Below are 54207 nucleotides of genomic sequence, written 5' to 3' on the forward strand. Positions count from 1 at the left end.
CACCGCCGGACCACCATTAGAAACACGAAGCAAGGGGCTCACCCCCCACAAAAAGGGGGTGAGCCCCTTCTTCACGTCCACACCCACCCCCTGACACACTGGCCCCATGGCTCCCCGTCTCTTCACACCCCTGACCGTGCGCGGCCTGGAGGTTCCTGGCAGGGCATGGGTGGCGCCGATGTGCCAGTACTCGTGTCGTCCCGGGGAGCCCGGTTTCGTCACGGACTGGCACCTGGCCCACCTCACCTCGTTCGCCATCGGCGGGGCGCCGCTCATCTTGACGGAGGCGGCTGCGGTAACCGAGGTGGGCAGGATCTCCCCCTGGGACGCCGGCATCTGGCAGGACCAGCAGGTGGGCGCCTGGGAGAGGGTGGTCTCCCTGGTGCACCGGACCGGCTCGCTCATCGGGGTGCAGCTGGGCCACGCCGGTCGCAAGGCGTCCACCTACGCCCCGTTCCACGAGAGATCCGGGTCCGTCCCCGTCGCGGAGGGTGGCTGGCAGTCGGTGGGCCCGGGTACCGCACCGTTCGGGAGCTACGCCGATCCGCGGGAGCTGGACCTGGCCGAGCTCTCGAGCACGGTGGCCGCCTTCGGGGCTGCCGCCCGCCGCGCCGTCACCGCAGGGTTTGACGCGGTGGAGATCCACGCCGCGCACGGGTACCTGTTGGCCCAGTTCCTGAGCCCCTTGGTGAACCGGCGCAGCGATGAGTACGGGGGAGACCTGGCCGGCCGGGCCCGGTTGCTGCTCGAGGTCGTGGACGCCGTGCGGGCGTCCGTGCCTGACCGGATGCCCGTGCTGCTGCGCCTGTCGGCCACCGACTGGGGGTCGGGGCAGGTGGCGGACGACCTGGAACGCACGGTGCAGGTGAGCCGGTGGGCCGTCGAGCGGGGTGTGGACCTGATCGACGTGTCGAGCGGCGGCAACGTCCCGCGCCCCGAGATCCCGATCGGGCCCGGCTACCAGACCGGTTTCGCGGAGCAGGTGCGACGGGCCGTCGAGGTGCCGGTGAGCGCGGTGGGCATGATCACCCGTCCGGACCAGGCCGAGCAGGTGCTGGCCGAAGGGCAGGCCGACGTGGTCATGATGGCCCGGGCGCTGCTCGCCGATCCGCACTGGTGGCACCGGGCCGCGGAGACCCTCGGCCATCCGCTGCCCTGGGTGGGGCCGTACGCACGAGCTGCCCCGCTGCTCGACTAGTCCCCGCACCCTCGTCGACGGGCAGCGCGCAGGTGTAGACGACCACGCGCTTGGCCTTCGGGTTCCCCTGACCCACCCGCCGGTAGCGGTCCAGCACCTCCAGCAGCTCCGCCCGCAAGGCGGTCAGCTGCTCGGTGGTGACCTGCACCGTGTGGTCCTCCAGTCCGCACTGCTCCTGCCATGCCGGCGCCCAGGTATGCCGGTCGGAGAGCCAGGCCTGGGCCCGGTCGCCGAAGTGCGACAGGTAGTCTCGTGCCAGCCAGTCGGCGGCCTCGGCGTCGTCCTCGTCCATCGGCTCGTCGTCGAAGGCCCCGGGACGGGCCTCGTCCACCGCCTGCCAGACGCGCCGTCGGCCGGCGCCGGTACCGGCGTCCACGACCAGGCCCACCTCCTCGAGCTTGCGCAGGTGGTAGGAGGTCGCACCCGTGTGGGTGGCCAACGCCTCGGCCAGCTCGGTGGCGGTCGCCTGCCCGTGCACCCTGAGGGCGGCCAGCAGGCGGCTGCGCAGCGGGTGGGCGAGGACGCGGAGCGCGGACGCGGTCGCGACACGGGGCATACGGGTCACCTCTCTGTCGGTGTGCTGGCAGCGTACGCGGCCCGGCAGCCATGCACAATAGTTGTGCATACTTTCTGTGCCGGACGCTCTACAGTGCCTGCACATGGCCCCTGACCTGCGGTTTCACCAGTTTGGAGGAGACGTCGACGCCTCGGTAGACTGAAGAGGTTGTCCGAATACCCCCCACATGAAGGTAGGCGAATGCGCACCTACACCCCGAAGGCCGGAGACATCACCCGCGCCTGGCACGTCATCGATGCCACCGACGTGGTGCTGGGGCGCCTCGCGTCCCAGACCGCCATCCTGCTGCGTGGCAAGCACAAGACGATCTTCGCCCCGCACGTCGACACCGGTGACTTCGTCATCATCGTCAACGCCGACAAGGTCGCCCTGACCGGCGCCAAGCTGGAGCAGAAGAAGGACTACCGCCACTCCGGCTACCCCGGTGGGCTGCGGGCCGACAGCTATGCCCAGCTGCTCGACAAGAACCCGGCTCGTGCGGTCGAGAAGGCCGTGCGCGGCATGATCCCGAAGAACGCCCTGGGTCGACAGGTCATGTCGAAGCTCAAGGTCTACGCCGGCGCCGAGCACCCGCACGCTGCTCAGCAGCCGGTCCCGTACACCATCTCCCAGGTCGCCCAGTAAGGAAGCCGAGGCACACATGACTGTCAACGACACCGACACCCCGGACAGCGACGGCTTCGACGAGAACGCCGTCTCCGAGTACACCAGCGAGTCGTCCGCGGCTCCGGCCGAGGGCGCCTCGCGCCCCCGCGCCACCGCTCCCGGTGCCGCCACCGGTCGCCGCAAGCAGGCCGTCGCCCGCGTGCGGATCGTCCCGGGCACCGGCACCTGGAAGATCAACGGCCGCACCCTGGAGGAGTACTTCCCCAACAAGGTGCACCAGCAGATCGCCAACGAGGCGCTGACCCTGCTCGAGCTGGACGGCGCGTACGACGTGCTGGTCCGCGTGCACGGCGGTGGCCCCTCCGGCCAGGCCGGCGCGGTCCGCCTCGGCGTCGCCCGTTCGCTGAACGGCATCGACTCCGAGCTCAACCGCCCCGCGCTGAAGCGTGCCGGGCTGCTGACCCGGGACGCCCGCGTCCCCGAGCGCAAGAAGGCCGGCCTCAAGAAGGCCCGCAAGGCGCCGCAGTACAGCAAGCGCTGACCCTGCCTGCCGCCCCTGTGGGCGGCGACGACAGGAACACCGACGGCCCGGTGGGAGAGATCCCACCGGGCCGTCGGTCCGTCTGCGCGGCCTCAGAGGCCGGGGGTGTACAGCAGCCGGTTCGGTGAGCCGGTGCCGATCCCGGAGAGTCGGCCGGTGGTGGCGTTGCCGAGGATCGCGGAGGTCACCTGCGACGGGCTCGCGGACGGGTTGTCCTCCAGGTAGAGGGCCGCCGCCCCGGCGACGTGCGGGCTCGCCATCGAGGTGCCGGAGATCGTGTTCGCGGCGTTGTCAGCCGTGTGCCAGGCAGAGGTGATCGAGCTTCCGGGGGCGAAGACGTCCACGCAGCTGCCGAAGTTGGAGAAGCTCGAACGGCTGTCGCTGCTGGTCGTGGACCCGACGGTGATCGCGCTGCCGGCCCGGGCGGGGGAGACGTTGCACGCGTTCTGGCTCTCGTTGCCCGCGGCCACCACCAGGGTCACGCCGGACCCGGTCATCCGCGAGACCGCGGCGTCGATGCTGGTGCTGGTGCCGCCGCCGAGGCTCATGTTGGCGACCGAGGGCCCGGAGGCGGTGGCCGTGACCCAGTCCATCCCGGCGATGACGCCGGCGTTGGTGCCGCCGCCGTCGCACCCGAGCACGCGCACCGGCACCAGCGTCGTGCCCTTGGCCACCCCGAGGACGCTGCCGCCGACCGTGCCGGCGACGTGCGTGCCGTGGCCGTTGCAGTCCGAGGACCCGCGACCGTCGTTGATCGCGTTGAAGCCGCTCGCGGTACGTCCGGTGAACTCCACGTGGCTGGTGCGGATGCCGGTGTCGATGATGTAGCTGTCCACCCCCTGCCCGGTGGAGGTGTAGGTGTAGCTGCCGTCCAACGGACGGCTGCGCTGGTCGATCCGGTCCAGGCCCCAGGTGGCGCCGTTCTGGGTCTGCGAGAGGGAGACGGTCGCGTCCTGCTCGATCCAGGCCACGTCCGGGTCCTGACGTAGCTCGGCCACCTGCGCGTCGGTCAGCGAGGCGGCATACCCGCCCAGCGTGCCGTACGTGCGCTCCACCGCGATGCCGGCGGAGCGGGCCTGGTCGACCTTGCTCTCGGTGGCCGCGGTCACGGCGGCCTGGGCCCGGCTGCCGGTGGACTCGCCGGTGGTCGTGCGGGACACCTCCAGCATGACGATGTAGGACCCCTCGACCGCCTCGCCGGAGGTGGCCTCGAGCAGTGGCGCCATGCTGTCGTCCGCGGAGGGGGAGAGCTGGGCCGCGGACGCGGCCGGGGCACAGACCCCGGCGGCCACGGCGAGTCCGGCGAGCGAGGCGAGGGTCCTGCGTCGGATGTGCTGCATGGTCTTCTCCTTCAGGGAAATGATGCGGCTGTAAGCGCTGCCGCGGCTCCACCCTGCACACAGATCGGCCGTCCCGGCAGCCCCGAGGAGCAGGTCCAGACCGAACGGTGACCGAAGGTTGACCGTGTCTTGACCAACTCCAGACCGAGACTTTGCGGTGGGCGACCCGGCCGAGGACGGCCGGGACCGGTCCCGGCACCTGGGTGCGGCATACTGCCGTGTCAGCACTCACCCGCAACCTGCACCAGTGAAGGACGACGATGGGACGACTCTTCGGCACCGACGGCGTACGCGGTCTGGCCAACAAGGACATCACCGCTGAGCTCGCGCTCGACCTCTCCGTCGCGGTGGCGCACGAGCTCGGCGGGCAGAGCGTCTTCGGCGGCGCCCGTGCCAGTGCCGTGGTCGGCCGGGACCCCCGGGCCTCTGGTGAGTTCCTCTCGGCGGCGGTGATGGCCGGGCTGGCCTCGGCCGGGGTGGATGTCCTGGACGCGGGGGTGCTGCCCACCCCGGCGATCGCCTACCTGACCAAGCGGATGAACGCGGAGATGGGCGCCATGCTTTCTGCGTCCCACAACGCGATGCCGGACAACGGCCTGAAGTTCTTCGCCAGCGGCGGTCACAAGCTCGCTGACGAGATCGAGGACCGGATCTCCGGGCGGGTCGGCTCCGACTGGGACCGCCCCACCGGTGCCGGGGTGGGTCGGATCCTGCCGTTCGGGCGCGGCGCGGAGTTCTACATGGAGCACCTGCTGCAGGCAGCCCCCGGACGGCTCGACGGGCTGCGCATCGTCATCGACGCGGCGCACGGCGCGGCGTCCGAGGTCGGGCCGGAGGTCTTCCGACGAGCCGGGGCCACCGTCGACGTCATCGGCGGTGACCCCAACGGGCTCAACATCAACGACGACGCCGGGTCCACCCACCTGGACAAGCTGCAGGAGGCCGTCCGGCTGCGCGGTGCCGACATGGGTGTCGCCTTCGACGGCGACGCGGACCGCTGCCTGGCGGTGGACGCGCGGGGCGGGCAGGTCGACGGCGACCAGATCATGGCCATCCTGGCCGTGGCCATGCACGAGCGCGGCGAGCTGCAGGACGACACCCTGGTGGCCACCGTGATGAGCAACCTCGGTCTGCTGCAGGCGATGGAGCGCGAGGGCGTGCACGTGGTGCAGACCGCGGTGGGAGACCGGTACGTGCTGGAGGCCATGCGGTCCCGGGGCTACTCCCTCGGGGGTGAGCAGTCCGGCCACGTCATCATGCTGGAGCACGGCACCACCGGCGACGGCGTGCTCACCGCGCTGGCGCTCGCGCAGCGGGTCGTCTCCTCGGGCCGGGCGCTGCACGAGCTGGCGGGGGTGATGACCCGGCTGCCGCAGGTCCTGGTCAACGTCCGAGGGGTGGACAAGGACCGTGTCGACAGCGACGAGGGTGTCCTGGCCGCGGTCGGGCAGGTCGAGCAGGAGCTGGGCGATCAGGGGAGGGTGCTGCTGCGCAAGTCCGGCACCGAGGCGGTGGCGCGGGTGATGGTCGAGGCGGACTCCCAGGAGCGCGCCCAGGGGTATGCCGACAGCCTCGCCCAGGTGGTCCGGGAGCGGCTCGCCCTCTGAGCGCACGAGGCGCGGGTCAGGGCCCGGTCACGACCCCCACCGGGGGTCCGCGGCCAGATGGTCGACCAGCTCCTCGATCGCCGGGATACCGGTGACCGGACCGCGGAGCAGCACGCCGCCCCGGTCCACCAGCACCGCGGACGGGCCGGCCCCGGCGTCGAGGGCTGTCCAGAGCTGGGAGCCAGGGTCCCAGAGCACGCCGTCGACCCCCTGCAGGCGGGGCTCGCCCCAGGGGGCGAGCGTGTGCACCAGCGGCACCCCCAGCTGCGGCAGCCGCTCCCGCCAGCGGGGCAGCTCTTCGAGCACGGCGAAGGTGGGGCCGCACCAGCAGTTGACCAGCACCAGCAGCTGGGGACCGGCCCGGGTCAGGGCGATGAGGCTGCTGGGACGCAGGTCCTCGTCGACGACCACCCCGGTTGCCGGGCTGCGCCCCGCACCAGGACCTGACCGGCCCGTCCCCGCCGTCCCCGCCGGCTCCGTCGGCGGGTCGGACGCGTCCTCTGGTGCCCCCCGGCCCAGGACGAGCACGGCGGTGGCCGCCACCGCCAGGGTCATGCCCAACCAGAGACGGTCCTGCGTCGAGGAACCCGCCACCAGCGCCCCGGCGCTGCTGCCGTCCAGGGCGATCAGCAGCGCGACGAGCGACAACGCCACCAGCAGCGCGTTGCGCAGCACCGTGCGGCCGGTGATCCGGTGGTCACCGACCCGGCCGAAGCAGCTGCAGGTGGGACGTGGGTGGAAGCCCATCGCCCGGACGACGACCACCAGGAACGCGACGCACAGGGCGAGCGCGCCGGACGCGCCGAGGGCATACGTCCAGGGCCACGGGGTGAGCAGCAGCACGGCGACGACCAGCTCGAGCGCCGGCAGGGACAGGGCCACCCACCGCCGGCGCAGCAGCGCCGGCAGGCGCAGCGCCGCGACCATGCTCGTCGTCGCTCCCGGGTCGGGCAGCTTGGCCAGCCCGGAGAGCACCAGCACGGCGGCGAGCGTCAGCGGCGCCAGCGACAGGGCGGTGGGCATCGGTGCGGAACCCCCGGGGGCCGGTCAGACCAGCTGGCTGAGCCGACCGGTGTCCACGTCGTAGCGGAAGCCGCCCACCTGGGCCCGACCCTGGATCAGGGGGTGCGTGGTGACCCGGCGGACGTCGCCCACCAGGGCCGCCTCCTGGTCGGTTACCACTCCGAAGCTCTGCCACCAGGCGTCCTGGCCGGAGAGCTCGCTGACCTGCTCGCGCAGCTCGTCCTCGGTGAACCGGGTCATCGCGCACCGGGTGTGCGGGACCACCAGGATCCGCCGCACACCGAGCAGGTGCACCCCCAGCACCAGGGCCTCCAGGGCCGCGTCGGTGATCCGGCCGCCCGGGTTGCGGAAGATCTTGGCGTCGCCGTGGGTCAGGCCGAGCAGCTGCAACGGCTCGATCCGGGAGTCCATGCAGGTGACGATGGCGACCCCGGCGCGGGCGATGCCGTCGTAGCCGCTGAGCGCGTCGGCGTGGGCGAGGGCATACTCCTCGTTGGCCTGCAGGAGGTCCTCGAAGGCGGATGATCCGGACATGGCGCTCAGCCTAGTGGGCCGGGCTCAGCCGATCTCCAGGTCCTCCCGCGTCGGTGCCGCCGCCCCGGCCCGGGCGACCGTCCAGCCGGCGCAGGCGACGGCCCGCTCCAGGGCGGGGGCGATGTCCTCCAGGTCCGCCCTGGCCAGGCGGGTGCGGGCGTCCGGGGAGCCCAGGAGGTCGGCGTCCAGCAGGCCGCTGAGCAGGCCGGACATGAAGGAGTCGCCCGCCCCGACGGTGTCCACCACGTCCACGGTCAACGACGGCAGCTCGATGGTGGTGTCGTCCCGGGACAGGTGGACGACCGCCCCCTCGCCACCCCGGGTGATGACCACCAGGTGCGGGCTCAGCTGCCCCCATAGGTGCGCGACCTCGACGACGTCGGCGTCCCCGTAGAGCCACTCGACGTCCTCCAGGCTGGCCTTGACCACGTCGCTGCGGCCGATGCACTCCTCGATCCGCTGCCGGGCGTCGGTGGGCGAGCCCATGATCGAGGGCCGGGCGTTGGGGTCGTAGGACACGGTGGCGTGCTGCCGGGCGTCGGCCATGAGCCGGGCCACCGCGGACCCACCGGGCTCGAGGGTCGCCGCGATCGAGCCGGTGTGGACGTGGCCGATCCCGTCCAGCTGCTGCGGTCCGAGCCGCCAGGACAGGTCGAAGTCGTAGGTGGCGACCGCGTCCGCGTCCAGGTGGGCGGTGGCGGTCGAGGTGCGCGGTGCCTCCATCGACCCGTCCGTGAGCTCGACCCCGTGGCGCTCCAGGTGCTCGCGGACCCGGTGCCCGTGCTCGTCGTCGCCCAGGTATGCCGCCAGCCGGGTCGGGTGCCCGAGCGCGGACAACCCGATCGCGACGTTGGCGGGGGAGCCGCCCACGTGCTCGCTGCGCTCGCCGTCCCCGTGCGGCACGACGATGTCGATGAGTGCCTCACCCACGGTGAGCACACCGGCCATCAGCGGGACTCCGGGGAGAGCGCGTCGGCGATCGCGGCCACCTTGTCCAGGCGGTGGTGGGAGGTGATCTCGCGGATGGTGCCGGAGCGCGAGCGCATCACCAGCGAGTGGGTGACCGCAGTGCCGGAGCCGTAACGGACGCCGCCCAGCAGCTCACCGGTGGTGATCCCGGTCGCCACGAAGAAGCAGTTGTCGCCGGTCACCAGGTCGTCCGTGGACAGCACGCGGTCCAGGTCGTGACCGGCGTCGATCGCCTTCTGGCGCTCGTCGTCGTCCTTGGGCCACAGCCGGCCCTGGATCACGCCGCCCATGGCCTTCATGGCGCAGGCGGTGATGATGCCCTCGGGGGTGCCGCCGATGCCGATGAGCATGTCCACCGACGAGTCCTCCCGGGCGGCGGCGATCGCGGCCGCGACGTCACCGTCGGTGATGAAGCGCAGCCGCGCCCCGGCCTCCCGTACCTCTTCGGTGTAGCGGTCGTGCCGGGGGCGGTCGAGCATGATGACGGTGAGGTCCTCGACATAACGCTTCTTGGCCCGCGCGATCCGGCGCAGGTTCTCGTGCACCGGCAGGCGGATGTCGACGCGGTCGGCCACGTCGGCCCCGACCACGAGCTTGTCCATGTAGAAGACGGCGGACGGGTCGTACATCGTCCCGCGCTCGGACACCGCCATCACGGCGATCGAGTTGTCCATCCCCTTGGCGGTCGGGGTGGTCCCGTCGATCGGGTCCACCGCGACGTCCACCGCGGGACCGGACCCGTCGCCGACGTGCTCGCCGTTGAAGAGCATCGGCGCCTCGTCCTTCTCGCCCTCACCGATGACGACCACGCCGTCCATCGCGACCTGGGAGATGACCTTGCGCATCGCCTCCACCGCGGCGTTGTCGGCGAGCAGCTTGTCCCCGCGGCCCACCCAGCGTCCGGCGGCGAGCGCGGCGGCCTCCGTGACGCGCACCAGCTCCAGCGCGAGGTTGCGGTCGGGGAGCACCTGGTCGGTGGTCTTGGGTGAACGGTCGGCCATGAGCGACTCCTTCGTCGGCGGTGCGCGTCGTCAGACTATCGGGTGCGCCGGGTCCGGGGGCCACCCTGGTCGGATGCGACCATAGGGGGGTGAGCAGCGCATCGCAGGCCCCCTCCTCGGGCGCCCCGACGTCCCCCGCCCCGGACCGACGTCGCCAGCGCCTCGCCTCCTACACGATCCGCAACATGGTCTACTCCACGCTCATCGTGCTGGCCCTGGTGCTGGTGTGGTGGTCGCTGACCTACAACCCGACCGAGCCGCAACCCCGCAGGGTCGAGGTGACGACCACCGCGTCCTACGCCGCGGAGCAGGCCGCGTGGCCGGTCTGGGTGCCGGAGGTCGGCGAGGGATGGACCCCGACCGTGGCCTGGTTCGAGCCGCTCGAGCAGCTGCCGACCTGGCACGTGTCCTACGTGACACCGGAGGGGGAGTACCTTGCGATCCACCAGGCCTCGGACGCCTCCCCGGACTGGGAGGACTCGGTGCTCTCCGGCGCCGAGCCCGTCGGCGAGCAGGTGCTGCCGGGGCCGGTGGGGGAGCAGGCCTGGCAGGCCTGGGAGGCCGACTCCGGCAACGCGGAGAACGCCTGGGTGCTGGGGCCGGAGGTCACCGGTGGGGCGACCGTGGTGGTGCACGGCACGGCCGGGCAGGCCGAGGCGGAGGAGCTGCTGAGGGCGGTCCGGGCCCAGGAATGATGACCGGGTCCTCAGGACCCGGTGCTCGGGAGGGTGCTCAGCGCTCGGGCTCGGCAGCGGGTGTGGCCTCGGTGGCCGTGACCTGCTCACCCTCGCCGGTCGCGGGGTCCTGCTCCGGGGTGGCCGCGGAGTCGCCCTCGGCCGGCTCTCCGGCGTCCTCGCCACGCCGGGTGGCGCGGTCCAGGGTCTCCTGAGCGGCGTCGAGCTTGCCCTGGCAGTGGGCCGCCAGCTCCTCGCCGCGTTCCCAGAGGGCCATCGACTCCTCCAGGGGCACCTGACCCGACTCGATACGCGCCACCAGCGCGACCAGCTCGTCGCGGGCCTGCTCGTAGCTCAGTTCGTCCACCGGGGCGGGCGGGGTCGTGTCGTCGGCTGCGGGTGAAGTCACGGTCCCACCGTACGCGGCCGGGACTGCAGCAGCGACGGAGCGCTCGACGTGCTGGACGTGCTGGACGTTTGACCCTCACCCAGGTCGAGGGCGGAGCCTGGGCTCATGGACCCCCACCTCCTGCCCATCGGCGAGATGTCCAGGCGCAGCGGCCTGGGCGTGAGCGCGCTGCGCTTCTACGACCGGCACGGGTTGCTGCCGCCCGCCCGGGTCGACCCGGTCACCGGCTACCGGCGCTACCAGGAGGACCAGGTGCCTCGTGCCCGGATGCTCGCCGGGATGCGTCGGGTGCAGATGCCGCTGGCCGAGATGGCGGCGGTGCTCGAGGCCGGCGCGGACACCGAAACCGTGCGGGACCTGCTGGGCGCCCACGTCCGGCGCCTGGAGCGGGGGCTCGAGCAGGCCCGCACCCAGCTGGCGCGGGTGACGGCTCTGGCCGGGGACGTGGTGGGCGCGGTGCCGGTGGACGCCGCCGGCCTCGGGTCGTCTCTGCGCGCCGTCCGGTATGCCGTCTCCACCGACTCCCGCTTCCCGGAGCTGGGCGGGGTGCTGCTGGAGTGCCTGGGGGACGAGCTGCGGGTGGTGGCCACGGACCGGTACCGGCTGGCGCTGGCCTCGACCCGGCTCCGGGCGACGGCGCCGTGGCCGGTTTCGGTGGTGCTCGGGGCGGACGGGGTGGACGACCTGCTGGCGCAGCTCCCGGAGGAGGGGCAGGTGGAGCTCGTGGTGGCTCCGGGGCAGCTGCGGGTGCGTCCCGAGGCAGGGCCCCCGCTCCAGGTCCCGCTCGTCCCCGAGGCCGACTACCCCGACTACCGAGTCGTGCTGGAGACGGTGCCCGGGGGACAGGTGATGGGTGACCTCGGCGAGCTGGCGCAGGCGCTCGACGACGGGCTCGACGGGGACGACAGGGACGATGTAGAGGACGGCCACGCCGAGAGCCGGCAGGGGCGGCCCGCTCCGTTCGCCCTGGGGGAGCGGCGGGTCGACCGGACCTACCTGCGGGAGGCGGTGGAGCAGGTGGGCCCCGGGGGGCAGTTGAGGCTGCCGTCCGACCTGGGCCCCTGGCTGCTGCAGGACGAGAGCGGCTCCCGGCTCGCCCTGGTGATGCCGCTGGCGCCGGAGCGCCCGTGAGCGTGCTGATGCACCTGTGCCGGACCTGCCGGCACCGGGCCACCTCGCACCAGGGTGGTGACCGCGGCTACAGCGGGTGCCGGTGCTGCCGCGGGCCGGGAGACCTCGACCCGGAACCGGTGCTGGTGGCCACCTTCACGATGCCCGGTGGGGCCCGCGAGCCGCTTCACCCACCGGGGAGCCTCTGGAACGCCGGGACCACGCACCAGCTGCGGCTCTGCGACTGTCCGGCCTGCCGACGAGCTAGCGGGTGACCGGCCGCACCGCGAAGTCGCCGTGGGCCACGCTCACCCGCAGCAGCTCGTCCGCCGCGACCTCCTCGCGGTCGCGGACGATCCGGCCGTCGCCGTGGCGTACGACGGCATACCCCCGCTCGAGGATGTGCTGGGGGGACACCGCGCGCAGGTGCCGGGCCAGCTGCTCGCTGCGGTCGCGCTCGCGGTCCAGGCGGGAGCTGAGCAGCGCCTGCCCGCGCGTGCGCGTCGCGGCCAGCTCCCGACGGTGCTGGGCCACGATGGCGGCCCGGTCTGCCATCACCGGACGGCCCATCACGTCGCGCACCCGGTCGCGCTCGCGGCCGATCCGGGCGGTGAGCGCGCGCCGGGCACGGGCGCGGACGGTGAGCAGCCCCCGCTGCTCGTCGGCGACGTCGGGGACCACCGAGGCGGCGGCGTGGGTGGGGGTAGAGGCCCGCAGGTCGGCGACGAAGTCGACCAACGGGGAGTCGCTCTCGTGGCCGATCGCCGAGACCACCGGCGTCCCGGCCTGCGACACCGCCCGGACGAGCGCCTCGTTGGAGAAGGGCAGCAGGTCCTCGAAGGAGCCCCCGCCACGGGCCAGGATGATGACGTCGACCTCGTCCAGGGCGTCGAGCTCGCGCAGCGCGGCGCAGACCGCAGGCACCGTGTCGGTGCCCTGGACGGCGACCTGACGGACCTCCACCCGGGCCGCCGGCCAGCGACGGTGGACACCGGCCAGGACGTCCCGTTCGGCGGCGGTCGCGCGGCCCGTCACCAGCCCGATCCGACGGGGCAGGAAGGGCAGCGGCCGTTTGCGGGCCTGGTCGAAGAGACCCTCGCTGCGGAGCAGCTGCTTGAGGTGCTCGAGCCGGGCGAGCAGCTCTCCGACGCCGACGTGCCGCATCTGCCGTGCCTCGAGCTGCAGGGTGCCCCGCTTCGCCCAGAAGCTCGGCTTGGCGTGCACGACCACCCGGGCGCCGGGCTCCGGCGGGGCCGGCATCGCGTCGAGCGCGCCCGTCGGGATGGCCACCGACAGCGACATGTCGACGTCGGTGTCGCGCAGGGTGAGGAACGCCGTGGACATCCCCGGGCGACGGTTGAGCTGGACGATCTGTCCCTCGACCCACAGCGGCGACATCTTGTCCACGTAGTCGCTGATCTTCATCGTGAGCGTGCGGACCGGCCACGGTGAGGCCGCGGTGGTGTCCCGGGCGGTGGGGGGCAGCTGCGGCGTCGGCACCCGACCAGGGTATGCCGCCACCGCACCGCTCCCGGCACACTGGGCCGATGCAGAACGCGCGGGGAGCAGTCCCGGACCGGCAGCCGGAGAGCCCGGAGGGCGCCGAGGTCCGCCCCACCGTGGTGCTCGTCCACGGCACCCGGATGAGCAGGGCGCAGTGGGACCGCTACCCGGCCCTGCTGCCGGGGGTGGACGTGCTCAGCGTGGACCTGCCCGGTCACGGGGACCGTGCCGGTGAGGAGTTCACCGAGGAGGCGGCCCTGCGGACCATCGACGACGCGGTCGCCCGCGCCGGCACGGCCACCGCCCCGGTGCTCGTCGGGCACAGCCTGGGCGGCTACCTGGCGATGATGTGGGCGGCAGAGCACCCGCGCGACCTCGCGGCGCTGGTGCTGGTGGGGGCCAGCGCCGTGCCCGCGGGGCCGCTGACGGGCCTCTACCGGGGTTTCGCCCGGCTGCTGCCGGTGGTCGGACCGGACAGGATGGCGCGCGTCGTCAACAGGCTGCTGCGGGCGCTGGGCGCAGAGCGCGGCCCCGGGGCGCCACCGCTGCCGGACGGGGCGGGCTACGCCGCGCTCCCGGCCGCCTGGGCCCTGGTGATGCGCCGGGCGCGGCCCGAGCTGCTCACCGGGGTGGAGGCCCCGGTGGTGCTGGTGAACGGCCAGCTGGACCAGATGCGGGTGCACGTGCGGCGCTTCGCCCGGGCCTGCCAGGACCCCCGGGTGGTCCTCGTGCCGCGGGCGAGCCACCTGCTGCCGCTGACCCACCCGGAGCAGGTGGCGAGGGTCGTGCGCGAGGTGCTGGACGGGCACAGGTCCGGTCCAGCCGTGGCACCTACACTGGAGGGGTGACTTCCGCGACACCCTCGACCCGACCGACCGACATCCAGGACGTGCCGTCCGGGGACGAGACGTCCCGGGGCAGGCGGGTGCTGCTGGCCGCCCCCCGGGGCTACTGCGCCGGCGTGGACCGCGCCGTCGTGACCGTGGAGAAGGCCCTCGAGCTGTACGGCCCTCCGGTCTACGTGCGCAAGGAGATCGTGCACAACAAGCACGTGGTGCGCACCCTCGAGCGACGGGGCGCCATCTTCGTGGACCAGACCGGTGAGGTGCCCGAGGGTGCCAGGGTCATCTTCTCCGCGCACGGGGTGAGCCCTGCCGTGCACGCCGAGGCCAAGGCCCTGTCCCTGCAGACCATCGACGCGACCTGCCCGCTGGTGACCAAGGTGCACCGCGAGGCGGTCCGCTTCGCCGACCAGGACTACGACATCCTCCTCGTCGGGCACGAGGGCCACGAAGAGGTCGAGGGCACCGCCGGCGAGGCGCCGGAGCACATCACCCTGGTGGAGAGCCCCGCCGACGTGGACCACGTCGAGGTCCGTGACCCGGAGAAGGTCGTCTGGCTCTCGCAGACCACGCTCAGCGTGGACGAGACGATGGAGACCGTGCGCCGTCTGCGGGAGAAGTTCCCGCTGCTGCAGGACCCGCCGAGCGACGACATCTGCTACGCCACCCAGAACCGGCAGGTGGCGGTGAAGCAGATGGCCTCCGACTGCGACCTGATGATCGTCGTCGGCTCGCAGAACTCCTCGAACTCCAAGCGCCTCGTCGAGGTCGCCCTGGAGTACGGCTCCCGGGACGGGCACCTCGTCGACTACGCCGACGAGCTCGAGGAGGGCTGGCTGGAGGGTGTCACCACGGTGGGTGTCACCAGCGGGGCCAGCGTCCCGGAGATCCTCGTCCGGGACGTGCTCGACTGGCTGGCCGAGCGCGGCTACCAGGACGTCAGCGCGGTGACCGCCGCCGAGGAGACCCTGCTCTTCTCGCTGCCCACCGAGATCCGCCGGGACCTCAAGGCCGCCGGCCAGGAGGCCACCAAGGTCCAGCACGACCCCGGCTCGATCCCGAGCGGACGCGAGGACTCGCTGCGCTGAACGGTGACCTTCGCCGCGGCATACCCTCCACGGGTCGCGGTGAAGGTCACGGTTCCATCACGGTCCGGGCGCCCGTCCGGTGCCTGGTCGAGGTGTCCGGGCGGCGGTCCATCGCGCGTGCGCGTAGCAGCCGTGGTGGGATGGGGCAAGTCGCGACCCTGGGAGGTTCGACCTCCTTCAGAGGGTGCCTATGGTGGGTATGCCGAGGCCGGGTCCGGGGGAGGACCGCGGTCGGCGCAGCCGAGGGAGCGAGCAGTCCGGCCGCTCCCGCTGAGACGAGGAGCCCATCCATGTCCGCATCGCGCACGAGCCTGATCGGAGTCGCGGCCGCCGCCGCGCTCGCCCTGTCCGCCTGTGGTGACGACGGTGGGTCCGAGGCCGGGGGAGAGCCCCAGCTGGTCGAGGACGGCACGCTGGTCGTGGCGATGAGCGGTGAGTTCCAGCCGTTCAGCTACTTCGAGGGCAACGAGCTCACCGGCTTCGACTACGACATCGGTGTCGCGGTCGCCGAGGAGATGGGTCTGGAGATGCAGTCGGAGACGGCCGCCTTCGCCTCCCTCATCGGCGGCGTCCAGGCCAACCGCTACGACGTGCTCATCGCCTCGATGACGCCGACCGAGGAGCGTGCGGAGGCGGTCGACTTCACCGCCGGCTACTACAGCTCCGGCGCCCAGGCGTTCGTCCCCGAGGGCACCGAGTGCACCGACATCACCGAGCTGGACAGCCCCACCATCGGGGTCGCCACCGGCACCACGTACCAGACCTACCTCGAGGAGGAGGGCGGCGACTGGGTCGGTGACGTGCGCACCTTCGACTCCGACGTGGTGGCCCTGCGTGACCTGGGCACCGGCCGGCTGGACGCGGTGATGACCGACCGGCTGGTGGGCCTGCACCAGATCGAGGAGGCCGGCCTCGAGGTCGTCGAGTGCGGCGACCCGCTCTACACCGAGGAGCCCGCCTTCGCCGTGAAGAAGGACAACACCGCGTTGGTGGAGGACCTCGACGAGGCGCTGCAGGCGATCATCGAGGACGGCACCTACGCGGAGATCAGCGAGCGGTACTTCGGCCAGGACATCTCGGGCGACGTCGCCGGCTCGTCCGGCGACTGAGGCCGAAGTCGTGGACTTCCTCTCCCTCTTCGGGGAGTATGCGCCGCTGTTCCTGGAGGCCACCTGGGTCACCCTCAGCCTGACGGCGGTGTCCCTGGTGCTGGCGATGGTGGCGGGGGCGTTCGTCGCCTGGCTGGCGATGAGCCCGATACGACCGCTGCGGTGGTTGGCGACCGCCTACATCGGGCTGGTGCGCGGGACCCCGCTCATCACCCAGATCTTCATCATCTACTTCGGCCTGGCCTACGTGGTGACCCTGCCGGCCTTCTGGGCCGGGGCGCTGGCCCTCGCGTTCCACAACTCGGCCTACATCGCGGAGATCATTCGCTCCGGCTTCCAGGCGGTGCCGAAGGGAGCCACCGAGGCGGCGCGGTCACTCGGGATGTCGCGGCTGAAGACCCTCAAACGGGTGCAGGCGCCGCTGGCGCTGCGGATCACGCTGCCGGTGCTGGGCAACCAGTACATCATCGCGGTGAAGGACTCCTCGTTGGTCGCCTTCATCGGCATGACGGAGCTGTTCCGCACCTCGCAGAACATGGCGGCGTCCACCTACCAGCCGCTCACCTCCTACGTGGTGGTGGCGATCTACTACCTGGCCATCGTGCTGGTGCTGACCCTGCTGGTGAACCGGCTGGAGGCGCGGCTGAGCAAGCACCGCCGCCCCGAGGTGCAGGCGAAGGCCAAGCTGAAGAGCGAAGGAGCGTTCTGATGACGAGCGAGGACAGCACGGCGACGACCGGTGAGCCCGTCGTCCGCCTGCGCGGCATCGTCAAGGCCTTCGGGTCCACCACGGTGCTGGACGGGATCGACCTGGACGTGGCACGGGGAGAGGTGGTCTGCCTGATCGGGCCTTCCGGTGCCGGCAAGTCCACCCTGCTGCGCTGCATCAACGGCCTGGAGCGCATCACCGGCGGAAGCATCGACGTCGGTGGGCAGCGGCTCAGCTACGACGAGAAGCACCTGAACGGGATCCGGTCGCGCATCGGGATGGTCTTCCAGTCGTTCAACCTGTTCCCGCACATGACCGTGCGGGAGAACATCTGCGTCGCGCAGCGGGAGGTCCTCGGCCGCAGCGCGGCGGAGGCCCGGGACCGGGCGCATACCCTGCTGGAGCGGGTGGGCCTGGACCACAAGGCGGGCGCCTACCCGGACAACCTGTCCGGCGGGCAGCAGCAGCGGGTGGCGATCGCCCGGGCCCTCGCGATGGACCCGGCGCTGATGCTCTTCGACGAGCCCACCTCGGCGCTGGACCCGGAGCTGGTGGGTGAGGTGCTCAAGGTGATGAAGGACCTGGCGTCCGAGGGGATGACCATGGTCGTGGTGACGCACGAGATGCGCTTCGCCCGGGACGCCGCCGACCGGGTGGTGCTGCTGGCCGACGGCGGGATCGCCGAGCAGGGCCCGCCCGAGAAGGTGCTGCTGCAGCCCAGCAGCGCCCGCGGTCGGGCGTTCCTGCAGGAGATCGGTCAGGCGTAGCGGCCGCGGGGACGCCCCCTCACCGCGTCTCCTTCCTGGTCCGGCGCCGCCTCGGGCAGCTCGTCCCGGGTGGGGGTGGCCTCGTCCAGCTCGACGGACAGCCACCCCTGCCCGGTGGGGCGGGGTGCCACCTCCACCGGGCTGAGGGCGGGGTGCTCGGACTCGGCCAGGCCGAGCTCGTGCATCCGACGGGACGTGACCATCACCCGTGACTCCAGCGTCCCGACGAGCTGGTTGTAGGTCTCCACGGACCGGCGCAGGGACGTGCCCATGCCGTGCATGTGCTTGCCCACGGTGCCCAGACGTCGGTGCAGCTCGGTGCCGAGGGTGAGCAGTTCACGGGCGTTCTCGGCAAGCGCGTCCTGCTGCCAGGCGAGCGCGGTCGCCCGCAGCACCGCCAGCAGGGTGGCGGGGGAGGCGAGCACCACCTTGCGCGACTGCGCGTGGTCATAGAGCTCCGGTGCCGCCCTCAGTGCGGCGGCCAGCACCGCGTCACTGGGGACGAAGCAGATGACCAGCTCGGGGGAGCTGCGGAAGGCGCTCCAGTACTCCTTGGCGGCCAGCGTCTCCACGTGGCCGCGGAGCGCGGCTGCGTGCTCGCGGAGCAGCCGCTCGCTCTCCTGGTCCGGGACGTCCGTGCCCTGGGCCCGCAGGAAGGAGCTCATCGGCGCCTTGCTGTCCACCACGATCGCCCGGCCACCGGGCAGCCGGACCACCGCGTCCGGTCGGACCCGGGCGTCGTGCCGGCTGATGGCCCCGACCTGCTCGTCGAAGTCGCAGTGCGCCAGCATGCCGGCGTGCTCCATCACCCGGCGCAGCTGCAGCTCCCCCCAGGTGCCCCGGGTGCCGGAGGAGGAGAGCGCACCGGCCAGGCTGGCCGTCTGCTGCTGCAACGTGCGGGTCTGCACCACCACCTGGGCCAGGTGCTCTCCGACCTGCCCGAACTGCTCCACCCGGTCCCGCTCCAGCGCGCGGACCTGGGACTCCACCCGGTCCAGTGACGCCCGCAGCGGGCCCAGCTCGGCGGCGGTCCGGGAGTCGGCCTCCCGGGCGTCCAGCCCAGACTGCTCGTCCTGCTCCAGGCGGGCGACCTCGGCGAGCGCCCGGTCCCGCTCGGCCCGGACGAGGGCCGCCTCGGTGGCGGCCCGCGCCAGCCGAGCGTCGCCCAGGACGCGGGTCAGCAGGACACCGAGGGCCAGCCCGAGCAGCAGGGTCACCAGCAGCGGGGCGAGGTCGGTGAGCGCCAGGTCCGTGGTCATGCGCACACCCTTGCAGGCAGCACCGACAACCGGCCAAGGAGACAGGCATTGACAGCCGTCCCCCGCTGACGTACGTTCTCCGACGAAACATGAATCACCTTTCATGTTGCCAGCACGAAGGAGTGTTCCCGGTGACTGCACGACCCGTCAGACTGATCGCCCTGATGTCCGCCACGGCGGCGTTGGCCCTGGCCGGCTGCGCCCCCTCGACCACGGGTGGAGGTGAGGACGCGGACGCCTCCGCCGGAGGTTCCGCTGGAGCCGACACGGCACGCGTGGGCATCATCTACTCCGAGACCGGGCCGCTGGCCGCCTACGGGGAGCAGTACCGGGCCGGTCTCGAGGCCGGGATCGAGCACGCCACCGGCGGCACGGGGGAGGTCGACGGCACCACCATCGAGGTCGAGTACCGCGACGATGCCGGCAGCTCGGACACCGCCGTGGCCGTGGCCAAGGACCTCATCGGCCAGGACTACCGGATCCTGGGCGGCACCGTCGCCTCCGGCATCGCGGTGGCCATGGCCGAGCAGGCCGCCCAGAACGAGGTGCTCTACATCGCCGGCCCCGCCGCCACCGACGCCATCACCGGTGTCAACGACTACACCTTCCGCTCGGGGCGGCAGAGCTTCCAGGATGTCGCCACCGCCGGGGCGATGCTCGAGGACCGGTCGGGCAAGGTCGTCGTGTTCACCCAGGACAACGCCTTCGGCCAGGGCAACCTGGCCGCGGTCGAGGCGGTGCTCGGGTCCGAGGGTGCCGAGGTCGCGAGTGTGCTCGTCCCGGAGGACGCGACCGAGTTCACCGGGTTCGCGCGTCAGGTCGTCGACGAGGACCCGGACCTCGTCTTCGTCGCCTGGGCAGGAGCTACCGCCGGCAACATGTGGCAGTCGCTCTCCCAGCAGGACGTCTTCGACTCCGCCCCCGTCGTGACCGGGCTCGCGGACTCCGCGACCTACGCCGCGTACGGGTCCGCCGGTGAGCAGATCTCGTTCCTCTCGCACTACTTCCCCAGCGCCCCGGACAACGAGGTCAACCAGGCGCTGGTGGACTCCGTCACCGAGGCCGGGGGCACCCCCGACCTCTTCACCGTGGACGGCTTCGTCGCGGGGCAGATGATCGTGCAGGCCGTGGCCGAGGGCGGAGACGACATCGACGCCATGATCGAGGCCCTGGAGGGGTGGGAGTTCGACGGTCCCAAGGGGCGGACGACGATCCGCGCCAGCGACCACGCACTGGTGCAGGACATGTTCACGGCCCGCCTCGTGCAGGAGGGCGAGACCTGGACCCCCGAGGTCATCGACACCTACCCTGCCGAGCAGGTCGCGCCGCCGGAGGCGTCCGGCGAGTGAGCGCGCCCACCCAGGAGGACGAAGGCGCGTCGAGCCCTCCCGCGCCGCACGCCCTCGAGGTCCGGGACCTCTCGCTGCGCATCGGCGGCGCGCAGATCCTCGACGGCATCAGCTTCACGGTGCCGGCCGGTCAGATCGTGGGGGTGATCGGCCCCAACGGAGCGGGCAAGACGACCCTGTTCAACCTCGTGTCCGGGGTGCACCAGCCGTCCGGAGGACAGGTGCTGCTCTCCGGAAGGGACGTCACCCGCTCGAGCATCAGCCGACGTGCCCTGGCCGGGCTGGGCAGGACCTTCCAGACGTCGTCCCTGTTCCCTGGCCTGAGCGTGCACGAGAACGCCCGCCTGGCCGCGCAGGTCCGTCAGGGAGGTTCCGTCTCGCTGGTGAGGTTCCCCCGGCGGACCGACCCGGCCAGCCGTCGTGCCGACCAGCTGCTGGAGGAGGTCGGTCTGGCGCACCGGTCGGGTCACCGGGCCGGTGATCTGCCGCACGGGGACAAGCGCAAGCTAGAGATCGCCATGCTGCTCGCCACGGACCCACAGGTGGTCCTCCTGGACGAGCCCATGGCCGGGGTGGCGTCCGGGGACGTCCCCGGGCTCACCGAGGTCATCCGGGGTCTGCACCGCGACCACGGGTGCACCGTGCTCATGGTGGAGCACCACATGGAGGTGCTGCTCGGCCTGGTGGAACGGGTCGCCGTCCTGCACTTCGGACATCTGCTCGCCATCGACACCCCGGAGGCCGTGATGGCCGACCCCACCGTGCAGAGCGCCTACCTCGGGGAAGCGGTGTGAACGCGCCCAGGACCCAGGCGTCCTCCCGGGCCGTCGGCGAGGACCAGGCCGTGCCGGTGCTCCGGGTCCGCGGTCTCAGCGCCCACGTCGCCGGTCAGCAGGTGGTCGAACACGTCGACCTGGACGTCGCACCGGTGGGCGTCACCGCGCTGCTGGGGCGCAACGGGGTGGGCAAGACCTCCACCATCAAGGCGGTCCTCGGGCTGATCTCCCGTACCGGGACGGTGGAGCTGCAGGGGGACGAGGCCACGGCGTTGCCGACACACCAGATCGTCCAGCGCGGCGTCGGGTACGTCCCCGAGGACCGTGAGGTCTTCGCCGGGCTGTCCGTGACCGAGAACCTGCGACTGGCCGAGCGGCGCGGCAGCGAGCACCGCTACGACCTCGTCTACGACCTGTTCCCCGAGCTCAAGGAGCGTGGCGGTCAGGCGGCCGGCACCCTCTCCGGCGGCCAGCAGCAGATGGTGTCCCTGGCCCGGGCTCTGCTCAACGAGAACCGGGTCCTGCTCATCGACGAGCCGACCAAGGGCCTGGCCCCCCGGCTCGTGCAGGAGGTCAGCCGAGCCCTGGACAGAGCTGCGCAGGTGGCCCCTGTCCTGCTCGTCGAGCAGAACCTGCAGGTGGTGAAGGACCTGGCCGAGCACGTCGTCGTCCTCACCGACGGGCGCAGCGTGCACCACGGGTCCGCCGCGGAGTTCCTGGCCGACGGTGAGCTGACCCAACGGCTGCTCGGGGTGCACGGCGACCTCCGCGCGCAGGACGACAGGGGACCGGTATGAGTACCGTCGTCCTGCTGCTCATCACCGGGGTCGGTCTCGGTGCCATCTACTTCCTGGTGGCCTCCGGGTTGTCCCTCATCTACGGGCTGATGCACGTCCTGAACTTCGCGCACGGCGTGTTCCTCTCGCTCGGTGCCTTCCTGGGTCTGGAGGTCGCCACCCGGCTCGGGGCCACCACCTGGACCGGGTTCGCGGCCTCCCTGCTGGCCGGGGCACTGGCCGGCGCGCTCTTCGCTGCATTGACCGAACGGCTGCTGGTGCAGCGGCTCTACGAGCGGCACATCGAACAGGTGCTCGTGACCGTCGGCCTGGGTCTGGCCGCAGTGGCCCTCTTCGACGGCATCTGGGGCACCGACCCACGCTTCATCCAGGGTCCAGCCTGGATGGGCAGCACCACCGACGTCCTCGGGGCCAACGTGCCCAACGACCGCTTCGTCGCGATCGCGGTGGCCGGGGCGGTGCTGGTGGCGATGGTGCTGTTCCTGCAGCGCACCCGCTACGGCATGATCATCCGCGCCGGGGTGGAGAACCGGGCCATGGTCACCGCCCTCGGGATCGACGTGCGCACCGCGTTCACCCTGGTCTTCACGATCGGCGGCATCGCCGCCGGCCTGGGCGGGGTGCTGGCGAGCCACTACTTCGGCTACGTCTCACCCTTGCTGGGCCAGACCCTGCTGGTCTTCGCCTTCATCGTGACCGTCATCGGTGGGCTGGGCTCCCTGACCGGGGCGGCGATCGCCTCGGTACTGGTGGCTCTGCTGCAGCAGTTCGCCAACTACTACCTCGCCGGCACCGGCGACCTCGCCGTCGTGGTGCTGCTCGCGGTGGTCCTGCTCACCCGACCCTCCGGCCTGATGGGGAGACGCTCATGAGCACGCTGGTCCGCCGCGCCGCGCCCTTCGTCCTGGTGGTGCTCCTCGCCTGTCTGCCCCTGCTCGACCTCCGGCTGCCCGGGCTGCTGCCCGGCCCCACCTACACCCCGGGGACGTTGCACCTGCTGGCGCTGGCGATGGTGATGGCCGCACTGGCCCTGTCCTACCACCTGCTCCTCGGGGTGGCCGGGCTGCTCTCGTTCGGGCACGCGCTCTACTTCGGCCTGGGGGCATACCTGCTGGGTGTCGTGATGGGGGAGCTCGGGCTGGGCCTGCTGCCCTCGGTGCTGCTGGTGCTGCTGGTGGGAGTGGTGGTGTCCACCCTGCTCGGCGCGATCAGCCTGCGGGTGAGCGGCATCCCCTTCGCCATGGTGACCCTCGCCTTCGCCCAGGCGGGGTCGGTGCTCGTCCGGCGCGACCCGGGACGGGTGACCGGTGGCGAGGAGGGGCTGCGTCTGCCCACCGACCAGGTCCCTGACGTGCTCGTCGGGGTGGCCAACACCCGGCACCTCTACTGGCTCGCCCTCGCGGCGGTGGTCCTGGTCTTCCTGCTGGTCACCTGGGTGCAGCGCAGCCGAGCCGGTCGGGTGGCCGAAGCGGTGCGGGAAAACGAGCTACGGGTCCGGGTGCTCGGTATGCGGCCGTTCCTCGTCAAGCTGGTGATCTTCGTCGCCGCGTCCGTCATCGCCTCCGGGATGGGCATGGTGCACCTGCTCCTCAACTCCGGTGCCGTGCCGCACATCGTCAGCGCAGAGTTCACCATCTCCCTGCTGCTCATGGTGGTCATCGGCGGGGTCGGGTCACGCTGGGGCGCGGTCGCCGGAGCGGTGCTCTACGTGCTGCTGAACCAGCGTCTCACCGCCCTGGTGCAGGCGCCGTGGGTGCACGACCTCCCTGCGCCGCTGCGGATCCCCCTGTCGGAACCGATGTTCGTGCTGGGCACCCTCTTCGTCCTGGTGGTGCTCTTCCTGCCGGGAGGGATCGCCGGCACCGTGTCACGAATGGCCGGTCGCGGGCGCGGCGCGCCCGACACTGACACCCTGGACGGCGTGGACGACCAGGAGAGCGACCGGATGCCACCCGTCGACGCGGGTGCACGATGAGCGGGCCGCCGGCGGACGACGACCTGCACACCCTGGGGAGGTGGCCGGCCGACCGTGCCCGGATCACGCCTGGGCAGCGTGCCGTCGTGGACCGGGGCGTCGTGCTCACCTACGGCGAGCTGGAGACGAGGGTCGAGCGACTGACCCGCGCGCTGCTCGAGGCGGGCGTCGGACGGGGGCGTCGGGTGGCCACCCTGGTCGGCAACAGCGCCGACCAGGTGGTGCTCCTCTTCGCCTGTGCCCGGGTCGGGGCCGCCCTCGCGCCGCTGTCCTGGCGGCTGACGGCCTTCGAGCTGGCACGCCAGGTGGAGCTCCTCGACCCGGTCCTGCTGGTCGTCGAGGAGGAGACCGCGCCACTGGCCAGGGCGGTGGGGGAGCGCCTGGCGCACCGGGTGGGGACGGCATCCCTCGGTGACCTGGACCGGCCCGGCGCCGTGCGCGAGGTGACCGGCCTGGGCGCGGTCCCGCAGCAGCAGGTCCGGGACGAGGACCCCTTGCTCGTCGTGTTCACCTCCGGCAGCACGACGGCCCCGAAGGCGGCGGTGCTGTCCCACCGCACCTGCTGGTGGACCAACCTGTCGTTGTCGCGCACGCTGGAGCTGACCGAACGGGACGTGGTGCTGGCCGTGCTGCCCCAGTTCCACGCCGGCGGGTGGAACATCCAGCCGCTGCTGGCGTGGTGGACCGGCGCGACCGTGGTGCTGGAGCGGACCTTCGACCCGGGCCGTGCGCTCAGCCTCATCGCCGAGCACCGGGTCACCACGATGATGGGGGTGCCGACGCAGTACCTGCTGCTCGCCGAGCACCCTGACTTCCGCGACGCCGACCTGACCAGCCTGCGCAGCGCGGTGGTGGGCGGCGCGCCCATGCCGCCGCCGCTGCTGCGCACCTTCCACGCCCGGGGCGTCGCCCTCACCCAGGGCTACGGCCTGACCGAGGCGGGCCCCAACGTGCTGTGCCTGCCGCCGCACCAGGCCACCGAACGCGCCGGGTGGGCGGGGGTCCCGTACCCGCACGTGGAGGTCGCGTTGGCCGACCCGGTCACGGGAGAGCTCCGCACCGGGGCAGGGACCGGTGAGCTGCTGGTCCGCGGTCCCGGGGTGTTCACCGGCTACCTGCACGACCCGGAGTCCACCGCTGCCGTGCTGCACGACGGGTGGCTGTGGACCGGTGACGTGGCGGTCCGTGACGACCAGGGCTACCTGCGCATCGTGGACCGGCTCCGGAACATCTACATCAGCGGTGGGGAGAACGTCGCCCCGGCAGAGGTCGAGGCCACCCTGCGGCGGCACCCGGCGGTGGCGCAGGCCGCCGTGGTCGGGGTGCCGCACGAGCGCTGGGGAGAGGTGGGGACGGCGCTCGTGGTGCTGCGCCCGGGGGCCGCAACCGACGAGCGCGACCTGCTGGAGCACTGCCGGGCGTCGCTGGCACCGTTCAAGGTGCCGGATCAGGTGATCACGGTCGCGGAGATCCCCCAGGTGGGGATCGGCAAGGCTGACCTCGTCGCGGTGCGAGCCCTGGTGCAGCGTGCCCGCACTGAGGAGGCCCGGACATGAGCGCGCAGGAGCCTGCCACCGTCCGGCCGGCGCCGCGCACCGCACGCGGCGCACGCACCAGGGCGCGACTGCTCCAGGCCGCGGAGGACGTCTTCGCGACGGTCGGCTACCCCGACGCCTCCATCGTGCGCATCACCGAGCTCGCCGGGGTGGCCCTGGGCACCTTCTACGTGCACTTCACCGGCAAGAAGGAGATCTTCGACGAGGTGGTGCGTGACCTGTCGCGGCGGGTCCGTCAGGCCATGAGCGAGGCCTCCACGGCGGCCGGCACGCGACTGGAGGCGGAGCGTGCGGGTTTCCGGGCCTTCTTCGCCTTCACCGCCGAGCACCCGGCCCTCTACCGCATCATCCGGCAGGCGGAGTTCGTCTCCCCGGAGGTGATGCGCGCGCACTACGACGACATCTGCTCGGGGTATGCCGCGGGGCTGGAGCGCGCCGTCGACCAGGGGCAGGTCCGCGACCTCGACCCGATGGTCGCCGCCTGGGCGTTGATGGGGGCGGGGGAGCTGATCGGGATGCGCTGGGTGCTCTGGGAGCAGGCCGGGCAGATCCCCGAGGAGGTCTTCGAGCAGCTGATGAGGTTGATCGAGGGGGCGCTCGCGCCCACGACGAACGGAGAGCAGGCATGACGCGCACAGCGATGGTGACGGGTGGGGCGAGCGGCATCGGTGCCGCCGTCGTCCGCCGTCTGGCGACCGACGGTTTCACCGTGGTGGTTGCCGACCGGGACGAGGAGGCCGCCCGGGAGGTGGCCGAAGAGGTGGGAGGCCGGGCCTGGGGGGTGGACCTGTCCGCCACGGCCGCGCTGGACGACCTGTCGCTGGAGTGCGACGTGCTGGTCAACAACGCCGGGGTCCAACGGGTGGCCCCCGTGCAGGAGCTGGACCCGGAAGACTTCCGGCTCATCCAGCGGCTGATGCTCGAGGCACCGTTCCTGCTGGCCCGGGCGGCACTGCCGCACATGTACTCCCGCGGGTGGGGGCGGATCGTCAACATCAGCTCCGTGCACGGGCTGCGGGCCTCGGCCTTCAAGTCGGCCTACGTGGCGGCCAAGCACGGGCTGGAGGGGCTGTCGAAGGTGATCGCGCTGGAGGGGGCCACCCGCGGGGTGACCTCGGTCTGCGTGAACCCCGGGTACGTGCGTACCCCGTTGGTGGAGGCGCAGATCGCCGACCAGGCCCTCGCCCACGGCATCGGGGCGGACGAGGTCGTCGAGCAGGTCATGCTGACCCGGTCCCCGGTGAAACGGCTGACCGAGCCGGCCGAGGTGGCAGCGCTCGTGGCCTTCCTGGTCTCGGAGGAGGCCGCGATGGTGACCGGGACGTCCTACGCGATGGACGGCGGGTGGACCGCACAGTGAGCACCACGACGACGCCCCTGCCGCCGTCCGTCCAGGACGTCGTGGGTCCGCACCACCGCACGGTGCCGGTGCCCGTCGACGGAGGGACCCTGCAGGTCGGGGTCTGGGAGCCGCCGGGGGCGGACGGGAGGACCCCGACCGCGGTGCTGGTGCACGGGATCACCGCCTCGCACGTCTCCTGGGCGGCGCTGGCCGCTGCCCTGCCCGGCACCCGCCTGGTCGCTCCCGACCTGCGCGGCCGGGGCCGGTCCCGTGACCTGCCCGGGCCCTACGGGATGCCCCGCCACGCCGCGGACGTGGCCGCGACCCTGGAGCACCTGGGTCTGTCCGACGTGGTCGCGGTGGGCCACTCGATGGGCGCCTTCGTCGCGCTCGTGCTGGCCGACCGGCACCCCGGTCTGGTCCGGTCGCTGGTGCTCGTCGACGGGGGTATGCCGCTGCTCCCGCCTCCCGGCGTCGCTCCGGAGGACGTCGCGGCCGCGGTGCTGGGGCCGGCCGCCGACCGGCTGCGGATGAGCTTCGCCAGCCAGGAGGCATACCGGGACTTCTGGCGCGAGCACCCGGCCCTTGGCCCGGGGTGGGACGACCTGCGCACCGCCTACGTCGACTACGACCTCGTGGGTGCGGCGCCGGAGCTCCGGCCGTCAACCCGGACCGCGGCGCTCGAGGAGGACATCCGGGAGCTGGTCGACGGGAGCTCGGTGCAGCGGGCGCTGGAGCGGCTGGACCGGCCCGTGACCTGGTTCGTCGCTCCCCGCGGCCTGCTGGACGAGGTGCCTCCGCTCTACCCGGACGCGGCGCGGGCCAGGTGGACCGGGCAGCTGCCCACCCTAAGGATGGTGCCGGTCGTCGAGGTGAACCACTACACGATCGTGCTGAGCCGTCCGGGTGTCGAGCAGCTGCTGCCCCACCTCGGACGGCACCTGGCGGGGGAGGGCCTCCCGGACGACTAGACTCCTGACCCCGTGGCACTCACCATCGGAATCGTCGGCCTGCCCAACGTGGGCAAGTCCACGCTCTTCAACGCGCTGACCAAGAACACCGTGCTCGCGGCGAACTACCCGTTCGCCACGATCGAGCCCAACATCGGGGTGGTCCCGCTCAAGGATCCGCGGCTGGACCGGCTCGCCGAGATCCACGGCAGCGCCAAGGTGCTGCCCGCGACGGTGAGCTTCGTCGACATCGCCGGCATCGTGCGGGGTGCCAGCGAGGGGGAGGGGCTGGGCAACAAGTTCCTGGCCAACATCCGCGAGGCGGACGCGATCTGCCAGGTGGTGCGGGCCTTCCGGGACGACGACGTGGTGCACGTCGAGGGCAAGGTCAGCCCGGTCGACGACATCGAGACGATCAACACCGAGCTGGTGCTGGCCGACCTGCAGACGCTGGAGAACGCCGTCCCGCGGGTGGAGAAGGAGGTCAAGGGCAAGCGTGTGGACAAGGAGGTCCTCGACACCGCGCTCGCCGCGCAGAAGGTGCTCGAGACCGGGGACACGTTGTATGCCGCGGGCGCCGCGGCCGGTGTCGACCTCGGGATCGCCCGCTCGCTGGGCCTGCTCACCACCAAGCCCTTCCTCTACGTCTTCAACCTGGACGAGGACGGCCTCACCGACGACGCGCTGCACGACGAGCTCGCCGCGCTGGTCGCTCCGGCCGAGGCGATCTACCTCTCCGCCAAGCTCGAGGCCGACCTGGCCGAGCTGGAGGACGACGAGGCAGCAGAGCTGCTGGAGTCCGTCGGTGTCACCGAGCCCGGGCTCGACCAGCTGGCCCGGGTCGGCTTCACCAACCTGGGGCTGCAGACCTACCTCACCGCCGGCCCCAAGGAGTCACGCGCCTGGACGATCCGCCAGGGCTGGACTGCGCCGCAGGCGGCCGGGGTCATCCACACCGACTTCGAGCGCGGCTTCATCAAGGCCGAGGTGGTCTCCTACGACGACCTGGACTCGCTGGGGTCGATGAGCAAGGCCAAGGAGGCCGGCAAGGTGCGGATCGAGGGCAAGGACTACGTGATGGCCGACGGTGACGTGGTGGAGTTCCGCTTCAACGTCTGACCGGGCGCCGCCCCCTGCCCGGGCCCTCCGGCTCAGGCCAGGTGCCGCGCGAGGTGCGCGGCGATCGCCCGCTGCAGACGGATCTCGTTCTCGGGGTTGCCGAAGCCGTGGCCCTCGTCGTGGGCCAGCAGGTACTCGACCGGGACGCCCCGCCCACGCAGCGAGGTGACGATACGGTCCGACTCCTCGCGCCCGACCCGGGCATCGTTCGCGCCGTGGGCGATCAGCAGCGGGGTCGTGATCGCCTCCACCCTGCTCATCGGGGACCGGGAGAGCATGTCCGCCTCCTGCGCGGGGTCGTCCGGGTCGCCGACGTAGGCGAGCCAGTTGCTCGCGATGTACGGACGGCTCACGGGCGGGAGGCTGCGTAGGAAGCTCGACAGGTCCGCGATGCCGACGAGACTCACGGCAGCGGCGAAACGCTCCGGGGTGAAGGCTGCGCCGACGAGAGCGGCGTACCCGCCGTAGGAGCCGCCGATGATCGCCACCCGGTCCGGGTCGGCGATGCCGTGCTCGACGGCCCAGTCGACCGCGTCCAGGAGGTCCGTGTGCATGGCCCCGGCGAACTCGCCGCGCGCCGCGAGGGTGTGGCGCCGGCCGCAGCCGGAGGATCCGCGGAAGTTCACCTGCAGCACGGCGTGGCCACGGTCGGCCAGGAACTGGGCCTGCGCGCTGTAGCCCCAGCTGTCGTGCGCCCAGGGTCCGCCGTGGACCACGAGTGCCAACGGGAGCTTCCTGGCAGGTATGCCGACGGGCAGGGTGAGGTAGCCGGGCAGCGGCAGCCCGTCCCGGGCGAGGAGCCGGATCGGCTCCATCGGTGCGAGATGCGCGGTGTCCAGGTGCGGGTAGGGCGGGGACAGGCGGCGGCTGCGCCCGGTGGCGTGGTCGTACAGCCAGGCCTCCGGTTCGCGGTCGTGGAGGAAGGTAGCGACCCAGCGCGTCCCGGAGGTGTCAGAGCTCAGGGAGCCGAGAACGCCGTCCGAGAGCGCGGCGAGCGCCGGGTATACCTCGGCGAAGCCCGGGTCCACCACCTCGATGTGCGGATGGGGCCCGGTGAAGCGGGCGGCGAGGATCTCCCCGGTCGCACGGTCGGTGACCAGGGTCGGCGGCAGCACGCCGGGTGCCAGCACGCTCATGATGTCCAGGCTCCGCCCCGGGACCGCGGCCAGCACGCTCACCTCCGCGGACTCCCGGTCGACACGCACCAGCTGCAGGTCGTCGCCCTCGAGATAGAGGCTCAGGATGAGACCGGTGCCGTCAGGGGTGGAGCGCTGCACCTCGACGCCCATGGGTTGCTCGGCCCCGCCGGTGCGCAGCAGCAGCCGCTGCTGCCCGGACTCCGGGTCGATCGCGCAGAACTCGGTGCTCCCGTCCTCGGTGACCCTGGAGACGAATGCCGGTTCGCCATCGCGGTCCAGCAGCAGGTCCACCCCGGCCTCGGGCTGCTCGTGCAGCAGGGTCATCCGGCCTGAGCCCACGTCGATCAAGAACGTGTCCAGGTGCGCGGGTCGGAGGTTGATGGTGGCCAGCACCGTCCCGGGCCGAAACGGCATCGGCTCCGCGGAGAACACCCGCGACCCCGGCTGCAGAGGCGTCAGGTCCTGCAGTGCGGAGTCGGGATCGTCGAGGTCCACCCGGAACAGGTGCCAGTCCTCGTTCCCGTCGGTGTCCTGGAGGTAGAGCAGCCAACGCGGGTCGTCGCTCCAGAAGAAGGTGAGGATGCCGCGACGGGAGTCGTGCGTGACGCAGCGGGCCTCTTCGTGCTCCTGATCGATCCCTCGCACCCAGACGTTGTTCCGCCCACCTGCCGGCGCCAGATAGGCCAGCCAGGCTCCGTCGGGGGAGATCACCGGGTGTGAGAAGGCGGGGTCGAGGAACAGGTCCTCGGCCTCGAAGCGAGGGGGGACTGATGCGGCACACACGGTGATGAAGCTCCTTCGGTGAGGTGCGATCGGTGCCCTCATCCGAAACGATGCCCTGGGGGCACGGTCAAGCCTGTCTGTCCCGTCCCCCGTCCGAGCGGGGAAGATGGCCTCATGTCGGACCTGTCGAGCGACCTCTGATGGCCTGGAGCACGCGCAGACTCGCCGACCTGGCGGGCACGACGGTCAAGACCGTCCGGCACTACCACGCGATCGGGCTCCTCGAGGAGCCCGCCCGGGCCGCCAACGGCTACAAGCAGTACGGCACGTCCCATCTCGTGCGCCTGTTGCAGATCGCGCGCCTGCGCGAGCTCGGTATGCCGCTGTCGAGCGTCGCGGAGCTCGAGACGTCCGGGGAGACCTTCACGCAGACGCTCCGCACCCTCGACTCCCGGCTCGCCGCCTCCATCGCCCACCACCAGGCCCTGCGCGCCGAGATCGCCGACCTCCTGCGCCATCGGTCCGATCCGGACGTGCCGGTCGGTTTCGCCGACGTCGCGGACGACCTCACGCCTGCTGACCGCGCGATCGTCATGATCAGCGCCCGCGTCGTCGACGAGCAGGGACTGCAGGACATGCGGGCCATCGCCGCGCACCACCAGGAGGCCGACGACGCCTTCGACGAGCTGGCGGCGGACGCCCCCGCTGACGAGATCCGGGCTGTGGCCGCACGTCTGGCTCCCGTGCTCCGCACGATCCACGAGCAGTACCCACGCACCCGGACCTCTCCGCCGGGTGTTCGACGCACCTCGCTGCAGGACGTCGCCCAGGCGGTCACCGAGCTCTACAACCCTGCCCAGGTCGAGGTACTGCGCCAGGCATACCGGCTCGCGACCGAGGACCCCGAGGGCTCCGCCGAGGACACCGAGGGACAGTAGAGGCCCGGGCCGACGAACCGGCCCGGATCAGTGCAGCGGCACCGGCTGTGAGCGACGTCGCAGCAGCAGGAGACCGGCGACGCCCAGCACGCTGAGCGACACACCGAAGGTCAGGTCGGACGCCGACAGCCCGCTGGCGGAGATCCCGCCCGCCGGGCTCATGGGGTCGCCGCCACCGGCCGCACCCGGGAGCGCAGAGCCGTCCTCGGTGCTGGACGGGTTCCGCTTGCCAGGGCCCGGCACCGGGGTCTGCTCCAGCGCCTTGCGGGCCCGGTTGAACTCGGGACGGATCACGTCGGGCGCCGTCCCTGCCGTGCGCCACTGCTCCAGCTGCGGCATATCGGCGCAGGCGGAGGGGTAGGTGTCGCAGTAGCTCAGACGCGAACCCTGGGACTCCGCCGAGAGCACCGCCTTGGTGATCGCCCGCGACAGGGTGGTGGCGCCGGCGTTGAAGATCCCGTTCAGCTGCCCCGAGTCCGCGGGGTCGTTGACCTGCAGCGGCTCGCCCTCGCCGGTGGACACGGCGAAGACGGTGTCTCCGTCGCCGAGGGTGTGGATCGGGTTGATGGCCCTGGCCATGCCGTCGTGCGCGTTGCCGGACATCCGCTGGGCGGCCGCCTTCTCCAGCGGGGCGTTGGTGGCGATCACGGCGATGGTGGTGTTGAGCGACTCCTCGGAGGTGGTCTGGGCCGCGTCCGAGTCCGGGCCGGCGCACTCGGCCTCGGTGGGCACCTGGTAGCCCTCGAACTCGTCACCGATCCCGTACTGCGCGCCCCACAGGCTGCAGTCGGACGGGTCGACCGGGGACCCGGCCGGATTGACGATGACGAACGCACCGACCCAGATGCCGTCCCCGAGGTACACGCTGGCGGTGCCGACGCCGCTGCGCAGACCCCCGCCCCGCGCGCCGGTGCCGCCACCCACCGACCCCTGGCGGACGGGGCCGTCGGTGGCCGCCTCGGCCGCCAGGTAGCCCCATTCCGCGGAGGTCCGTGCCTTGGGGTCACCGCCCCGGTTCAGGTCGTAGATGTCGGCGGCCGGCACGATGGGCGCGACCCCCGCCGACCCGAGGGGGACGCCTTCGCCCCGGTCCTCGAGCCAGCGGATGATCCCGTTCGTCGCGGACAGGCCGTACATGCTCGACCCCCCGAGCTGGATGGCGTTGATGCCGGGGTTGGAGTTCAACGGGCTCAGCAGGTCCGTCTCCTTGGTGGCCGGGGCACCGCCGCGCTGGTCGACGCTGGCCACCGCCATCTCCGGGGTGTAGATGACGGTGGTGCCGGTGAGGAAGGGGGCGGTGTCGGACTGGACCTGTCCGACGTGGATGCCCGGCACGTCGGTGATGGCGTTGAGCTCACCGGGCTGTCCCTCCTCGGAGGTGGTGGTCGAGCCGGACGCGGCGGGGGCGAGGGCGAGCGCGCCCAGGCAGACCGCCAGGGCGGCGGACAGGGCGGTGTAGTGGCGGGACTGCATCGTGGTGCTCCGTTCTCCGGGTCGCACGACGGTCCCGGGAGCGGAGCGGCCGTCCGACATCGACACACAGGGTGGGAGGCTGTCGAGCAGACCGTGCGCGACCGCCTACTCGCGGAACTTAGCGGCTCACCGGCATACCGGGAAGGGGTCTTGGCCAAGTCTTTGCCTCTGCGCGAGGGTCGACCGTATGCGGCCACGATCCTCGGGCGCGTCACCCCGGCGGTCCAGCAGGATGGACGGCGTCAGGAGGACCACATGATCCACACGCTCAACGCCCTGGTCGACCTCGTCGATCGAGACCTCGGCGAGACGATCGACGTCGCGGCCTTCGCCCGGCGGCACGGGACCACCGAGTACCACCTGCGCCGGATGTTCTCGGCGCTGGCCCGGATGCCGCTCTCGGAGTACGTGCGCCGCCGCCGGATGACCCTCGCCGGCGCGGAGCTGGCGCGCGGTGCGCCGAACCTGCTGGACGTCGCGGTGCAGCACGGCTACGGCTCGGCCGAGACGTTCGGGCGGGCCTTCCGGTCGGTGCACGGCACCGCCCCGGCCGACGTGCGGCGACACGGTGGTCCGCTCAGCACCCAACCTATGCTCAGGTTCCGCCTGAGCGTCGAAGGGAGTACCCCGATGGACGTCACCATCACCCACCGCCCGGAGCTCGTGCTCGTCGGGCACGCCACCCAGGTCCCGCTCCTGCACGAGGGGGTGAACCCGCAGATCCAGGAGCACATCGCCTCGATGCCGCCGCAGGAGCACACCCGCCTGAAGGAGCTCGGCGACACCGACCCCACAGGCATCCTCGCGGTCACCGCGGAGGTGCAGCCGGACGCGCCCGAGGGGTCGCTGCTCACCTACCTGCACGGGGTCGCGCTCGCGACCACCACCCCGGTGCCGGAGGACCTGGACGTCATCAGGGCGGACGCCGGGAGCTGGGCGGTCTTCGGCTCCCGGGGCCCGTTCCCGGAGACCCTCCAGCAGCTCTGGGCGGCCACCGCGACGGACTGGTTCCCCTCCAACCCGTGGCGGCTGCGCCCCGGACCCTCGATCGTGCGCTACCTCGAGCTCACCGAGACCTCGGCCACCTGCGAGCTCTGGCTGCCCGTCGAGCAGTCCTGAGGTCGGCCGACCCGGGCGCCGGGGGGAGCCGGCGCGCCGGATCAACCGGCCCCGTCTCACTCCGCGCCGGGACGCCGCCGCTGCTGCTTCACCTGGGAGCGTCGCGACTTCGCCTCGCTGCGACGCCGCTGCGACCCCCGGGTGGGGCGGGTGGGCCGGCGTACGGTCGGGGGGACCACCGCCTCACGCAGGAGGTCCGCCAGCCGGCGGCGGGCGGCCGCGCGGTTGCGCACCTGGGTGCGGTGCTCGCTGGCGCTGATGGTGAGCACGGTGCCGGACAGCCGTGCGGCCAGCCGGGCGAGGACCCGGGGCCTCAGGTCTTCGCTCAACGACGTCGTCGTGCCAAGGTCCAGGCTGAGCTGGACCCGTGAGTCGGCGGTGTTGACCCCTTGTCCACCCGGCCCGGAGGAACGGGAGAACTGCTCGACCAGCTCGCCGGCCGGCACCCGCAGGCCACCTGGGGCCCCGGGGCCCGGGGGCACGGTGAGGTCGTCCACGCGGTCATTCTGCCGCAGCGCGGGAGCGCTGGCGTCGACCGTGCACGAGAGCGCTGACGTCAGCCGGAGGCGGGCCTGGAGGGGGACAGCGGGCGTGTCCAGATCCAGGCCATCAGCGCAGCCATCACCCCGATCGGGACGAGGAACCACCAGGTCAACCAGATCGAGCCGAAGAGCCCTTCGAGGGAGCGCGGCGCCGAGGGCTCAAGCGCCACCATCAGCAGGAGCACCAGCAGGGCGCTGCCCACCAGGGGCGGGGCCAGGCCGGCGCTGATCACCGTGCGTCGACGACTCAGCCGCCGGTCCAGAGGTCGGCGGCGTAGCAGCCGCACAGCGAGCCACGCGCAGCCGACGCCGACGACCCACTGGACGAGCAGGTGCCAGGGCCCCGGAGCGATGACGTAGGTCAGCAGGCTGGCCGCGCTGGTGCCGAGCAGGAGGCCGAAGGAACCGGCGGTCGTCGCGTGCAGCAGACGAGCCGGTCCGGAGGAGTCGGACCGGCTCACTCCGGCTCCCCGAGGATGGCGATCCCGTCGATCCGGGCACTGCCGATCCGCTGACCAGCCTGGGACAGGGTGTGCGCACCCCCGGTCATCGATGCAGGGTCTCCGCCGACGAATGCCATGACGTGCTCCCTGCCTCAGGCCCGGGCCGTTGCTCGGGCTCCCCTTGGTGCACACCGTAGCGACCCGTTCACGAAAACACGGCTACCCCCGGCCTGGGGCCGGGGGTAGCCGTGCAGCGGATCCTGACGCTCAGTTGCGGAAGGTGTCCTTGGTCTTCTCGACAGCCTGCTTGGCGTCGGCGGCCACCTGGTCCTGCTGGCCCTCGGCCTGCAGGCGCTCGTTGTCGGTGACCTTGCCGGCGGCCTCCTTGGCCTTGCCGGCCAGGTCCTGCGCGGTGTTCTTGGCCTTGTCGGCGAACGACATGTCTTTCTCCTTCTCGTGATGATGCTGTTTTCTCGGGACGTGGGTGCGCTGTCGCACCCACGTGGCTGTGCTGTGCGCGGGGGCTACTGCACCCGCGCGGAGGTGGTCCGCTGCAGCGGGCGGCGCCGGGGAGCATCGACCATCAGCTGCAGCCGCACGTCGGTGTCCGGGAGGGCCCGTCGCAGGTCCTCGGCGCACTGCGCCGCGGCCCGCTGGATGTCGGGTCCCCGTGCTCCGGGTGCCAGGTCGGCGCGGACCTGCAGGACCGGGTGGGTCGGCGTGCCCGCGGTGCGGGTACGGACGTGGTCCAACGGGGCCAGCATGGTGAGCTGGTCACCGACCGCGCCGGCGAGGCTGGACAGGTCCACCCGGAGGCGGCCGTCGGCCCGGCTCTCACCCATGCCCAGCTCCTCGACCGAGGGGCGCGCCAGGTGCAGCACCAGCCACACCAGGCCGAGGATCCCCAGCACGAGCCCTGCACCGGCTACGGCCCACGGCCACCAGGGCGCCTCGGTGAACGACCCTGCGCCGCCCAGGGACACCTCGTCCGGGTAGGCGTCGGAGACCAGCCTGAAGCGCCAGTCCAGCGCCAGCAGGCCGGCGGCCAGCAGGGCGAGGCCGAGGATCAGGACCACGGTGCGGTCGAGGGCGGCGAGTCGGCGGCTCATCGGGTGGGCTCCTTCACGGTGATGTCGACCCGGGGCTGTGCCAGGCCGTCCAGACGGTCGGTCACCGTGCGGGTGACCTCCTCGGCCAGGCCGTCACGGTTGCCAGTGGAAGGGGTGCGCACCTGCAGCCTGACCTTCGAACGGGTGGTCTGGACCCGCTCCACCGCGGACACGCCACGGGTGCGCTCCGCAGCCTCACGGGCCAGGTGGGTGAGCGCCGCCGGTGAGGTCCAGACGTCGGCGTCACCCGGTGCCCGACGGTGCGTGCGGGACGCGGGCCGCAGGGCGACCAGCAGCAGGACCAGTCCCAGCAGCAGGGCCACGACCGCGATGGCCAGCGCCCGCGGGTCGGCGGTCACGGTCGCCGAGGCGGTGAGTGCCGGGGTGAGCCAGGGGGAACCGCCGACCCAGCCCTGGATCACCAGGAGCTCACGGACGGACAGGACTCCCAGGACGACCAGGCCGAGGGCCAGCAGCAGGGCCGGCCAGATGGCGGCGGGTCGTCGACGTGGGGTTCTCACTGGACCTTCCTTCCTCGTGCGTCGTCACCGGGGGTGACGGCGCGGATCTGTACGTCGACGGTGTGCACGTCGACCCCGGTCAGGCGTGGTGTCTGCTCCAGGACGGTGTCCCGGACGCGGGCCGCCACACCGGTGAGGTCGCACGGCCAGAGGGCGTCCACGGTGAGCTGCACGGTGGCGCTGCCCCCGGTCATCCGGACATCCGCGTGCGGGCTGCTGAGCCCGCGCAGCGAGTCGAGGGTGCCGGTCCTGACGGTCACGCCGGGCACGGTCCGGGCGGTCTGCTCGACCACCTTGCGCACCACCCGGTGGGCGACGCTGAGGGTTCCGGCGGCCCCATCCTGCTCGGGAGGGCGCGCCGGGGTGGTCTCAGCCACGACGCCCGCGCAGGGCGGCGGTCAGGTCGACCTCGCCGGAGAGCTGGCCGGCGACCGCATACCCCACCCCGCCCAGCACCAGGGCCAGCAGGAAGCCGCCGAGCCCGCCGAGGATGCCGATGAGGGCGAGCAGGAGACCGACCAGGAGGCCGGTGGTGGCAGTGTTCATGTGAATCTCCTTCAGGACAGGTTCCCGAAGCGTCGGGAACCGGGTAGATGGGTGGGGAAGGCGGCGCGGAGGCTGCGGGCGCGGGCGGCGGCGGACCGCCACCAGCCCTTGAGCCGGCCGGCCGGGGAACGGTGCACGGTGGGCGCTGACGTCCCCGTGCCGGTGGTCCGGTCCTCCAGCTCGCGCAGGAGGTCCAGGTAGACCTGGGTGGACCCGCCCCGGTCGGGGTGGTGCTCACGGGCGATCCGTCGCCGGGCGCTGCGCAGGTCCTCGTCCACGAGGGGGCTCACGCCTCCGCGGGGCCGGCGACGTCCTCCACGACGACGTCGACCGGGCCGGTGACCAGGGCGCGCGCGGCGGCGCGCACCCTGTCCGTGGTGGTGTCCACCGGGGCGGCCCAGTCCAGGACGACGTGCACCTCGCACCCGTCCTGGTCCAGCCGCACCCCCGGCACCCGGCGGCCCGGCAGGTAGGTGCCGATCTCGCCCATCACCCCGGGGTGCAGGTCGTGCACCCCGGTGACGGCGAGGACGCGCTCGGCGACGAGCTCGGCCAGAGCCGGCTCAGGGGTCTCACTCGACACGGCTCTCCCGCGCCTCGGCGTCGTCGTCGTCCTCGCCGGGGAGGAAGACGTCGTGCACGCTGATGTTCACCTCGGTCACCTCGAGCCCGGTCATCCGCTCGACCGAGGACGTGACGTTGCTGCGCACGCCGGCGGCGAGGTCCGCGATGGACACGCCGTACTCGGTGACGAGGTCGATGTCGATCGCCGTCTGGCGCTCGCCGACCTCGACGGCCACGCCCTGGCTCATGTTGGTGCGGGAGCCGGGGATGCGGCCACGGACGGCCCCGACGGCGCGGGCGGCGCCGCCACCCAGGTCGTGCACGCCGCTGACCTCACGGGCGGCGATCCCGGCGATCTTGGACACCACGGTGTCCGCGATCGAGGTGCGGCCCTGGTCGGTCACCAGCGGACCGTTGGCCTCCTGGCGGGCGACCTCGGTGGTGGTGGACTGCTTCTGCTCGGTCATCTCTACCTCTCTCGTTGTATGTGCTGACACTTCGTAGTCGTGGGTCGCACCGGATTCGTCACGCAGAACCCGTGTGACATGCATCACTTCGTCGACCGGGGCGTCCGGTGCGGTCGGGGGCGCATGATGGCCGGGTGAGAGTCTCTGCGGACGCGGTCGCCGGTGAGCCGGCCGCGGTCGACCCGCCGGTCGCGGACGGGGCGCCCTCGGACGGCACGCTGGTCCGGGCCGCCAGGCTGGGTGACCAGGGCGCCTACCGGGTCATCGTGGACCGCTACGGACCCGGGATGTTCCGGTATGCACGGAGCCTGGTGGCCGAGCCCCAGGACGCGGGCGACGTGGTCCAGGAGGCCTTCGTGTCGGCCTGGAAGGGCCTGCCCAGCTTCCGGGGGGACTCCTCGCTCAAGACCTGGCTCTACCGGCTCGTGCACCGGCGTGCGATGGACCACCACCGCGCCCGGCGCCCGGTGCCGGTCGAGGACGAGCACTTCGCCGACCTGGTGGCCGACCCGGGCGGCGACCCGGAACGGCAGGCCGAGGGGCAGGAGCTGCTGGCCGACCTGCGTCGTGAGCTCGCCCAGCTGCCCGAGCTGCAGCGCGCCTGCTGGCTGCTGCGTGAGGTGGAGGGTATGCAGTACCAGGAGATCGCGGACACCCTGGGTGTTCCGGTCGGTAGCGTGAGGGGTCACCTGCACCGAGGACGAACCAGGCTCGCCGAGAGGATGTCGCGATGGCGCTAGGAACCCCCGACCCGCTGGAGCGGGCCCGGAGGCAGCTGCGCGAGGACGCGGAGCAGCCGCAGTGGCTCGACCTGTCGGACGCGATCATGGCCCGGGTCCGCGGGATCTCGTGGCCCGCGGCCCGGATCCTGACCGTCGACGCCGAGGGCGAGGACCTGCGCGACGAGCACGGATCCCGGACCTACGTCTCGGGCAGGGTGGTCCGCGACGCGCTGCGGCGTGCCCTGACCACGGCCACGGTGGAGCCGCGGGGCATCGAGCTCGACGTCGAGGACGACCTCCTGGTGCACCTCGACCTGGAGCTGGTGGCCACCTACGCCCAGGACCTGCAGCAGGTGGGTGTCTGGGCGCGCGTCGAGGCGGTCCGGGTCCTGGCCCAGCACCTGGGGGAGCGTCCGGGCTTCGACCCGGACACCGACCTCACCGTCACCATCACCGACCTGCACGAGCACGAGGCCTCCTGACCCCGAGGGGTCAGGAGGCCTCGTGCTCGTGCAGCGGTCAGCCGCAGGTCCTCGATCAGCCGCGCAGGGCGTCGATCACCGCGTTGAACGTGGCCGAGGGACGCATCGCCGCGAACGCCAGCTCGTCGTCCGGGTGGAAGTAGCCGCCCAGGTCCACCGGGCTGCCCTGGACCGCCATCAGCTCGGCGGTGATCTGCTCCTGCTGCGCCGCCAGTGTGGCGGCCACCGGCTCGAAGCGCTGCGCCAGCTCGGCGTCGGCAGCTTGCTCGGCCAGCGCCTGCGCCCAGTACAGCGCCAGGAAGAAGTGGCTGCCCCGGTTGTCGATCTGGCCGAGACGGCGGGCCGGTGAGCGGCCCTCGGTCAGCACCCGCTCGGTGGCGGCGTCCAGCGCGTCACCGAGCACCGTGGCGCGGTGGTTGCCCTCCCGCTCCGCCAGGTGGCGCAGCGACTCGGCCAGGGCCAGGAACTCGCCGAGGCTGTCCCAGCGCAGGTAGTTCTCCTGCTGCAGCTGCTGCACGTGCTTGGGCGCCGACCCGCCGGCGCCGGTCTCGAAGAGGCCGCCACCGTTCATCAGCGGCACCACCGACAGCATCTTGGCGCTGGTCCCCACCTCGAGGATGGGGAAGAGGTCGGTGTTGTAGTCACGCAGCACGTTGCCGGTCACCGAGATGGTGTCCTTGCCCTCGCGGATGCGCTCCACCGAGACCCGGGTCGCCTCGACCGGGGACATGATGCGCAGGTCCAGGCCCTCGGTGTCGTGCTCACCCAGGTAGCTGCGCACCTTGGTGATGAGCACGGCGTCGTGCGCCCGGGCCTCGTCCAGCCAGAAGATGGCCGGGTCACCGGTGGCGCGGGCCCGGGTGACCGCGAGCTTCACCCAGTCCCGGATCGGCTCGTCCTTCGTCTGGCAGGCCCGCCAGATGTCGCCGGCGGCGACCTGGTGCTCGAGCAGCACCTGGCCGGCGGCGTCCACCACCTGGACGGTGCCGGCGGCGGCGATCTCGAAGGTCTTGTCGTGCGAGCCGTACTCCTCGGCCTTCTTGGCCATCAGGCCGACGTTGGGGACCGAGCCCATGGTGGTCGGGTCGTAGGCACCGTGCGCGCGGCAGTCCTCGATGACCGCCTGGTAGACGCCGGCGTAGGAGGAGTCCGGGATCACCGCGAGGGTGTCGTCCTCCTCGCCCTCCGGGCCCCAGGCCTTGCCGCCGTTGCGGATGACAGCAGGCATCGAGGCGTCGATGATGACGTCGCTCGGCACGTGCAGGTTGGAGATGCCCTTGTCCGAGTTGACCATGTAGAGCCGCGGGAGCTGGGCGAGCCGCTCCTCGAAGGCCGCGCGCACCTGCGCCGCGTCGTCCCCGAGCGCGTCCAGGCCGGACAGGATCCCGCCGAGGCCGTCGTTCGCGGAGAGCCCGGCTGAGGCCAGCTGCTCGCCGTACCGCGCGAAGACGTCGGCGAAGAAGGTGCGCACCGCGTGCCCGAAGATGATCGGGTCGGAGACCTTCATCATGGTGGCCTTGAGGTGCAGGGACAGCAGCACGTCGTCGTCCGTGGCGGCCCGGATCTGCTCGGCGAGGAACGTTTCGAGCGCCGCGACGTCCATGAACGTCGCGTCCACGACCTCCCCGGCCAGCACCGGCACCGCGTCCTTGAGCACCGTCTGCGTGCCGTCCTCGGCGACGTGGCGGATGCTGAGGGTGTCGGCGGCCTCCAGCACGACGGACTTCTCGTTGGCGGCGAAGTCGCGGCCGTCCATGGTCGCCACCCGGGTCCTGCTGTCGCTGTTCCAGGTGCCCATCGAGTGCGGCGAGGAGCGGGCGTAGTTCTTCACCGCCTCCGGCGCGCGCCGGTCGGAGTTGCCCTCGCGCAGCACCGGGTTGACCGCCGAGCCCTTCACCGTGTCGTAACGGGCGCGGGCCTCGCGCTCTTCGTCGCTGCCCGGTGCCTCCGGGTATGCCGGGATGTCGTACCCCTGCGCCTGCAGCTCCGCGATCGCCGCCTTGAGCTGGGGGACCGAGGCGGAGATGTTGGGGAGCTTGATGATGTTGGCCTCGGGCGTGGTAGCCATCGCGCCCAGCTCCGCCAGGTCGTCCGGCTGCTGCTGCTCCGGCGTCAGCCGCTCCGGGAAGAGAGCGATGATCCGCCCGGCGAGCGAGATGTCCCGCGTCTCCACGTCGATCCCCGCCGCCCCGGCGAAGGCCTCGATGATTGGCTTGAGCGAGTAGGTCGCCAGCAGGGGCGCCTCGTCGGTGCGGGTGTAGATGATCGTGGACATGCGTCTCCCTGGATCTGGGCGGTCAAGGCGTTCCTGCCCGAGTCTACGGAAGCGGCACCGCTGGGGGAGCAGGCCCGGTGCTGCGGCGGGGGAGCCCTCAGGGCGAGCCGGCGCTGGCCTCGGCGGCCCGCTCGGCGATGGTGGCACCGGCGCCCTCGTAGAGGTTGACGACCACGTCCGCACCCAGCTCCACCAGGTCGGCCACCTCGTCGTCGTACTGGGCGACCACCGCGATCACCCCGTCGTAGTCGCCGGCCGTCAGCTGCTGCAGGGCGAGCCGGTTGGCGCCGTGGAAGGGCATCGCCAGCACCACGATCTCCACCTGGTGGGTCGACTCCAACCGGTGCCAGAAGTCGCGGTCGGCGGCGTCCGCCTCGACCACCCGGAAGCCGCGCTCGCGCAGGCCGCGGACCCGGGCCGGTAGATTCTCCAGGCCGAGCACCTCCAGCCCGTGCACCTGCGACAGCTCCAGGTAGGAGCTGCGGCCGATGCGCCCCATACCCATCACCACCGCCCGGGCGTCACCGAAGGAGATCGGCCGCTCGTGCGGATGGACCCGGTCGGGGGGATGACCGGGCATGACGGTGCGCGCCCAGCGCAGCAGCGTGTCCGACTGCTCGTTGGCCAGCGCGGCGGCCACGAAGCTCGCCGCCACGGCCACCGAGATCACCACCAGCCAGTCCTCGGAGAGCATGCTGGCCGCCACCGCCACCGAGGTCACGATCAGCCCGAACTCGGAGTAGTTGCCCAGCAGCACCCCGGCCTTGACGGAGGTCCGTCGTCGCAGCCGGTGCCGGTCCAGCAGCCACACGTAGATGACGATCTGCACGGGCAGCAGGAGCAGCAGCAGCAGGCCGAGGACGGCGGCCTCGGCGGTGGGCGTCCCGATGAACCCGATGGAGATGAAGAAGCCGACGAGCAGCAGGTCCTTGAGCTGGAACAGGATGTGCGAGAGCTCACCGGCGGCGGTGTGCCCGGCCAGCAGCATCCCGACGACGAGGGCGCCCAGGTCACCCTTCAACCCGACGGCGTCGAAGGCGGCATACCCGGGACCGAGCGCCATCGCCAGACCGAAGAGGACCTGCATCTCCCCGTGCGGGATGTGGCTCCAGAGCCGGCGCGCCACCCAGGCGGTGGGCACCAGCGCCAGCAGCAGCGGAACCGCCCAGATACTGGGTATGCGCCCGCCCGAGACCGTCATGAAGATCACCGCCGCGAGGTCCTGCATGACGAGGATCCCGATCGCCACCCGGCCGTAGAAGGACTGCAGCTCGGCGTGCTCCTCGAGCACCTTGACGACGAAGACCGTGGAGGAGAAGGACAGCGCGAAACCGACCAGGGCCAGGGTCTGCAGGTCGACGCCCTGCAGCAGCGGGTAGCCCAGCAGCGCAAGCACCCACAGGAAGCCGGTCCCGACGGCCACGGACAACGCCATGTGGCCGGCGGTGGTGGCCCAGACCTCCCGGGAGAGCAGGCTGCGGACGTCGAGCTTGAGGCCGATCCCGAAGAGCAGCAGGGTGACCCCGAGGTCGGCGACGAAGTCGAGGTAGGGCAGCTCCTGGACCCCGAGCGCGTTCAGCCCGAAGCCGGCCAGCAGGAAACCCAGCAGGGCCGGCATCCGGAGCATGGTGGAGAGGAGTCCGGCCGCGAAGGTGGCGGCGATGAAGACGGCGGCCTCGCTCACCGGGCGCTCCGGGGCGTGCTCACGGCGGTCCGGAGGTCAGGCTCAGCCGACCGAAGTGCACCAGCAGCCCGTGCCAGACCGGCAGCAGCTCGTCCTGGCGCTCCCGCAGGTCGGTGAGCGCCGCCTGCTCGACGTCCTCGAGGGTGTCGCCGGAGGAGGTGCCGCCGATCCGGACCCCCTGGTGCGCCACGTCCCGCCCCGGGTCGCCCAGCCAGTGCTGCACCAGGTCCGCGTCCACCTCCGGGTGGAACTGCAGGCCCCAGGCGAGCGGACCGAAGCGCGCGGCCTGCACGGTGCCGTCAGGTGCCGCGGCCAGGGCCTGGGCGCCCGGGGGGAGGGCGAGGGCCACGTCTCCGTTCCAGTGCAGCACCGGCGCGCCCGCCCGGAGCATCCCGGTGAACGGGTCGGCCTGTCCCTCCGGGGTCGGTCCCCAGGGGAGCAGCCCCCGGGCCGGGCCGAGGGGGTGGGGTCCCACCAGGCCGCCGAGCGCGACGGTCGCGAGCTGGTGACCGAGGCAGATCCCCAGGAAGGGACGCCCGGAGGCCACGGTGCCGGCGATCAGGGCCTTGGTCGGCAGCAGCCACCGGTGGTCCGCGTCCTCGGTCGCGTTCATCGAGCCGCCCAGCACGATCAGGGCGAGGTGGTCGGCGAGCGCCGCGGGCAGCGCGCGGCCCTCGTGCGCCGCGAGCACGTCACCGGTCAGCCCGGCGTGCTCGAGGGCGGTCAGGACCAGTCCCGGCGGCGCCTTGTCCTCGTGCTGGACCACGAGGACCCGCCCTGCGGTGCTCATGGGCGTGAGCCTAGGCCCAGGCGGGGCTCAGGCGCCGGTGTCCGGCAGGGTGCGGGCCTGCAGCGTCGCGTCCGCGGACTCCCCGTAGAGCGGCTCCTGCCGGTGCGGTCCGCCGCCCTCGGCATCGTCGTCACCGTCGCCGCCCTGCGCGACCGGGTGCGGCTGCAGCTCGCCGGAGGCGATCTGCTCGGCCCAGTGGCAGGCCACCCGGTGGCTGCCCGGGGCGCCCTCGATCTGGACCACCCGCAGCTGCGGGCGGTCCTCGTCGCAGCGCGTCGGCTGGCGCCACGGGCACCGGGTGTGGAAGCGGCAGCCCGTCGGCGGGTTGGCGGGGGAGGGCAGGTCGCCGGAGAGCAGGATCTGCTCGCGGGTGTCCTCGATGACCGGGTCAGGCACCGGGACCGCGGAGAGCAGGGCCCGGGTGTACGGGTGCAACGGCATGTCGTACAGGTCCTGGGCGTCCGCCTCCTCGACCAGGGCGCCGAGGTACATCACCCCGATGCGGTCGCTGATGTGCCGCACCACGGCCAGGTCGTGGGCGATGACCAGGTAGGTCAGGCCGAACTCGTCCTGCAGGTCACCCAGCAGGTTCACCACCTGCGCCTGCACCGAGACGTCCAGGGCGCTGACCGGCTCGTCGGCGACGATCAGCTGCGGGTCGACCGAGAGGGCGCGGGCGATCCCGATCCGTTGCCGCTGACCTCCGGAGAACTCGTGCGGGTACTTGCTCAGCGCCGCGGTCGGCAGACCCACGGCGGTGAGCAGCTCGGAGAGCCGGGTCCGGGCGGCCCGGGCGTCCTTGGCCATCCCGTGCGCACGCATACCCTCCAGCAGCAGCTGTTCCACCGTCTGCCGGGGGTCGAGGCTGCCCAGCGGGTCCTGGAAGACCATCTGCATGTGCCGCCGGTAGGTGCGCAGCTTCTCCCCGGAGAGGGTGGACAGGTCGGTCCCGTCGACGTGCACCTCACCCTCGGTGATGGTCTCCAGCTGCAGCAGGGCGCGCCCGAAGGTCGACTTCCCGCAGCCGGACTCGCCGACCAGGCCGTAGGTCTCGCCCCGGTGGATCTTCAGGTCCATCCCGTCCACGGCGTAGACGTGACCCACGGTGCGGTCGAAGACGATGCCCTTCTTGATCGGGAAGTGCACCTTGAGCCCTCGCACGTCCACCAGCACGTCGGCGGTGTCGGTCCCTGCCGTGCCACCGGTGCCGGTCCCGGTGCCGGTGCCGGGGTCGGGCTGCTGCTGCGCCGGCGCGCTCATGACTGCTCCTTCAGGGTGCCCGTGCTCCGGGCACCGTCGATGTCGTCCAGGGGGTGCGCCTCCAGCGGGTTGTGGCAGCGAAGGAGCCGGTCCGTGCCGAGACCTGCCCGGTCGGCCACCAGCTCGGGGCTGCGCTCACGGCAGACACTGGTCTCCGAGGAGCAGCGGGGGGCGAAGGCACAGCCGCCCTCCCACGGGATGTTGTCGGCGACCGAGCCGGGCACCGGGTCCAGGCGTCGACCCCGTTCCTCGGTGAGCCGGGGGATGGAGGCCAGCAGCCCGCCGGTGTAGGGGTGCCGGGGGCGGGCGAAGAGGTCGTGCCGTTCGGCACGCTCGACCACCTTGCCGCCGTAGAGGACGTTGACCTGGTCGCACAGCCCGGCCACCACGCCCAGGTCGTGGGTGATCATGATCAGCGCGGTGCCCGACTCGGTCACCAGCTCGCGCAGCAGGGCCAGGATCTGCGCCTGGATGGTGACGTCCAGGGCGGTGGTCGGTTCGTCGGCGATGAGCAGCCGCGGCTCGCAGGCGAGCGCCATCGAGATCAGCGCACGTTGGCGCATACCTCCGGACAGCTGGTGCGGGTACTCCTTGAGGCGGCGTGTGGGGTCCGGTATGCCGACCTTCTCCAGCAGCTCGGCGGCGCGCCGGTGGGCGGGGCCGCGGCGCATCCCGCGGTGGCGCTGCAGCACCTCGGCGACCTGCACCCCGAGCGGGACGACCGGGTTCAGCGAGGACAGGGGGTCCTGGAAGATCATCGCCACCTCCGCCCCCCGGCGGTCCCGCAGCTCCTCCTGACGCAGCCGGAGCAGGTCCTCCCCGTCGTAGACGACCTCACCGGTGACGGTGTTGCCGCGGGAGGGGAGCAGGCCCATGATGGCCAGCGAGGTGACCGACTTGCCGCAGCCGGACTCGCCGACCAGGCCGACCGTCTGGCCGGGGCGGACCTCGAAGCTGACCTGGTCGACCGCGGTGAAGGCCTTCGCGCCCCTGCCGAAGGTGACGGTGAGGTCGCGGACCGAGAGCAGCGGGGCGTCGCCGCCCCGGGTGGCGGATGGGCGGGTCAGGGATCGTTCGGTCATCGCACGGCCTCCTCAGCGACGGGACTTGGGGTCGAGGGCCTCGCGCAGCGACTCACCCATGAGGGTGAAGCCCAGGGCCACGATCACGATGCAGATCGCCGGGTAGAAGGCCAGGTGCGGGAAGCTGTTGAAGTACGGCTGGGCGGCGCCCAGCATCTGACCCCACTCGGGGCGGGTGTCGTCCGGGTTGCCCAGGCCGAGGAACGAGAGGGCGGCGGCGTCGATGATCGACACCGCCAGCACCAGGGTGGCCTGGACGATGACCGGGCCGATGGCGTTCGGGAGCATGTGCCGGAAGACGATCGGGACGGGCTTCACCCCGAGCGCCCGGGCCGCCAGCACGTGGTCGCTGTGCCGCTGGCTGAGCATCGAGCCGCGCAGCAGCCGGGCGAAGATCGGCACCTGGATGATCGCGATCGCCGCGATCACGCTCCACTGGGACGGCTGCAGGATCGCTGCCAGGGAGAAGGCCATCAGCAGCGAGGGGATCGAGAGCATCACGTCGACGACGCGCATCACCGCGGCGTCGACCCACCCGCCGATACCGCCGGCGAGGGTGCCCAGGGTGAGACCGCCGACCAGACCCCCGATGGTGGCCAGCACCCCGACGATGAGGGTCTGCTGGGAGCCCACGATCAGCCGGGACAGCAGGTCACGACCGCGGTCGTCCGCCCCCAGCGGGAAGCCGGGCCGGGGCTCGGGGACCGGGTTGGACTGGCGGCTCACCTCGCCGATCAGCAGCCGGGCGGCCGGGTCGTTCGGGGCGATCCAGGGGGCGATGATCGCCAGCACGACGAAGGCGGCCACGATCCCGGCCCCGACCAGGAAGACCGGGTTGGTGCGCAGCCGCAGCCAGGCGGAGCGCCACAGGCTGACGCCCTGGTCGTCGCTGAGGGCACCGGCCTCGGCGAGGGAGTCGATCCGCTGCTTCTTGGTGTCTCCGTAGGAGGTCATGTCCACGTCCTCACTTGGTCCGCACGCGGGGGTCGATCAGGGCGTAGGCGATGTCGACCATCAGGTTGACGATGATGTAGATCAGCGCGGCCATCATGATCAGCACCTGCAGGACGGGGTAGTCGCGGGTCTCGAAGCCCAGGGCCAGTGCCTGACCGATGCCGGGGAAGGCGAAGACCTTCTCGGTGAGCACCGCGCCGGCGAGCAGGGCCCCCACCTGCAGGCCGATGATGGTGATGACCGGGATGAGGGCGTTGCGCATGATGTGGCGGACCCGGATCACCGGGGACCTCAGGCCCTTCGCCCGGGCGGTCCGGACGTAGTCCTCGTCCATCACGTCCAGCACGGAGGCCCGGGTGATGCGGAAGACCACGGCGAACGGGATCGAGGACAGCGCGATGGCCGGGAGCAGCAGGTGCCGGAACGCGTCCCAGGAGGCGTCCCACTCCCGCGTCAGGAACCCGTCCAGCACGGCGAACCCGGTCACCCTGGTGGCGTCGATGCCCGCCGTCTGGTAGCCGGAGGGGGGCAGCAGGCCCCACCGCACGGCGAAGAAGTACTTGAGCACGAAGGCCAGGAAGAACACCGGCACGGCGACCCCGACCAGCGAGCTGATCACCAGGCCGGTGTCCAGGACGCCGCCGCGACGGCGGGCGGCGATGTAGCCGAGCGGGACGGCCAGCACCAGGGCGATGATCAGGGCGAAGACGCTGAGCTCGACGGTCGCGGGCAGCCGGGCGAGAAAGATGTCCAGCGCGGGCTGGCCGCGGAACACCCCGGTGGAGATGCCGAAGTCGCCCTGCAGGGCACGCTGCAGGAACTTCACGTACTGCACGGGCAGCGGCTGGTCCAGTCCCAGCTGGCGCCGCAGGTCTGCGGCCGCTTCCGGCGATCCCCGCTCACCGAGCAGGGCGCTGACCGGCCCGCCGGGCAGCGCGTGCAGCCAGGCGAAGAGCAGGATGCTCAGCATGAACAGCGCCAGCCCCATCTGGATGACGCGGCGGATGATGAACTTCAGCACGGCGGACTCCTCGGCCCAGGAAGTGGTGGGGTCAGGGGCCAGTATGACGACGGGCCGACCGGGGAGGTCGGCCCGTCGTCATCCTGGCGCGGCGGTGGGGCCGGGATCGTCCCGGCCCCACGCCCTCACTCGCTGAGGGTGATCGTGGAGAAGTCCTCGGCCGTCAGCGGGCTGGGCACCAGCCCCTCGACGTTCGGGCCGACCACGATGGCGGGCGGGGAGTGGCTCAGCGGCAGGCCGGGCAGCCACTCCTCGGACATGATCTGCGCGTTGAGCTCCTCGTAGAGCGCGGTGCGCGCCGCCTCGTCGGGCTCGGCGTCACCCTCGCGCAGGGCCTCCTGGAGCTCGTCCTGGAAGGGCAGCGCGCCGGTGCCGAACTGGTTGTCCTCGCCGCAGAAGAACGCGCAGAGGAAGTTGTCCGCCGAGTTCAGGTCACCGGTCCAGCCCAGGAAGAAGGCAGGTGCCTGGCTCTGCTGGGTGCCGTCGATGTAGCCACCGGCCCACGGGCGGGCGATCGGGTTGATCGTGATCCCCACGGCCTCCCAGTCGGCGGCGACCGCGTCGTAGATCGCCTGCGGGTTGGGCATGTAGGGCCGGGTGACCTCGGTGGGGTACCAGAGGTCGATCTCGAGGTCGGACGCACCGGCCTCCTCGAGCAGGGCCTCGGCCGCCTCCGGGTCGTAGGCGTACGCCTCGATCGAGTCGTCGTAGCCGGCGACCGTCGGCGGGATGAACTGGGTGGCCACCGTCGCCCCGTCCGGCAGCTGGCTGGCGACCAGCTCCTCGCGGTTGATCGCGTGGTAGAGCGCCCGCCGGATCAGCGGGTCCTCCAGCTGCGGGTCCGCGACCGGGTTGAGGGCCAGGTAGAGCACGTTGAACGGGTCCCGGATGAGGACCTGGTTGCCGGCCTCCTCCAGCCCGGCCCAGTCCACCGGGTTAGGCAGGTCGTAGCCGTTGATGGTGCCGGACTCCAGCTCCTGGCGGCGCGCGGTCTCGTCGCTGATGATCCGGAAGATGATCTCCTGGACGCCGGCCTGCTCGCCCCAGAAGTCGTCGTTGCGCGTCAGCGTCACGTTGCTGGTGCCGTCGAAGGACTCGAACATGAACGGGCCGGTACCGGTCGGGTGGTCGGTCGCGTACTCGGGGAAGGTGAAGCCCTCTCCCTGCACCTCGATGCCGTTGGCGTCGAACTCCTCCAGCGCGGCGGGGGAGGAGATGCCGTAGGAGCTCTGCGACAGGACGCCGGGGAACTTGCCGGTGGCGCGGGTCAGCACGACCTCGGCCGTCATCTCGTCGGTGGCCGTGCAGCTGTCGTAGAGCGAGTCCTCGCCGAAACCGAAGTCGTTGCCGTAGTAGTAGGCGGCGGAGGGGTTCTGTCCGGCCTCGTTCTGGTCGGCCCAGCGCTCCATGTTGTAGCAGACGGCCTCCGCGTCGAAGGGCTCGCCGTCGTGGAAGGTGACGCCGTCCTGGAGCTGGAAGGTCCAGGTCAGGCCATCCTCGGAGGCCTCCCACTCGGTGGCCAGCTCGGGCACGAACTCGGTGCCACCGGGCTCGATGCCGACGAGGTTCTGGAAGATCTGCCGGGTCACGCGGAAGGTCTCGCCGTCGCTGGCGTAGAACGGGTCGAAGGTGGTGGGGGCACCGGCGGCACCGAAGATGAACGTGGCGTCGGAAGCCTCGCCCCCGGCGTCCCCGGACCCGGAGGCGCCGTCGCCCTCGGCCGAGTCGGTGTCCCGGTCGGACTCTGCGCACGAGCTCAGCACCAGGGCCAGAGCAGCGCCGGTCGCGGCGATCGCGACCTTGCGGTTCTTCATCGTTCCTCCTACAGGCGTGATGTCCGGGCACTGGGTGGGAACGGCCCGATCCAGGGTGACCACACCACACGGCGCGTCCCTTGGGAAGAGGAACCGCCCAGTCGTGACAGGACCGTGACCTGACCCTTCCCGTGCACCGGCGCGCTGCCAGGATGTCGGTATGCCCGAGCGCTCCCTGATCGCCGCCGTCGCGCTGGTCGACGACCTACGTCGACCGACCAGGCTGCTCGCCGCACGCCGTAGCGCCCCGACCGAGCTGGCCGGGCTCTGGGAGTTCCCAGGGGGCAAGGTCGAGCCGGGGGAGGACCCCCGGGAGGCGGCGGTCCGGGAGGCCTGGGAGGAGCTGGGCGTGCGGGTGCACCTGGGCGCCCAGGTGGGGGCCGACTGGCCGCTGGCGCCGCCGCGGCTGCTGCGCCTGTGGTGGGCGGTGGCGGACGACGGCATACCCCGGCCGCTGCAGGACCACGACGAGCTGCGCTGGCTGCGCGCCGACCAGCTGGACGAGGTCCGGTGGCTGGTCCACGACCGCCCGGTGGTCGAGCACGTCCGGGCGTCGCTGCAGCACCCGGGAGGCGGTCCGCGCGAAGGCGGCCGCTCCGGGTGAGACACTGGGGCCATGCCCCTCGGTGACAACTCTCCCAGCGTCGACATGCGCGCAGACATCCGGAACGTGGCCATCGTGGCGCACGTCGACCACGGCAAGACCACCCTGGTGGACGCCATGCTCACCCAGGGCGGCGCCTTCGCCGACCACCGGACCGAGGGGTCCGACGTGGAACGGGTGATGGACTCCGGCGACCTGGAGCGGGAGAAGGGGATCACCATCCTGGCCAAGAACACGGCCATCCGGTATGCCGGTCCCTCCGCCCCCGAGGGCGGCATGGTGATCAACATCATCGACACCCCCGGCCACGCCGACTTCGGCGGCGAGGTCGAGCGCGGACTGTCCATGGTGGACGGGGTCGTGCTGCTGGTGGACGCCTCCGAGGGCCCGCTGCCGCAGACCCGCTTCGTGCTGCGCAAGGCGCTGGCGGCGCACCTGCCGGTGGTCCTGTGCATCAACAAGGTGGACCGCCCCGACAGCCGGATCAGCGAGGTCGTCGACGAGGTCTACGCCCTGTTCATGGACCTGCTCGACGAGCACGACGCGGAGCAGGTGGAGCAGGCGCTCAACTTCCCGGTGGTCTACGCCTCGGCGCGGGCCGGGCGCGCCAGCCTGGAGGCGCCCGAGGAGGGCGGGATGCCGTACAGCCCGGACCTGGAGCCGCTCTTCGCCACGATCCTGAACACGGTGCCCTCGCCGACCTACACCCAGGGCGCGCCGCTGCAGGCACACGTGACCAACCTCGACTCCAGCCCGTTCCTCGGCCGGCTCGCGCTGTGCCGGGTCCGAGAGGGCCGCATCCGCAAGGGCCAGCAGGCCGCGTGGTGCCGGCGCGACGGGTCGATCACCACCGTCAAGATCACCGAGCTGCTGATCACCGAGGGCCTGGAGCGCAAGCCGGCCGAGGAGGCCGGGCCCGGTGACATCATCGCGATCGCCGGTATCCCGGAGATCACCATCGGCGAGACGCTGGCGGACACCGACAACCCGGTCCCGCTGCCGCTGATCACCGTCGACGAGCCGGCCATCTCGATGACCATCGGGACCAACACCAGCCCGCTCGCGGGCCGGGTCAAGGGCAGCAAGGTCACCGCCAGGCTGGTCAAGGACCGGCTCGACAAGGAGCTCGTCGGCAACGTCTCGCTCCGGGTGCTGCCCACCGAGCGGCCGGACGCCTGGGAGGTGCAGGGCCGTGGTGAGCTGGCGCTCGCGATCCTGGTGGAGCAGATGCGCCGGGAGGGCTACGAGCTGACCGTCGGCAAGCCCCAGGTGGTCACCAAGGACGTCGACGGCAAGCTGCACGAGCCGGTCGAGCGTCTCACCATCGACACCCCCGAGGAGCACCTGGGGACCATCACCCAGCTGATGGCCTCGCGCAAGGGCCGGATGGAGCAGATGACGAACCACGGGACCGGCTGGGTCCGGATGGAGTACGTGGTCCCCTCCCGCGGCCTGATCGGCTTCCGCACCGAGTTCCTCACCGAGACCCGGGGGACCGGGATCGCGCACCACGTCTTCGACGGGTATGCCCCCTGGTTCGGCGAGATCCGCACGCGCCAGTCCGGCTCGCTCATCTCGGACCGCACCGGGGTCGCCACCACCTACGCCATGTTCAACCTGCAGGAGCGCGGGACGATGTTCCTGGAGCCGACCACCGAGGTGTACGAGGGGATGATCGTCGGGGAGAACTCGCGCGCCGACGACATGGACGTCAACATCACCAAGGAGCGCAAGCTCACCAACGTCCGGTCGGCCGGTGCCGACGTCCTGGAGCGGCTGGTCCCGCCGCGCGTGCTCTCCCTGGAGCAGTCGCTGGAGTTCTGCCGGGAGGACGAGTGCGTGGAGGTGACGCCGGAGGCCGTGCGGGTGCGCAAGGTCATCCTGGACGGCAACCTGCGGGCCAGGGCGGCCCGGTCCAAGGGCTGAGCCCGGTGCCCGCGCACCGGACGCTGCGCGACGGGATGCCCGCGGACCGACCGCTGCGCCTGGTCGCGGTCCACGCGCACCCGGACGACGAGACGTTGACCACCGGGTTGACGCTCGCCCACCACGTCGAGGCCGGGGACGAGGTCCACGTCCTCACCTGCACGCTCGGTGAGGAGGGTGAGGTCATCACCCCCGGCCTGGCGCACCTGGAGGGGGACGGCGAGCGGTTGGCCGAGCACCGCCGGGGTGAGCTTGAGGGCGCGATGGCGGCGCTCGGGGTCACCCACCACCTGCTGGGCGGGCGGCGCCCCCGGTGGCGGGACAGCGGGATGGCGGGCTCGCCCGCCGCCGCCCACCCCCGGGCGTTCGCGGCCGCCGACGTCGAGGAGGCCGCCGCGCTGCTGGCGGACCAGCTCGCCGTCATCGCCCCGGACCTGGTGCTCACCTACGACCCGTGGGGAGGCTACGGCCATCCCGACCACGTCCAGACCCACCGGGTCACGGCCCGGGCGGTGGAGCTGCTGCACGCGAGGTCCGGCTGCGACGCGCCCGCGCTCTACGTCGTCCTCACGCCCTGGTCCTGGGCCGAGCAGGACCGGGCCTGGCTCGCGTCGCACGTGCCCCCCGGGGCCACCAGCCCCACCGGTGCGACGGCCCGGGTCCCGGACCCGCAGGACGCGTTCCCCCCGGGGGTGGTGGCGGACGAGGTGGTGACCCACGCCGTGGTCGACCCCGACGCGCTGCCCCGCCAGGTCGCGGCGCTCACCCGGCACCCGACCCAGGTAAGCGTCCACCCGGGCTGGTTCACGCTGTCGAACGACATCGCCGCCCGGCTGCCCGGACGCGAGGGCTATGCGGCCTGGCCGCAGGCCCGCGCGGTCCTGCAGCGGCTGCAGGGGGTGCCGGAGCCGTGAGCGTACCGACCCCTGAGCCGGTCGACCCGGCGCGCTACCGGCTCGCGATGGGCCGTTTCGCGACCGGTGTCGCGGTGGTCACCGCCCGGCTGCGCGGCCACGACGTGGCGCTGACCGTCGACTCGCTCACCAGCGTCTCGCTGGACCCGTTGCTGCTGCTGGTCAGCCTGCACCCGGAGGCGCGGGTGCTGGAGGCCGTCCAGGAGGGGTCCGGGCTCGGCGTCAGCGTGCTCGGCGCCGACCAGCGGGCCCTGGCCCAGTGGATGGGGGAGACCGGTCGCCCCCTGCACCGCCAGCTGGCGCGGGTCCCGCACCACCGTGGGCCGGCCACCGACATGGCCCTGGTGGACGACGCCCTGGCCACC

The 54207-nt window shown here is 72.2% G+C and carries 60 protein-coding genes (1 of these 60 only partly in view); 30 read left to right on the forward strand and 30 right to left on the reverse strand.

Annotation, left to right across the window (positions count from 1 at the left end; all coding sequences use genetic code 11):
• Positions 1 to 106 precede the first annotated feature (106 nt).
• Positions 107 to 1198, forward strand: a complete 1092-nt coding sequence (locus tag ACI3EY_RS11810) for an NADH:flavin oxidoreductase/NADH oxidase (RefSeq protein ID WP_405040520.1) — start codon at positions 107 to 109, stop codon at positions 1196 to 1198.
• On the opposite strand, the gene ACI3EY_RS11815 is transcribed toward ACI3EY_RS11810, so the two are convergent.
• A complete protein-coding gene (locus tag ACI3EY_RS11815; RefSeq protein WP_405040521.1) occupies positions 1080 to 1754 on the reverse strand; it encodes a helix-turn-helix domain-containing protein in 675 nt (224 codons plus the stop codon). The two genes, ACI3EY_RS11810 and ACI3EY_RS11815, sit on opposite strands and share 119 nt — an antisense overlap.
• A gap of 201 nt (positions 1755 to 1955) precedes the next feature.
• Between ACI3EY_RS11815 and rplM the strand changes: the two genes are divergently transcribed.
• Both rplM and rpsI read left to right on the forward strand, forming a co-directional pair.
• Complete coding sequence (rplM, locus tag ACI3EY_RS11820; protein WP_405038430.1) at positions 1956 to 2399, forward strand: 50S ribosomal protein L13; 444 nt, start codon at positions 1956 to 1958, stop codon at positions 2397 to 2399.
• 16 nt (positions 2400 to 2415) lie between these two features.
• On the forward strand, positions 2416 to 2922 hold the full coding sequence (rpsI, locus tag ACI3EY_RS11825; protein ID WP_405038429.1) for a 30S ribosomal protein S9: 507 nt from the start codon (positions 2416 to 2418) through the stop codon (positions 2920 to 2922).
• Positions 2923 to 3014: 92 nt separating this feature from the next.
• On the opposite strand, the gene ACI3EY_RS11830 is transcribed toward rpsI, so the two are convergent.
• Complete coding sequence (locus ACI3EY_RS11830; RefSeq protein WP_405038428.1) at positions 3015 to 4262, reverse strand: S8 family peptidase; 1248 nt, start codon at positions 4260 to 4262, stop codon at positions 3015 to 3017.
• Positions 4263 to 4522: 260 nt separating this feature from the next.
• Between ACI3EY_RS11830 and glmM the strand changes: the two genes are divergently transcribed.
• Positions 4523 to 5869: a phosphoglucosamine mutase gene (gene glmM / locus ACI3EY_RS11835; RefSeq protein WP_405040522.1), complete on the forward strand. Its 1347-nt coding sequence runs from the start codon at positions 4523 to 4525 to the stop codon at positions 5867 to 5869.
• Between the two features lie 27 nt (positions 5870 to 5896).
• Here glmM and ACI3EY_RS11840 read toward each other — a convergent pair whose 3' ends face one another.
• Genes ACI3EY_RS11840 through glpX form a run of 4 tightly spaced genes read right to left on the reverse strand, consistent with a single transcriptional unit; the run spans position 5897 to position 9396 of the window.
• Entirely contained in the window at positions 5897 to 6892 is a 996-nt protein-coding gene (locus ACI3EY_RS11840) for a MauE/DoxX family redox-associated membrane protein (protein WP_405038426.1), read from the reverse strand.
• 24 nt (positions 6893 to 6916) lie between these two features.
• A complete protein-coding gene (locus ACI3EY_RS11845; protein ID WP_405038425.1) occupies positions 6917 to 7426 on the reverse strand; it encodes a beta-class carbonic anhydrase in 510 nt (169 codons plus the stop codon).
• Between the two features lie 24 nt (positions 7427 to 7450).
• Positions 7451 to 8374 (reverse strand): carbohydrate kinase family protein, encoded by a 924-nt coding sequence (locus ACI3EY_RS11850; protein WP_405038424.1) that lies wholly within the window; start codon positions 8372 to 8374, stop codon positions 7451 to 7453.
• On the reverse strand, positions 8374 to 9396 hold the full coding sequence (gene glpX / locus ACI3EY_RS11855) for a class II fructose-bisphosphatase (protein WP_405038423.1): 1023 nt from the start codon (positions 9394 to 9396) through the stop codon (positions 8374 to 8376). Before glpX ends, ACI3EY_RS11850 begins: the two co-directional genes overlap by 1 nt.
• 89 nt (positions 9397 to 9485) lie before the next feature.
• Between glpX and ACI3EY_RS11860 the strand changes: the two genes are divergently transcribed.
• On the forward strand, positions 9486 to 10091 hold the full coding sequence (locus ACI3EY_RS11860) for a DUF4245 domain-containing protein (RefSeq protein WP_405040523.1): 606 nt from the start codon (positions 9486 to 9488) through the stop codon (positions 10089 to 10091).
• Positions 10092 to 10128: 37 nt separating this feature from the next.
• Here ACI3EY_RS11860 and ACI3EY_RS11865 read toward each other — a convergent pair whose 3' ends face one another.
• Entirely contained in the window at positions 10129 to 10479 is a 351-nt protein-coding gene (locus tag ACI3EY_RS11865; protein ID WP_405038421.1) for an exodeoxyribonuclease VII small subunit, read from the reverse strand.
• Positions 10480 to 10584: 105 nt separating this feature from the next.
• Between ACI3EY_RS11865 and ACI3EY_RS11870 the strand changes: the two genes are divergently transcribed.
• A complete protein-coding gene (locus ACI3EY_RS11870; RefSeq protein ID WP_405038420.1) occupies positions 10585 to 11610 on the forward strand; it encodes a DNA polymerase III subunit beta family protein in 1026 nt (341 codons plus the stop codon).
• On the forward strand, positions 11607 to 11864 hold the full coding sequence (locus ACI3EY_RS11875; protein WP_405038419.1) for a hypothetical protein: 258 nt from the start codon (positions 11607 to 11609) through the stop codon (positions 11862 to 11864). Before ACI3EY_RS11870 ends, ACI3EY_RS11875 begins: the two co-directional genes overlap by 4 nt.
• Here ACI3EY_RS11875 and xseA read toward each other — a convergent pair.
• Positions 11854 to 13089: an exodeoxyribonuclease VII large subunit gene (xseA, locus tag ACI3EY_RS11880; protein WP_405038418.1), complete on the reverse strand. Its 1236-nt coding sequence runs from the start codon at positions 13087 to 13089 to the stop codon at positions 11854 to 11856. The two genes, ACI3EY_RS11875 and xseA, sit on opposite strands and share 11 nt — an antisense overlap.
• Before the next feature lie 47 nt (positions 13090 to 13136).
• Between xseA and ACI3EY_RS11885 the strand changes: the two genes are divergently transcribed.
• The 5 genes from ACI3EY_RS11885 (at position 13137) to ACI3EY_RS11905 (ending at position 17607) form a co-directional block, all read left to right on the forward strand.
• Complete coding sequence (locus ACI3EY_RS11885; protein WP_405038417.1) at positions 13137 to 13940, forward strand: alpha/beta fold hydrolase; 804 nt, start codon at positions 13137 to 13139, stop codon at positions 13938 to 13940.
• Between the two features lie 41 nt (positions 13941 to 13981).
• Entirely contained in the window at positions 13982 to 15022 is a 1041-nt protein-coding gene (locus tag ACI3EY_RS11890; RefSeq protein WP_405038434.1) for a 4-hydroxy-3-methylbut-2-enyl diphosphate reductase, read from the forward strand.
• A 290-nt stretch (positions 15023 to 15312) separates the two neighbouring features.
• A complete protein-coding gene (locus tag ACI3EY_RS11895; RefSeq protein ID WP_405038416.1) occupies positions 15313 to 16131 on the forward strand; it encodes a transporter substrate-binding domain-containing protein in 819 nt (272 codons plus the stop codon).
• Positions 16132 to 16141: 10 nt separating this feature from the next.
• A complete protein-coding gene (locus ACI3EY_RS11900; RefSeq protein ID WP_405038415.1) occupies positions 16142 to 16840 on the forward strand; it encodes an amino acid ABC transporter permease in 699 nt (232 codons plus the stop codon).
• Complete coding sequence (locus ACI3EY_RS11905; protein ID WP_405038414.1) at positions 16840 to 17607, forward strand: amino acid ABC transporter ATP-binding protein; 768 nt, start codon at positions 16840 to 16842, stop codon at positions 17605 to 17607. The genes ACI3EY_RS11900 and ACI3EY_RS11905 overlap by 1 nt, the downstream gene beginning before the upstream one ends.
• Here the strand turns inward: ACI3EY_RS11905 and ACI3EY_RS11910 are convergent.
• Positions 17598 to 18866, reverse strand: a complete 1269-nt coding sequence (locus ACI3EY_RS11910; protein ID WP_405040524.1) for a DNA recombination protein RmuC — start codon at positions 18864 to 18866, stop codon at positions 17598 to 17600. The genes ACI3EY_RS11905 and ACI3EY_RS11910 overlap by 10 nt on opposite strands.
• Before the next feature lie 164 nt (positions 18867 to 19030).
• Between ACI3EY_RS11910 and ACI3EY_RS11915 the strand changes: the two genes are divergently transcribed.
• Genes ACI3EY_RS11915 through ychF form a run of 10 tightly spaced genes read left to right on the forward strand, consistent with a single transcriptional unit; the run spans position 19031 to position 28730 of the window.
• Positions 19031 to 20215: a substrate-binding domain-containing protein gene (locus ACI3EY_RS11915; protein ID WP_405038433.1), complete on the forward strand. Its 1185-nt coding sequence runs from the start codon at positions 19031 to 19033 to the stop codon at positions 20213 to 20215.
• Entirely contained in the window at positions 20212 to 21009 is a 798-nt protein-coding gene (locus ACI3EY_RS11920; RefSeq protein WP_405038412.1) for an ABC transporter ATP-binding protein, read from the forward strand. The genes ACI3EY_RS11915 and ACI3EY_RS11920 overlap by 4 nt, the downstream gene beginning before the upstream one ends.
• The gene (locus ACI3EY_RS11925) at positions 21006 to 21788 is read left to right on the forward strand and encodes an ABC transporter ATP-binding protein (RefSeq protein ID WP_405040525.1); all 783 of its coding nucleotides are present in this window, start codon (positions 21006 to 21008) and stop codon (positions 21786 to 21788) included. The genes ACI3EY_RS11920 and ACI3EY_RS11925 overlap by 4 nt, the downstream gene beginning before the upstream one ends.
• On the forward strand, positions 21785 to 22660 hold the full coding sequence (locus tag ACI3EY_RS11930) for a branched-chain amino acid ABC transporter permease (RefSeq protein ID WP_405038410.1): 876 nt from the start codon (positions 21785 to 21787) through the stop codon (positions 22658 to 22660). The genes ACI3EY_RS11925 and ACI3EY_RS11930 overlap by 4 nt, the downstream gene beginning before the upstream one ends.
• A complete protein-coding gene (locus tag ACI3EY_RS11935) occupies positions 22657 to 23763 on the forward strand; it encodes a branched-chain amino acid ABC transporter permease (protein WP_405038409.1) in 1107 nt (368 codons plus the stop codon). The genes ACI3EY_RS11930 and ACI3EY_RS11935 overlap by 4 nt, the downstream gene beginning before the upstream one ends.
• The gene (locus ACI3EY_RS11940; RefSeq protein ID WP_405040526.1) at positions 23760 to 25319 is read left to right on the forward strand and encodes a class I adenylate-forming enzyme family protein; all 1560 of its coding nucleotides are present in this window, start codon (positions 23760 to 23762) and stop codon (positions 25317 to 25319) included. Before ACI3EY_RS11935 ends, ACI3EY_RS11940 begins: the two co-directional genes overlap by 4 nt.
• A complete protein-coding gene (locus ACI3EY_RS11945) occupies positions 25316 to 25948 on the forward strand; it encodes a TetR/AcrR family transcriptional regulator (protein ID WP_405038407.1) in 633 nt (210 codons plus the stop codon). Before ACI3EY_RS11940 ends, ACI3EY_RS11945 begins: the two co-directional genes overlap by 4 nt.
• Positions 25945 to 26679: a 3-hydroxybutyrate dehydrogenase gene (locus ACI3EY_RS11950; RefSeq protein ID WP_405038406.1), complete on the forward strand. Its 735-nt coding sequence runs from the start codon at positions 25945 to 25947 to the stop codon at positions 26677 to 26679. The genes ACI3EY_RS11945 and ACI3EY_RS11950 overlap by 4 nt, the downstream gene beginning before the upstream one ends.
• Positions 26676 to 27632: an alpha/beta fold hydrolase gene (locus ACI3EY_RS11955; RefSeq protein WP_405040527.1), complete on the forward strand. Its 957-nt coding sequence runs from the start codon at positions 26676 to 26678 to the stop codon at positions 27630 to 27632. The genes ACI3EY_RS11950 and ACI3EY_RS11955 overlap by 4 nt, the downstream gene beginning before the upstream one ends.
• A 12-nt stretch (positions 27633 to 27644) precedes the next feature.
• On the forward strand, positions 27645 to 28730 hold the full coding sequence (ychF, locus tag ACI3EY_RS11960; protein WP_405040528.1) for a redox-regulated ATPase YchF: 1086 nt from the start codon (positions 27645 to 27647) through the stop codon (positions 28728 to 28730).
• 32 nt (positions 28731 to 28762) lie between these two features.
• Here ychF and ACI3EY_RS11965 read toward each other — a convergent pair whose 3' ends face one another.
• Positions 28763 to 30652, reverse strand: coding sequence for a S9 family peptidase (locus ACI3EY_RS11965; protein ID WP_405040529.1), 1890 nt, complete (start codon positions 30650 to 30652; stop codon positions 28763 to 28765).
• A 140-nt stretch (positions 30653 to 30792) separates the two neighbouring features.
• Between ACI3EY_RS11965 and ACI3EY_RS11970 the strand changes: the two genes are divergently transcribed.
• Positions 30793 to 31530: a MerR family transcriptional regulator gene (locus tag ACI3EY_RS11970; protein ID WP_405040530.1), complete on the forward strand. Its 738-nt coding sequence runs from the start codon at positions 30793 to 30795 to the stop codon at positions 31528 to 31530.
• Between the two features lie 27 nt (positions 31531 to 31557).
• On the opposite strand, the gene ACI3EY_RS11975 is transcribed toward ACI3EY_RS11970, so the two are convergent.
• The gene (locus tag ACI3EY_RS11975) at positions 31558 to 33003 is read right to left on the reverse strand and encodes a P1 family peptidase (protein ID WP_405040531.1); all 1446 of its coding nucleotides are present in this window, start codon (positions 33001 to 33003) and stop codon (positions 31558 to 31560) included.
• A gap of 255 nt (positions 33004 to 33258) precedes the next feature.
• Between ACI3EY_RS11975 and ACI3EY_RS11980 the strand changes: the two genes are divergently transcribed.
• Positions 33259 to 34122: a GyrI-like domain-containing protein gene (locus ACI3EY_RS11980; protein WP_405040532.1), complete on the forward strand. Its 864-nt coding sequence runs from the start codon at positions 33259 to 33261 to the stop codon at positions 34120 to 34122.
• Between the two features lie 56 nt (positions 34123 to 34178).
• Here ACI3EY_RS11980 and arfB read toward each other — a convergent pair whose 3' ends face one another.
• From arfB to ACI3EY_RS12035, 11 genes are all read right to left on the reverse strand, one after another.
• Complete coding sequence (gene arfB / locus ACI3EY_RS11985; protein ID WP_405040533.1) at positions 34179 to 34619, reverse strand: alternative ribosome rescue aminoacyl-tRNA hydrolase ArfB; 441 nt, start codon at positions 34617 to 34619, stop codon at positions 34179 to 34181.
• Between the two features lie 59 nt (positions 34620 to 34678).
• Positions 34679 to 35125, reverse strand: coding sequence for a hypothetical protein (locus tag ACI3EY_RS11990; RefSeq protein ID WP_405040534.1), 447 nt, complete (start codon positions 35123 to 35125; stop codon positions 34679 to 34681).
• Complete coding sequence (locus ACI3EY_RS11995; RefSeq protein ID WP_405040535.1) at positions 35122 to 35244, reverse strand: hypothetical protein; 123 nt, start codon at positions 35242 to 35244, stop codon at positions 35122 to 35124. Before ACI3EY_RS11995 ends, ACI3EY_RS11990 begins: the two co-directional genes overlap by 4 nt.
• 130 nt (positions 35245 to 35374) lie before the next feature.
• A complete protein-coding gene (locus tag ACI3EY_RS12000; protein ID WP_405038397.1) occupies positions 35375 to 35548 on the reverse strand; it encodes a CsbD family protein in 174 nt (57 codons plus the stop codon).
• Positions 35549 to 35631: 83 nt separating this feature from the next.
• A complete protein-coding gene (locus tag ACI3EY_RS12005) occupies positions 35632 to 36216 on the reverse strand; it encodes an Asp23/Gls24 family envelope stress response protein (RefSeq protein ID WP_405038396.1) in 585 nt (194 codons plus the stop codon).
• Positions 36213 to 36737 carry a DUF6286 domain-containing protein gene (locus ACI3EY_RS12010; protein ID WP_405038395.1) on the reverse strand — a complete coding sequence of 175 codons (525 nt, stop codon included), beginning with the start codon at positions 36735 to 36737 and terminating at the stop codon, positions 36213 to 36215. Before ACI3EY_RS12010 ends, ACI3EY_RS12005 begins: the two co-directional genes overlap by 4 nt.
• Positions 36734 to 37114: an Asp23/Gls24 family envelope stress response protein gene (locus ACI3EY_RS12015; protein WP_405038394.1), complete on the reverse strand. Its 381-nt coding sequence runs from the start codon at positions 37112 to 37114 to the stop codon at positions 36734 to 36736. Before ACI3EY_RS12015 ends, ACI3EY_RS12010 begins: the two co-directional genes overlap by 4 nt.
• Complete coding sequence (locus ACI3EY_RS12020) at positions 37107 to 37283, reverse strand: DUF2273 domain-containing protein (RefSeq protein ID WP_405038393.1); 177 nt, start codon at positions 37281 to 37283, stop codon at positions 37107 to 37109. The genes ACI3EY_RS12015 and ACI3EY_RS12020 overlap by 8 nt, the downstream gene beginning before the upstream one ends.
• 11 nt (positions 37284 to 37294) lie before the next feature.
• Positions 37295 to 37573 carry a hypothetical protein gene (locus ACI3EY_RS12025; protein ID WP_405040536.1) on the reverse strand — a complete coding sequence of 93 codons (279 nt, stop codon included), beginning with the start codon at positions 37571 to 37573 and terminating at the stop codon, positions 37295 to 37297.
• The gene (locus tag ACI3EY_RS12030; RefSeq protein WP_405038391.1) at positions 37570 to 37866 is read right to left on the reverse strand and encodes a hypothetical protein; all 297 of its coding nucleotides are present in this window, start codon (positions 37864 to 37866) and stop codon (positions 37570 to 37572) included. Before ACI3EY_RS12030 ends, ACI3EY_RS12025 begins: the two co-directional genes overlap by 4 nt.
• Positions 37856 to 38314, reverse strand: a complete 459-nt coding sequence (locus ACI3EY_RS12035) for an Asp23/Gls24 family envelope stress response protein (protein ID WP_405038390.1) — start codon at positions 38312 to 38314, stop codon at positions 37856 to 37858. The genes ACI3EY_RS12030 and ACI3EY_RS12035 overlap by 11 nt, the downstream gene beginning before the upstream one ends.
• Positions 38315 to 38448: 134 nt before the next feature.
• Here ACI3EY_RS12035 and ACI3EY_RS12040 point away from each other — a divergent pair, with 134 nt between their 5' ends.
• Positions 38449 to 39054 carry an RNA polymerase sigma factor gene (locus tag ACI3EY_RS12040; RefSeq protein WP_405038389.1) on the forward strand — a complete coding sequence of 202 codons (606 nt, stop codon included), beginning with the start codon at positions 38449 to 38451 and terminating at the stop codon, positions 39052 to 39054.
• Positions 39045 to 39518, forward strand: coding sequence for a hypothetical protein (locus tag ACI3EY_RS12045; RefSeq protein ID WP_405038388.1), 474 nt, complete (start codon positions 39045 to 39047; stop codon positions 39516 to 39518). Before ACI3EY_RS12040 ends, ACI3EY_RS12045 begins: the two co-directional genes overlap by 10 nt.
• A gap of 55 nt (positions 39519 to 39573) precedes the next feature.
• Here ACI3EY_RS12045 and ACI3EY_RS12050 read toward each other — a convergent pair whose 3' ends face one another.
• From ACI3EY_RS12050 to ACI3EY_RS12085, 8 genes are all read right to left on the reverse strand, one after another.
• Positions 39574 to 41793 (reverse strand): NADP-dependent isocitrate dehydrogenase, encoded by a 2220-nt coding sequence (locus tag ACI3EY_RS12050; protein WP_405040537.1) that lies wholly within the window; start codon positions 41791 to 41793, stop codon positions 39574 to 39576.
• A gap of 97 nt (positions 41794 to 41890) precedes the next feature.
• The gene (locus ACI3EY_RS12055) at positions 41891 to 43477 is read right to left on the reverse strand and encodes a cation:proton antiporter domain-containing protein (protein WP_405038386.1); all 1587 of its coding nucleotides are present in this window, start codon (positions 43475 to 43477) and stop codon (positions 41891 to 41893) included.
• 19 nt (positions 43478 to 43496) lie between these two features.
• The gene (locus ACI3EY_RS12060; protein WP_405040538.1) at positions 43497 to 44267 is read right to left on the reverse strand and encodes a type 1 glutamine amidotransferase; all 771 of its coding nucleotides are present in this window, start codon (positions 44265 to 44267) and stop codon (positions 43497 to 43499) included.
• Between the two features lie 27 nt (positions 44268 to 44294).
• Positions 44295 to 45527, reverse strand: a complete 1233-nt coding sequence (locus ACI3EY_RS12065) for an ABC transporter ATP-binding protein (RefSeq protein ID WP_405040539.1) — start codon at positions 45525 to 45527, stop codon at positions 44295 to 44297.
• The gene (locus ACI3EY_RS12070) at positions 45524 to 46609 is read right to left on the reverse strand and encodes an ABC transporter ATP-binding protein (protein ID WP_405040540.1); all 1086 of its coding nucleotides are present in this window, start codon (positions 46607 to 46609) and stop codon (positions 45524 to 45526) included. Before ACI3EY_RS12070 ends, ACI3EY_RS12065 begins: the two co-directional genes overlap by 4 nt.
• Before the next feature lie 12 nt (positions 46610 to 46621).
• Positions 46622 to 47563 carry an ABC transporter permease gene (locus ACI3EY_RS12075; protein ID WP_405038382.1) on the reverse strand — a complete coding sequence of 314 codons (942 nt, stop codon included), beginning with the start codon at positions 47561 to 47563 and terminating at the stop codon, positions 46622 to 46624.
• 10 nt (positions 47564 to 47573) lie between these two features.
• Positions 47574 to 48584, reverse strand: coding sequence for an ABC transporter permease (locus tag ACI3EY_RS12080; protein WP_405038381.1), 1011 nt, complete (start codon positions 48582 to 48584; stop codon positions 47574 to 47576).
• Between the two features lie 125 nt (positions 48585 to 48709).
• Positions 48710 to 50398, reverse strand: coding sequence for an ABC transporter substrate-binding protein (locus tag ACI3EY_RS12085; RefSeq protein ID WP_405038380.1), 1689 nt, complete (start codon positions 50396 to 50398; stop codon positions 48710 to 48712).
• Between the two features lie 160 nt (positions 50399 to 50558).
• Here ACI3EY_RS12085 and ACI3EY_RS12090 point away from each other — a divergent pair, with 160 nt between their 5' ends.
• The 4 genes in view from ACI3EY_RS12090 to ACI3EY_RS12105 are tightly spaced (at most 12 nt apart) and all read left to right on the forward strand, a layout consistent with a single transcriptional unit that may run on beyond the window.
• Complete coding sequence (locus tag ACI3EY_RS12090; RefSeq protein WP_405038379.1) at positions 50559 to 51002, forward strand: (deoxy)nucleoside triphosphate pyrophosphohydrolase; 444 nt, start codon at positions 50559 to 50561, stop codon at positions 51000 to 51002.
• Between the two features lie 12 nt (positions 51003 to 51014).
• Positions 51015 to 52928: a translational GTPase TypA gene (gene typA / locus ACI3EY_RS12095; protein ID WP_405040541.1), complete on the forward strand. Its 1914-nt coding sequence runs from the start codon at positions 51015 to 51017 to the stop codon at positions 52926 to 52928.
• A gap of 5 nt (positions 52929 to 52933) precedes the next feature.
• Complete coding sequence (gene mshB, locus ACI3EY_RS12100) at positions 52934 to 53842, forward strand: N-acetyl-1-D-myo-inositol-2-amino-2-deoxy-alpha-D-glucopyranoside deacetylase (RefSeq protein WP_405040542.1); 909 nt, start codon at positions 52934 to 52936, stop codon at positions 53840 to 53842.
• Positions 53839 to 54207: the 5' portion of a flavin reductase family protein gene (locus tag ACI3EY_RS12105; RefSeq protein WP_405038376.1), read on the forward strand. Its footprint extends 138 nt past the window's final position; the window shows 369 of its 507 coding nt (coding positions 1-369); it begins with the start codon at positions 53839 to 53841; its stop codon lies beyond the right edge, outside the window. Before mshB ends, ACI3EY_RS12105 begins: the two co-directional genes overlap by 4 nt.

Origin of the sequence: Serinicoccus shuyuelongi (assembly GCF_045032955.1) — a bacterium.
Classification (GTDB): domain Bacteria; phylum Actinomycetota; class Actinomycetes; order Actinomycetales; family Dermatophilaceae; genus Ornithinicoccus.

Coding starts and splice junctions, on each gene's coding strand:
- ACI3EY_RS11905 (WP_405038414.1), top strand. CDS start 16,840: ATGACGAGCGAGGACAGCACGGCGACGACCGGTGAGCCCGTCGTCCGC.
- ACI3EY_RS11870 (WP_405038420.1), top strand. CDS start 10,585: ATGGACCCCCACCTCCTGCCCATCGGCGAGATGTCCAGGCGCAGCGGC.
- ACI3EY_RS11885 (WP_405038417.1), top strand. CDS start 13,137: ATGCAGAACGCGCGGGGAGCAGTCCCGGACCGGCAGCCGGAGAGCCCG.
- ACI3EY_RS11840 (WP_405038426.1), bottom strand. CDS start 6,892: ATGCCCACCGCCCTGTCGCTGGCGCCGCTGACGCTCGCCGCCGTGCTG.
- glmM (WP_405040522.1), top strand. CDS start 4,523: ATGGGACGACTCTTCGGCACCGACGGCGTACGCGGTCTGGCCAACAAG.
- ACI3EY_RS12090 (WP_405038379.1), top strand. CDS start 50,559: ATGCCCGAGCGCTCCCTGATCGCCGCCGTCGCGCTGGTCGACGACCTA.
- ACI3EY_RS12045 (WP_405038388.1), top strand. CDS start 39,045: ATGGCGCTAGGAACCCCCGACCCGCTGGAGCGGGCCCGGAGGCAGCTG.
- ACI3EY_RS12000 (WP_405038397.1), bottom strand. CDS start 35,548: ATGTCGTTCGCCGACAAGGCCAAGAACACCGCGCAGGACCTGGCCGGC.
- ACI3EY_RS11945 (WP_405038407.1), top strand. CDS start 25,316: ATGAGCGCGCAGGAGCCTGCCACCGTCCGGCCGGCGCCGCGCACCGCA.
- rpsI (WP_405038429.1), top strand. CDS start 2,416: ATGACTGTCAACGACACCGACACCCCGGACAGCGACGGCTTCGACGAG.
- ACI3EY_RS12005 (WP_405038396.1), bottom strand. CDS start 36,216: ATGAGCCGCCGACTCGCCGCCCTCGACCGCACCGTGGTCCTGATCCTC.
- ACI3EY_RS12035 (WP_405038390.1), bottom strand. CDS start 38,314: ATGACCGAGCAGAAGCAGTCCACCACCACCGAGGTCGCCCGCCAGGAG.
- ACI3EY_RS12075 (WP_405038382.1), bottom strand. CDS start 47,563: ATGACCTCCTACGGAGACACCAAGAAGCAGCGGATCGACTCCCTCGCC.
- ACI3EY_RS12050 (WP_405040537.1), bottom strand. CDS start 41,793: ATGTCCACGATCATCTACACCCGCACCGACGAGGCGCCCCTGCTGGCG.
- ACI3EY_RS12020 (WP_405038393.1), bottom strand. CDS start 37,283: ATGAACACTGCCACCACCGGCCTCCTGGTCGGTCTCCTGCTCGCCCTC.
- ACI3EY_RS11930 (WP_405038410.1), top strand. CDS start 21,785: ATGAGTACCGTCGTCCTGCTGCTCATCACCGGGGTCGGTCTCGGTGCC.
- ACI3EY_RS11975 (WP_405040531.1), bottom strand. CDS start 33,003: ATGCAGTCCCGCCACTACACCGCCCTGTCCGCCGCCCTGGCGGTCTGC.
- glpX (WP_405038423.1), bottom strand. CDS start 9,396: ATGGCCGACCGTTCACCCAAGACCACCGACCAGGTGCTCCCCGACCGC.
- ACI3EY_RS12065 (WP_405040539.1), bottom strand. CDS start 45,527: ATGAGCGCGCCGGCGCAGCAGCAGCCCGACCCCGGCACCGGCACCGGG.
- ACI3EY_RS11915 (WP_405038433.1), top strand. CDS start 19,031: ATGTCCGCCACGGCGGCGTTGGCCCTGGCCGGCTGCGCCCCCTCGACC.
- ACI3EY_RS12070 (WP_405040540.1), bottom strand. CDS start 46,609: ATGACCGAACGATCCCTGACCCGCCCATCCGCCACCCGGGGCGGCGAC.
- typA (WP_405040541.1), top strand. CDS start 51,015: ATGCCCCTCGGTGACAACTCTCCCAGCGTCGACATGCGCGCAGACATC.
- ACI3EY_RS12085 (WP_405038380.1), bottom strand. CDS start 50,398: ATGAAGAACCGCAAGGTCGCGATCGCCGCGACCGGCGCTGCTCTGGCC.
- rplM (WP_405038430.1), top strand. CDS start 1,956: ATGCGCACCTACACCCCGAAGGCCGGAGACATCACCCGCGCCTGGCAC.
- ACI3EY_RS11895 (WP_405038416.1), top strand. CDS start 15,313: ATGTCCGCATCGCGCACGAGCCTGATCGGAGTCGCGGCCGCCGCCGCG.
- ACI3EY_RS11970 (WP_405040530.1), top strand. CDS start 30,793: ATGGCCTGGAGCACGCGCAGACTCGCCGACCTGGCGGGCACGACGGTC.
- ACI3EY_RS11845 (WP_405038425.1), bottom strand. CDS start 7,426: ATGTCCGGATCATCCGCCTTCGAGGACCTCCTGCAGGCCAACGAGGAG.
- ACI3EY_RS12060 (WP_405040538.1), bottom strand. CDS start 44,267: ATGAGCACCGCAGGGCGGGTCCTCGTGGTCCAGCACGAGGACAAGGCG.
- ACI3EY_RS11995 (WP_405040535.1), bottom strand. CDS start 35,244: ATGGCATTCGTCGGCGGAGACCCTGCATCGATGACCGGGGGTGCGCAC.
- ACI3EY_RS11810 (WP_405040520.1), top strand. CDS start 107: ATGGCTCCCCGTCTCTTCACACCCCTGACCGTGCGCGGCCTGGAGGTT.
- ACI3EY_RS11815 (WP_405040521.1), bottom strand. CDS start 1,754: ATGCCCCGTGTCGCGACCGCGTCCGCGCTCCGCGTCCTCGCCCACCCG.
- ACI3EY_RS11940 (WP_405040526.1), top strand. CDS start 23,760: ATGAGCGGGCCGCCGGCGGACGACGACCTGCACACCCTGGGGAGGTGG.
- ACI3EY_RS11980 (WP_405040532.1), top strand. CDS start 33,259: ATGATCCACACGCTCAACGCCCTGGTCGACCTCGTCGATCGAGACCTC.
- ACI3EY_RS11950 (WP_405038406.1), top strand. CDS start 25,945: ATGACGCGCACAGCGATGGTGACGGGTGGGGCGAGCGGCATCGGTGCC.
- ACI3EY_RS11830 (WP_405038428.1), bottom strand. CDS start 4,262: ATGCAGCACATCCGACGCAGGACCCTCGCCTCGCTCGCCGGACTCGCC.
- ACI3EY_RS11935 (WP_405038409.1), top strand. CDS start 22,657: ATGAGCACGCTGGTCCGCCGCGCCGCGCCCTTCGTCCTGGTGGTGCTC.
- ACI3EY_RS11850 (WP_405038424.1), bottom strand. CDS start 8,374: ATGGCCGGTGTGCTCACCGTGGGTGAGGCACTCATCGACATCGTCGTG.
- ACI3EY_RS11910 (WP_405040524.1), bottom strand. CDS start 18,866: ATGACCACGGACCTGGCGCTCACCGACCTCGCCCCGCTGCTGGTGACC.